At 61.1% G+C, this 57428-nt stretch carries 45 protein-coding genes, 4 tRNA genes and 6 rRNA genes (2 of these 55 cut by a window edge); 38 read left to right on the top strand and 17 right to left on the bottom strand.

The window, feature by feature from the left end; genetic code table 11:
- Positions 1-658, bottom strand: partial view of a flagellar basal body L-ring protein FlgH gene (locus AACH55_RS24600; protein ID WP_338717302.1) — the 5' portion only. It extends 8 nt beyond the left edge of the window; only the first 658 of its 666 coding nucleotides appear in the window; the start codon lies at positions 656-658; its stop codon lies beyond the left edge, outside the window.
- A gap of 412 nt (positions 659-1070) precedes the next feature.
- Between AACH55_RS24600 and folE the strand changes: the two genes are divergently transcribed.
- Entirely contained in the window at positions 1071-1814 is a 744-nt protein-coding gene (gene folE, locus AACH55_RS24595; RefSeq protein WP_338717301.1) for a GTP cyclohydrolase I, read from the top strand.
- Between the two features lie 2 nt (positions 1815-1816).
- Positions 1817-2242 carry a BLUF domain-containing protein gene (locus AACH55_RS24590; protein WP_338717299.1) on the top strand — a complete coding sequence of 142 codons (426 nt, stop codon included), beginning with the start codon at positions 1817-1819 and terminating at the stop codon, positions 2240-2242.
- 70 nt (positions 2243-2312) lie between these two features.
- Here the strand turns inward: AACH55_RS24590 and AACH55_RS24585 are convergent, their stop codons facing one another.
- Together AACH55_RS24585 and AACH55_RS24580 are read right to left on the bottom strand one after the other, a co-directional pair.
- Positions 2313-3548, bottom strand: coding sequence for an HD-GYP domain-containing protein (locus AACH55_RS24585; RefSeq protein WP_338717298.1), 1236 nt, complete (start codon positions 3546-3548; stop codon positions 2313-2315).
- A gap of 327 nt (positions 3549-3875) precedes the next feature.
- Entirely contained in the window at positions 3876-5303 is a 1428-nt protein-coding gene (locus AACH55_RS24580) for an MFS transporter (protein ID WP_338717297.1), read from the bottom strand.
- Positions 5304-5523: 220 nt separating this feature from the next.
- Between AACH55_RS24580 and AACH55_RS24575 the strand changes: the two genes are divergently transcribed.
- The 15 genes from AACH55_RS24575 (at position 5524) to rrf (AACH55_RS24505) (ending at position 22575) form a co-directional block, all read left to right on the top strand.
- Positions 5524-6768 (top strand): M20/M25/M40 family metallo-hydrolase, encoded by a 1245-nt coding sequence (locus tag AACH55_RS24575; RefSeq protein WP_338717296.1) that lies wholly within the window; start codon positions 5524-5526, stop codon positions 6766-6768.
- A gap of 200 nt (positions 6769-6968) precedes the next feature.
- A complete protein-coding gene (locus AACH55_RS24570) occupies positions 6969-8447 on the top strand; it encodes a HAMP domain-containing sensor histidine kinase (RefSeq protein ID WP_338717295.1) in 1479 nt (492 codons plus the stop codon).
- Positions 8437-8937, top strand: a complete 501-nt coding sequence (locus tag AACH55_RS24565; protein ID WP_338717294.1) for a hypothetical protein — start codon at positions 8437-8439, stop codon at positions 8935-8937. The genes AACH55_RS24570 and AACH55_RS24565 overlap by 11 nt, the downstream gene beginning before the upstream one ends.
- A 78-nt stretch (positions 8938-9015) precedes the next feature.
- Positions 9016-10398 carry a sigma 54-interacting transcriptional regulator gene (locus AACH55_RS24560; RefSeq protein ID WP_338717293.1) on the top strand — a complete coding sequence of 461 codons (1383 nt, stop codon included), beginning with the start codon at positions 9016-9018 and terminating at the stop codon, positions 10396-10398.
- Positions 10399-10631: 233 nt separating this feature from the next.
- On the top strand, positions 10632-10958 hold the full coding sequence (locus tag AACH55_RS24555) for a BON domain-containing protein (RefSeq protein WP_338717292.1): 327 nt from the start codon (positions 10632-10634) through the stop codon (positions 10956-10958).
- Positions 10959-11611: 653 nt separating this feature from the next.
- Positions 11612-13144 (top strand): 16S ribosomal RNA (locus AACH55_RS24550).
- A gap of 118 nt (positions 13145-13262) precedes the next feature.
- Positions 13263-13339: transfer RNA gene (locus AACH55_RS24545), tRNA-Ile, on the top strand.
- A 7-nt stretch (positions 13340-13346) separates the two neighbouring features.
- Positions 13347-13422: transfer RNA gene (locus AACH55_RS24540), tRNA-Ala, on the top strand.
- 279 nt (positions 13423-13701) lie between these two features.
- Positions 13702-16573 (top strand): 23S ribosomal RNA (locus AACH55_RS24535).
- A 139-nt stretch (positions 16574-16712) separates the two neighbouring features.
- Positions 16713-16825, top strand: a 5S ribosomal RNA gene (gene rrf / locus AACH55_RS24530).
- Positions 16826-17361: 536 nt separating this feature from the next.
- A 16S ribosomal RNA gene (locus tag AACH55_RS24525) occupies positions 17362-18894 on the top strand.
- 118 nt (positions 18895-19012) lie between these two features.
- Positions 19013-19089: transfer RNA gene (locus AACH55_RS24520), tRNA-Ile, on the top strand.
- A 7-nt stretch (positions 19090-19096) separates the two neighbouring features.
- Positions 19097-19172 (top strand) — tRNA-Ala (locus AACH55_RS24515).
- Positions 19173-19451: 279 nt separating this feature from the next.
- A 23S ribosomal RNA gene (locus AACH55_RS24510) occupies positions 19452-22323 on the top strand.
- 139 nt (positions 22324-22462) lie between these two features.
- Positions 22463-22575, top strand: a 5S ribosomal RNA gene (gene rrf / locus AACH55_RS24505).
- Together the 16S, 23S and 5S rRNA genes with 4 tRNA genes alongside form the textbook arrangement of a ribosomal RNA operon.
- A 918-nt stretch (positions 22576-23493) precedes the next feature.
- On the opposite strand, the gene AACH55_RS24500 is transcribed toward rrf (AACH55_RS24505), so the two are convergent.
- On the bottom strand, positions 23494-23649 hold the full coding sequence (locus AACH55_RS24500; protein ID WP_338717291.1) for a hypothetical protein: 156 nt from the start codon (positions 23647-23649) through the stop codon (positions 23494-23496).
- Between the two features lie 304 nt (positions 23650-23953).
- Between AACH55_RS24500 and AACH55_RS24495 the strand changes: the two genes are divergently transcribed.
- On the top strand, positions 23954-24928 hold the full coding sequence (locus AACH55_RS24495; RefSeq protein ID WP_338717290.1) for a nitronate monooxygenase family protein: 975 nt from the start codon (positions 23954-23956) through the stop codon (positions 24926-24928).
- Between the two features lie 400 nt (positions 24929-25328).
- A complete protein-coding gene (locus tag AACH55_RS24490) occupies positions 25329-25598 on the top strand; it encodes a hypothetical protein (RefSeq protein ID WP_338717289.1) in 270 nt (89 codons plus the stop codon).
- Positions 25599-25646: 48 nt separating this feature from the next.
- On the opposite strand, the gene AACH55_RS24485 is transcribed toward AACH55_RS24490, so the two are convergent.
- Positions 25647-26342 carry an alpha/beta hydrolase gene (locus AACH55_RS24485; protein ID WP_338717287.1) on the bottom strand — a complete coding sequence of 232 codons (696 nt, stop codon included), beginning with the start codon at positions 26340-26342 and terminating at the stop codon, positions 25647-25649.
- Positions 26343-26389: 47 nt separating this feature from the next.
- Complete coding sequence (locus tag AACH55_RS24480) at positions 26390-27550, bottom strand: MFS transporter (protein WP_338717286.1); 1161 nt, start codon at positions 27548-27550, stop codon at positions 26390-26392.
- Positions 27551-27816: 266 nt separating this feature from the next.
- Between AACH55_RS24480 and AACH55_RS24475 the strand changes: the two genes are divergently transcribed.
- A complete protein-coding gene (locus AACH55_RS24475; RefSeq protein WP_338717285.1) occupies positions 27817-28413 on the top strand; it encodes an HD domain-containing phosphohydrolase in 597 nt (198 codons plus the stop codon).
- A gap of 57 nt (positions 28414-28470) precedes the next feature.
- Positions 28471-29706 (top strand): YbfB/YjiJ family MFS transporter, encoded by a 1236-nt coding sequence (locus AACH55_RS24470; protein WP_338717284.1) that lies wholly within the window; start codon positions 28471-28473, stop codon positions 29704-29706.
- Positions 29707-29762: 56 nt separating this feature from the next.
- Here AACH55_RS24470 and hisC read toward each other — a convergent pair whose 3' ends face one another.
- Complete coding sequence (gene hisC, locus AACH55_RS24465; RefSeq protein WP_338717282.1) at positions 29763-30845, bottom strand: histidinol-phosphate transaminase; 1083 nt, start codon at positions 30843-30845, stop codon at positions 29763-29765.
- A 108-nt stretch (positions 30846-30953) separates the two neighbouring features.
- Positions 30954-31079, bottom strand: a complete 126-nt coding sequence (locus AACH55_RS24460) for a hypothetical protein (protein WP_338717281.1) — start codon at positions 31077-31079, stop codon at positions 30954-30956.
- A 393-nt stretch (positions 31080-31472) separates the two neighbouring features.
- Here AACH55_RS24460 and AACH55_RS24455 point away from each other — a divergent pair, with 393 nt between their 5' ends.
- Entirely contained in the window at positions 31473-33113 is a 1641-nt protein-coding gene (locus AACH55_RS24455) for an acyl-CoA synthetase (protein ID WP_338717280.1), read from the top strand.
- A gap of 18 nt (positions 33114-33131) precedes the next feature.
- Here AACH55_RS24455 and AACH55_RS24450 read toward each other — a convergent pair whose 3' ends face one another.
- From AACH55_RS24450 to AACH55_RS24425, 6 genes are all read right to left on the bottom strand, one after another.
- Positions 33132-33725 carry a molybdopterin-dependent oxidoreductase gene (locus AACH55_RS24450; RefSeq protein WP_338717278.1) on the bottom strand — a complete coding sequence of 198 codons (594 nt, stop codon included), beginning with the start codon at positions 33723-33725 and terminating at the stop codon, positions 33132-33134.
- 148 nt (positions 33726-33873) lie between these two features.
- Positions 33874-34788 (bottom strand): bile acid:sodium symporter family protein, encoded by a 915-nt coding sequence (locus AACH55_RS24445; RefSeq protein WP_338717277.1) that lies wholly within the window; start codon positions 34786-34788, stop codon positions 33874-33876.
- A 242-nt stretch (positions 34789-35030) separates the two neighbouring features.
- A complete protein-coding gene (locus tag AACH55_RS24440) occupies positions 35031-35324 on the bottom strand; it encodes a hypothetical protein (protein ID WP_338717276.1) in 294 nt (97 codons plus the stop codon).
- A 148-nt stretch (positions 35325-35472) separates the two neighbouring features.
- Positions 35473-37140 carry an energy-dependent translational throttle protein EttA gene (gene ettA / locus AACH55_RS24435; RefSeq protein ID WP_338717274.1) on the bottom strand — a complete coding sequence of 556 codons (1668 nt, stop codon included), beginning with the start codon at positions 37138-37140 and terminating at the stop codon, positions 35473-35475.
- Positions 37141-37181: 41 nt separating this feature from the next.
- On the bottom strand, positions 37182-38078 hold the full coding sequence (gene rarD / locus AACH55_RS24430; protein ID WP_338720414.1) for an EamA family transporter RarD: 897 nt from the start codon (positions 38076-38078) through the stop codon (positions 37182-37184).
- Positions 38079-38157: 79 nt separating this feature from the next.
- Complete coding sequence (locus AACH55_RS24425) at positions 38158-38316, bottom strand: hypothetical protein (protein WP_338717273.1); 159 nt, start codon at positions 38314-38316, stop codon at positions 38158-38160.
- Between the two features lie 169 nt (positions 38317-38485).
- Here AACH55_RS24425 and AACH55_RS24420 point away from each other — a divergent pair, with 169 nt between their 5' ends.
- Positions 38486-38803: a hypothetical protein gene (locus tag AACH55_RS24420; RefSeq protein WP_338717272.1), complete on the top strand. Its 318-nt coding sequence runs from the start codon at positions 38486-38488 to the stop codon at positions 38801-38803.
- Positions 38804-38833: 30 nt separating this feature from the next.
- On the opposite strand, the gene AACH55_RS24415 is transcribed toward AACH55_RS24420, so the two are convergent.
- Positions 38834-40057: a Bcr/CflA family multidrug efflux MFS transporter gene (locus AACH55_RS24415; RefSeq protein ID WP_338717271.1), complete on the bottom strand. Its 1224-nt coding sequence runs from the start codon at positions 40055-40057 to the stop codon at positions 38834-38836.
- 486 nt (positions 40058-40543) lie between these two features.
- Here AACH55_RS24415 and AACH55_RS24410 point away from each other — a divergent pair, with 486 nt between their 5' ends.
- The 15 genes from AACH55_RS24410 to ureG all read left to right on the top strand — a co-directional run bounded on the left by AACH55_RS24410 (position 40544) and on the right by ureG (position 56224).
- Positions 40544-41863 (top strand): extracellular solute-binding protein, encoded by a 1320-nt coding sequence (locus AACH55_RS24410; RefSeq protein WP_338717270.1) that lies wholly within the window; start codon positions 40544-40546, stop codon positions 41861-41863.
- A gap of 15 nt (positions 41864-41878) precedes the next feature.
- Positions 41879-43600 carry a diguanylate cyclase gene (locus AACH55_RS24405; protein WP_338717269.1) on the top strand — a complete coding sequence of 574 codons (1722 nt, stop codon included), beginning with the start codon at positions 41879-41881 and terminating at the stop codon, positions 43598-43600.
- A 181-nt stretch (positions 43601-43781) separates the two neighbouring features.
- Complete coding sequence (locus tag AACH55_RS24400; RefSeq protein WP_338717268.1) at positions 43782-44609, top strand: ferritin-like domain-containing protein; 828 nt, start codon at positions 43782-43784, stop codon at positions 44607-44609.
- Positions 44610-45012: 403 nt separating this feature from the next.
- Positions 45013-46266: an urea ABC transporter substrate-binding protein gene (urtA, locus tag AACH55_RS24395; protein ID WP_017452809.1), complete on the top strand. Its 1254-nt coding sequence runs from the start codon at positions 45013-45015 to the stop codon at positions 46264-46266.
- Between the two features lie 242 nt (positions 46267-46508).
- Complete coding sequence (urtB, locus tag AACH55_RS24390; protein WP_338717265.1) at positions 46509-48125, top strand: urea ABC transporter permease subunit UrtB; 1617 nt, start codon at positions 46509-46511, stop codon at positions 48123-48125.
- A complete protein-coding gene (urtC, locus tag AACH55_RS24385; protein WP_034339869.1) occupies positions 48122-49252 on the top strand; it encodes an urea ABC transporter permease subunit UrtC in 1131 nt (376 codons plus the stop codon). Before urtB ends, urtC begins: the two co-directional genes overlap by 4 nt.
- Entirely contained in the window at positions 49249-50130 is an 882-nt protein-coding gene (urtD, locus tag AACH55_RS24380) for an urea ABC transporter ATP-binding protein UrtD (protein ID WP_338717263.1), read from the top strand. The genes urtC and urtD overlap by 4 nt, the downstream gene beginning before the upstream one ends.
- An 18-nt stretch (positions 50131-50148) precedes the next feature.
- On the top strand, positions 50149-50847 hold the full coding sequence (urtE, locus tag AACH55_RS24375) for an urea ABC transporter ATP-binding subunit UrtE (protein WP_075256308.1): 699 nt from the start codon (positions 50149-50151) through the stop codon (positions 50845-50847).
- A 148-nt stretch (positions 50848-50995) separates the two neighbouring features.
- Entirely contained in the window at positions 50996-51859 is an 864-nt protein-coding gene (locus AACH55_RS24370) for an urease accessory protein UreD (protein WP_338720412.1), read from the top strand.
- Positions 51860-51948: 89 nt separating this feature from the next.
- The gene (locus AACH55_RS24365; protein WP_088755411.1) at positions 51949-52251 is read left to right on the top strand and encodes an urease subunit gamma; all 303 of its coding nucleotides are present in this window, start codon (positions 51949-51951) and stop codon (positions 52249-52251) included.
- Positions 52252-52261: 10 nt separating this feature from the next.
- Complete coding sequence (locus AACH55_RS24360; protein ID WP_338717260.1) at positions 52262-52606, top strand: urease subunit beta; 345 nt, start codon at positions 52262-52264, stop codon at positions 52604-52606.
- Positions 52603-54303 (top strand): urease subunit alpha, encoded by a 1701-nt coding sequence (ureC, locus tag AACH55_RS24355; protein WP_338717259.1) that lies wholly within the window; start codon positions 52603-52605, stop codon positions 54301-54303. The genes AACH55_RS24360 and ureC overlap by 4 nt, the downstream gene beginning before the upstream one ends.
- An 18-nt stretch (positions 54304-54321) precedes the next feature.
- Positions 54322-54855: an urease accessory protein UreE gene (ureE, locus tag AACH55_RS24350; RefSeq protein WP_338717258.1), complete on the top strand. Its 534-nt coding sequence runs from the start codon at positions 54322-54324 to the stop codon at positions 54853-54855.
- A 4-nt stretch (positions 54856-54859) separates the two neighbouring features.
- Positions 54860-55540: an urease accessory protein UreF gene (locus AACH55_RS24345; RefSeq protein ID WP_338717257.1), complete on the top strand. Its 681-nt coding sequence runs from the start codon at positions 54860-54862 to the stop codon at positions 55538-55540.
- A gap of 51 nt (positions 55541-55591) precedes the next feature.
- Positions 55592-56224, top strand: coding sequence for an urease accessory protein UreG (ureG, locus tag AACH55_RS24340; RefSeq protein ID WP_338717256.1), 633 nt, complete (start codon positions 55592-55594; stop codon positions 56222-56224).
- Positions 56225-56340: 116 nt separating this feature from the next.
- On the opposite strand, the gene AACH55_RS24335 is transcribed toward ureG, so the two are convergent.
- Entirely contained in the window at positions 56341-57249 is a 909-nt protein-coding gene (locus AACH55_RS24335; RefSeq protein ID WP_338720410.1) for a hydroxymethylglutaryl-CoA lyase, read from the bottom strand.
- A 53-nt stretch (positions 57250-57302) separates the two neighbouring features.
- Positions 57303-57428 carry the final stretch of a YbaK/EbsC family protein gene (locus AACH55_RS24330; RefSeq protein ID WP_338717255.1) on the bottom strand. It continues 384 nt past the right edge of the window, so 126 of the gene's 510 nt are visible here — the last part of the coding sequence; its start codon lies beyond the right edge, outside the window; it ends in the stop codon at positions 57303-57305.

Here is a 57428-nt window from a genome sequence, read left to right as displayed (position 1 = left end):
TGGTCAGCAGACGGCGGAAGAATCCGTTGTCGTTGTTGGCATCCGCCACGGTGCCACCGCCAACCTGTTCCAGCCGGGCATCGGCCACGTTGGCCGAATCCACCACGCCGCCCACGATGTCACGCTTGCGCACCACGCCCGAGAACCGCAGGGTGTTGGCGTTGCCATTGACGCCGATGCGTTTTTCGCCAGCCACCACCAGGTTGCGGTTGGGCAGCACCTCGACGATGGAGACCATCAGCGTGCCGGTCATGGTGTTGGTACTGCTGCTGTCGCCGGACCCCTTGAAGGTATTGCTGCCATTGGCCGAATAGTCGGCGTTGTAGAGCGGCGAGAACAACCCGCCCAGTGGCGCGCTGGTGCCCGGACCCTTCTGCGAGAGCGTGGTGGCGCGGCTGTTGTTGGTGGCCGCCTTGTTGCTGCTGCTGAGGGATTCGGAGATGTTGATCTTGATGATGTCGCCCACGTTGTAGGTGGTCGGTTCTTCGAACAGCTGGGCGCTGGAGACGCGGAAGATGGCGCCGTTGTTTTCCACGTTGGCCACCGGATAGGCTGGCCGCACGCTGGTGGGCCCGGCCACCATGGGATCCGGGCTGCTGCAGGCCGATAGCAAGATGGCCAGTGCGCTGGCGCCGGCAAGGCGATACTGGTATGTCATGGCAATCCCCCGATGGCGGCCGGGCTGGATGCCCGGCACATGCCGCCGCCCCCTGCTGCATGCTGCAAGCACGCGCGGGCGAGGCGTGCCGCGATGATGGCGGCAGGGCGTGTAAGCAGCGGTTAGGCCGATGTAAAGTGCGGAAAACAATCATCAATGGCGGTTAATGCTGTCAGGACATGTCCATGCCGGGGTTGCTCCACCATTGCTGCATCATTGCTGCACCATTAAGCTGCCGTTAATGGTCGATGAGATGGTATTCAGCGGGGCTTAATGCTGCCTGGGGCGCGAATTCTGAGCCTGCTTTGACTCGGGCTTGACGCGGGTCTGCCGCCGATGCTCCGGCGTTTTTCCGGGCATAATGGCGCCACCCCCAACTCAGCGGTCCCGCCCGGCGTGATCGCACTCCATCATGGCAACAGACAAGAACCCGGCCGCGACCAGCTCCGAGGCGGCGGCCCCGAGCGTGCATGACCAACTGGTCTCGGCCCGCATCCGCCAGCGCATCAAGGCGGCCGGCGTGCGTTTCCACGCCAACGACAATATCGCGGCCTTCATCCGGGAAGGCGAACTGGAACAATTGCAGGCCGAGGTGCAGTCCAAGCTGGCCGCCGTGCTGGAGAGCCTGGTGATCGACGTCGAGAGCGACCACAATACCCAGGACACCGCCAAGCGCGTGGCCAAGATGTACCTGAACGAAGTCTTCAAGGGCCGTTACCAGGCGCCGCCGCCGGTGACCGAGTTCCCCAACATCGAGCGCCTGAACGAGCTGATGATCGTCGGGCCCATCACGGTACGCAGCGCCTGCTCGCACCACCTGTGCCCGATCATGGGCAAGGTCTGGGTGGGCGTGATGCCCAATGAGCATTCCAACCTGATCGGCCTGTCCAAGTACGCACGCCTGCTGGAATGGATCATGAGCCGCCCGCAGATCCAGGAGGAAGCGGTCTCCCAGGCGGCCGACCTGCTGATGCAGAAGCTGCAGCCCGATGGCCTGGCCATCGTCATGGAAGCCGATCACTTCTGCATGCACTGGCGCGGCGTCAAGGATATGGATTCGAAGATGATCAACAGCGTCATGCGCGGCTCCTTCCTGCGTGACGCCAACCTGCGCCGGGAATTCCTGGCACTGATTTCTCAACGTCAACGAGGTTAATCATGCTGGTTCGTCTGATCTATGCAAGCCGCGCACGCGAGAGCATCACCCACGAGACCATCGAAGGCATCCTGGCCGCCTCGCGCCAGCGCAATCCGCAGCAGGGCATCACGGGCGTGCTGTGTTACAGCGATACCATCTTCGTGCAGGTGCTCGAAGGCGGGCGCGATCAGGTCAACCGCCTGTATGGCCGCCTGCTGCGCGATGAGCGCCATCAGGAGGTGATCCTGCTGGCCTATGAGTCCATCGATGAGCGCCAGTATTCGTCCTGGACCATGGGCAAGATCCGGCTGGACAAGATCAACCGTTCGCTGCTGCTGAAATATTCGGCCACCGGTGAACTCAATCCCTATGACGTCTCCAGTTGCTCCACCGTGGCGCTGCTCAACGAACTGGCCTCGACGGCGGCCTTCGCCCAGCGGGATTGATGTCACGCATCGGCCCGGACTGAGAGACGATGACGGCGCCTTGCGGCGCCGTTTTTTATGCCGGGCACACTCAGAGCAAGTCGATGCCGGGCGGTTGGCGGATGCCCCACCTGGCCGGATCGGCATAGGCCGCGATCTTGTCGGTGCTGTGGGAGAGATCGATGATTTCCGGTTGCAGCGGCATGCGGCTGGTGGTCGAGTAGAACAGCTTCACGCGCGGCGTGAGCAGGTGGTCTGCACGCTGATCGACCACCACACCCAGGCGGCCCGATTGCAGGATCACGCAGGAGCCGGTCGGGTAGATGCCGATGGCCTTGACGAAGGCTTCCATGATGATCGGATCGAAGTGGCCCGAACTGCTGGCCATGTGGCGGATCGAGCGGGCCGGGTCCCAGCCGGCCTTGTAGGGACGGTTCGAGGTGATGGCGTCGTAGACGTCGCACACCGCGCCCATCCTGGCCATGATGGAAATGCCGTCGCCCTTCAAGCGGGAGGGATAGCCGGTGCCGTCGATCTTTTCGTGATGATGCAGCGAGACATCCAACGCCGCTTCGCCGATGCCATCGATCTGCCTGAGGATGCCGTGGCCGTGCAAGGGATGCGAGCGCACGCAGGCGAACTCTTCATCGGTCAGCTTGGCCGGTTTGTTGAGGATCTCCAGCGGCACGGCCGTCTTGCCCACATCATGCAGCAGCCCGGCCATGCCGGCCTGCCGGGTTTGTTCCGGCGGCATGCCCAGCTGGTGGGCCAGCGAGATCATCATGGCGCAGACCGCGACCGAATGCATGTAGGTGTAGTCGTCGGCGGTCTTCAGGCGCGCCAGGCTGATGAGCGCATCGGCATTGCGCGCCACCGAGGCGGTGATCTCGGTCACCAGGCCGGCGGCATCCTTGATGTCGATGGTCTTGCCCATGCGCGCTTCCGAGAACATGGTCAGCACGGTGGACCTGGACGCCGAGATGATGCGCGCGGCGCGTTCGCGCTCGGCCGCCGTCTCGGTGCGGGTGGCCGGTTTGCGTGCGGCGGCGGTGGTGCTGCTGTCCTTGTTGCCTTCGTTGCCTTCGGCGCGAGGATGGGTCTGGCGGTCTTCGCTGTCAGCGCTCTGTTCGTGTTCCGGCGCGATGTCGCGGCCCTTGGTGGTATCGATGGTGACTTCTTCCACCGGACACTCGCGCAGGGTTTGCAGTTCTTCCAGCGTTTCGATCTTGAAGGATTTGCGCCAGAACGGATGATTGATCCATCCGCCCGGGATGGAATGGACATACATGCCCAAACGCAATTGGGCCAAGGCGATGGATTTCAACATATCGAATTCAGGCTGGACCTGTCGCTGGTAAGCGTACTGAACGCGGTTCGATTTCCTTGATGAAATGGACGCCTGTTTTCTTGATGAATCACGCACAGGGACAGTCGGCGCAACTGGCCCGACTGCCGTATCGATAGTAATGGAAGGGTATCAGCTTATGCACCTTGCACGTCGTCCGTGCAAGGAAATTTACCTTTTTTACCACTAAAGTTTATGCGCGGAAAATGTTTGACCGGAAGCGATCGGTCACACTGACGAAATGCTGAAAGAGGCAGCCACCGCCTGAGAATCCGGCCGGTGGCCCTGGTGAGGAAGGGGGATGAAAACTTATTTTTTCAACGGTGGGGCATAAGGATTTCTGGTGAGCAAACGCAGGAAGCTGGCGATGCAGGCCACCCCCGCAAATGCCGCACCGAAACCCAGGGCAAAACGCGATCCCTGTGTCTCGGACAGGTTGAAGCACAGTGCCACCAGCGCCGCACCCACACTCTGTCCCAGCAGGCGCGCCGTGGCCACGATGCCGGAGGCACCGCCGCTGCGATGCGGCGGGGCGCTGGTCATGAGGGCCTTCAGATTGGGCGACTGGAAGAAACCGAAACCCATGCCACAGAGCAGCATGCGCCAGCTGATTTCCCACACGCCGGGTGCGGCCGGCATGAAGGTCATCGACAGCAGACCTGCACACAGGATCGCCAGGCCGACACCGCCCAGGATGCCGACCGGGTAGTGGTCGGAGAGGCGCCCGGCAATCGGCGCCATGATGGCCACGGCCACCGGCCAGGGCGTCATCAACAGGCCGATCTCGACCTGGCTGCGGCCCAGGTCATGGTGGAAGAAGAAGGGCAGCGAGACGAAGGCCAGACCTTGTGCCGCAAAGGAACAGACGGCAGTGATGGCCGAGAGCGTGAACATGGGATGGCGGAACAGATCCACCGGCAGCATGGGAGCCGGATGCGACAGTTCGCGCTTGAGCAGGAACAGCCCGCAGACGATGGCGGCGGCCAGTTCCAGCCCGACCACGCTGGCCTGTGCGCGGTGCGCGCCTTCGCCGATGGCCAGGATCAGCAGGCCGAAGGCGGCGGCGTTGAGCACGGCGCTGCGCAAATCGAAGGCATGCGGGGACAGGGCGGTGTGCGGCAGCGAGGGCAGGGCCAGGATCACCGCGGCCACGCCCAGCGGCACGTTGACCGCAAAGAGCCACGGCCAGGGCGCGATGGCGAGGATGCCGGAAGCCACCGATGGGCCGACCGTGAAGGCAATGGCCACGATCAGGGTATTCAAGCCCACGCCGCGTCCCAGCGAGCGGGTCGGATAGATGAAGCGGATCAGCGCGGTGTTCACGCTCATGATGCCGGCCCCGCCCAGGCCTTGCAGGAAGCGCGCCATCACCAGCGTGGGCAGCGACCATGCCACGGCACACAGCAGCGAGGCGGCCGTGAAGAGCACCAGTCCCCAGATATAGATGCGGCGATAGCCGACGATTTCGCCCAGCGCCGCCAGCGGCAGCAGCGCGACCATCATCGCCAGCTGATAGGCGGTGACGATCCACACCGAGGCGGCCGGTGTGGTGTTGAGGTCCAGCGCCATGGCGGGCAGGGCGGTATTGGCGATGGCGGTATCGAGCGTGGCCAGGCCGACCGCGATGCCCAGGGCCAGGATGGCGCGGCCGCGCTGCTCGGGCGGCAAGCCCTCGCCGGCGATGACGATGGGATGGGAAGGATCGGAAGCGCCGGAGGAGGAAGGCTGCGAAGACATGGGTTTGTTGGATTCTGGCGATGCAGGCAGGCCGCCGGTGGCGCCGCCGCTTGTTGTCGTTGGGATCATGCAATCAATCGCGCTACCCGGCAGGGCAGCGCCCGGCAATGATAGCGGGGAACGTGTGCGCGCGCAGGAGCCGTCCGCGCCTCGGGCGGCTGCGCTATGATGGCGGTTTGCGCCGGCGCGGCTGGCGTCTTTTGATCACGGAGTGGCAAGCATGTCCAAACAGCAGTTGTCGGAGCGCCTGTGCGCATGGATCGATCAGCATTTCGAGGAAGAAGTCGGCGTGCTCCAGCAGCTCATCCGCATCCCCACGGACACTCCGCCAGGCAACAACGCCCCGCACGCCGATGCGGTGGCCGAGTTGGTGCAGAGCTGGGGCTGGCAGGCCGAGAAGCATTCGGTGCCGGCCGCGCAGGTGCACGACTATGGCATGCAGAGCATCACCAACCTGATCGTGCGCCGTCCCTATGGCGACGGCGGCCCGACCCTGGCCCTGAATGCCCACGGCGACGTGGTGCCCCCGGGCGAAGGCTGGACCCATGATCCGTATGGCGGCGAGGTGGCCGATGGCCGCATCTATGGCCGTGCCTCGGCCGTGTCCAAGAGCGACTTCGCCAGCTACATCTTCGCCACCCGCGCGCTCGAATCGCTGGGCGCCGCCCTGCGCGGCGGGGTGGAGCTGCATTTCACCTATGACGAAGAATTCGGCGGCCTGCTCGGTCCGGGCTGGCTGCTGGAACAGAAGCTGACCCGTCCGGACTATGTGCTGGCGGCCGGCTTCAGCTACAACGTGGTGACCGCGCACAACGCCTGCCTGCAGTTCGAGGTGACCGTGCATGGCCGTGCGACCCACGGCTCCATGCCCGAGACCGGCCATGATGCCCTGCAGGCGGCCAATGCCATTCTCAATGCCATCTATGGCGCGCTGCCGGGCTTGAAGGAGATCCGCTCCGCCATTGCCGGGATCAGCCATCCGACCATGATCGTCGGTCGCATCGATGGCGGTACCAATACCAATGTGGTGCCGGGCAAGGTGGTGCTGAAGATGGATCGCCGCATGATTCCCGAAGAAGATCCGGCGCAGGTCGAGGCCGGCGTGCGCAAGCTGATCGAGGATGCGGTGGCCGGCCTGCCGGGCATTCGCGTGGAGATCCGCCGCCTGCTGCTGGCGCGCGCGCTGCGCCCGCTGCCCGGCCACGAGAAGCTGGTCGAGAGCCTCTTGCGCAATGCCCGTGAGGTCATGGGCGAGACGCTCACCACCAATGGCTCGGCGCTCTATACCGATGCCCGCCTCTATGGTGAAGCCGGCATTCCGGTGGTGCTGTTCGGTGCCGGTCCGCGTACGCTCATGGAATCCAACGCCAAGCAGGCCGACGAGAACCTGTCCCTGGACGATCTCAGGAAGGCCACCAAGGTGGTCGCCCTGATGCTGCTGGATTTCCTCGGTCCGCAAGACTGAGGCCGCGCGCGCGGTCGCATCCCCGGCCGCGCACGGGGTTGCCATGAAGAAATGCGGCCACTTCGCGGCCCAGGCGACAAATGATTACAATGTGTGCCCGCGACATGGTGGCCGACGCCCGCTGTCGGCATGTTCCGGGCCGGAGGGCTGCGCTGCCAGCCGGATAACGCAGCAAGTCTTGAGGGACCGAGATCAATCGCATGTTCAACGCCATCGAGCATATTCATCCATCCCAGTCGTCGGCCGCATCCAGGCCCGGCTATCTGGGTCTGTCTTTCCGGCAATTACTGCTGGCGGCTTTCCTGCTGATCGCCGCGCTCTTGAGCGGCGCCTCCATCCACGCCCTGTTCACGCTGGACCGCATGTCGGCCAACAGTCGCGAGACCGCGCGCCAGGCGGTGCAGCTGACCGAATCTGCACAGCGCCTGGCCGAGCGGACCGTGGCCATGGAGCGCAGTGCGCGCCAGTACCTGGTGCTGGACGACCCGGCCTTCCAGGAACGGTTCAACGAGGCGCGTGAACAGGCGCGCCAGGCTTTGGGTGAATTGTCCGATTCGCTGCCGATGGCGCCGCGCGATCTGTTCAGTCAGTGGAGTGTGTCCGTGGACGAAGCGGCCGGCGTGCTGGCGGCCGACTCGCGCAAGGACAAGGGCGAGCAGGCCAGGCTGTTCCAAGACTTTGCCCGCCTGCCCGCGCTCAACGAGCGTATCGCGCTGGAGAGCCGGCGCGAGGTGGATCGCCGCAACAATTCCCTGTCGGCCGCGCTGGAGCAGCAGCGCCAGCTGCTCACGGCCCAGGTGGTGGGGGCCATCGTGCTGGCGGTCTTGCTGGCGTTCTGCTTCGGGCTCTGGCTGTCGCGCCCGATGGCGCGGCTGGAGCAGGCCATCGGGCGTCTGGGTGACAATCGTTTCGACCAGCCCATCGATGTGCGCGGCCCGGCCGACATCCGCCGCCTGGGCCAGCAGCTGGACTGGCTGCGCCAGCGGCTGGCTGATCTGGAAGCGGAAAAATCGCGCTTCCTGCGCCACGTGTCCCATGAATTGAAGACCCCGCTGGCCGCCTTGTGCGAAGGCGCGGCCCTGCTGGACGATGGCGTGGCCGGGCAACTGACCGACAATCAGCGCGAGATCGCCCACATCCTGCGCCAGAATACCCAGTCGCTGCAGACCCAGATCGAGGACCTGCTGCGCTATAACGAGGTGTCCTTCGATGCCCAGCGTATCCATCCGGTGCCGGTGGACCTGCGCGCGCTGCTGCATAAGGTCATCGATGATCAGCGTCTGCAGTGGATGGCGCGCGAGCTGAAAGTGGAGATCGAGGGCGCGGCCCGCACCGTGGTGGTCGATCCCGAGAAGATGGCCATCGTGCTGGCCAACCTGTTGTCCAATGCGGTGCGCTTCAGCCCCCAGGGTGGTTTCATCCGCTTCCTGTTGAGCGAGGCGCCCGGCACGGTGCGCGTGGAATGCCTGGACCAGGGACCGGGCGTGGCCCCCACCGATGCGGCGCGCATCTTCGAACCTTTCTACCAGGGGCTGCACCAACCTTCCGGCGCCCGCCGCGGAAACGGCATCGGCCTGTCCGTGGTGCGCGAATACGTGCAGGCGCATAGCGGTAAGGTCTATCTGGTCCCGCGCGAGGGCGGGGCGCATTTCCGAATCGAGTTGCCTGATGAAAAATAAGATCCTGATCCTGGCCTGTGCCGTCCTGCTGGCCGCCTGCGCGGCCCAGCAGCCGGCGCCGACCGCCACCGTGCAACTGATCCAGTCGACCAGCAACATCGACGAGCTGCTGGCTTACAACGTGCAGCTGCGCAAGATGTCGCCGGCCGAGCTGGGCCGTGAGCTGGCGCGCATCAACACTTATCCGGCCGGCCCGGCCACCAGCGTGCGGCGTGCCATGGCGCTGTCCTTGACCCGCGATGCCATCGATCTGGCCAAGGCCGAAGCGCAACTATGGAACGTCATGGCCGATCGCAGCGTCGAAGCGGAGAAGCTCAAGCCTCTGGTGCAGTTGCTGGTTGGTCATTATTCCGACCTGCGCCGCGTGGCCGACGGTGCCGAGAAGACCTCGGTGCAACTGAAGGAAGCGCAGCGCAAGGTCGATCAGCTCAACGACAAGCTCGAGGCTCTCAAGAACATCGAACGGACCCTGCCGGCTGGTGGCAAGTGACCTGAGTCCCTGAAGACCCTGGACCTGGCGCTGCGCCACCCCGTCGGGGCCGTTCCCTTTACTGGAACTGGAGTCCCGATGGGAAAGACTGCCCCCCTGATGCTGGTCGACGATGATCCCGACCTGTTGCGCCTGTTGACGCTGCGCCTCAATGCCAGCGGCTACCGCATCCTGGCCGTGGAAAGCGCCGAGGCCGCCCTGGCCCAGCTGGCCATTGCCTTGCCGGCGCTGGTCGTCACCGATGTGCGGCTGCCCGGTATGGATGGACTGGCGCTCTTTGCCGAGATCCGCAGCCGCTATCCCGCCTTGCCAGTGATCCTGCTGACGGCCCACGGCACCATCCCTGATGCCGTCGAGGCCACCACCCAGGGCGCCTTCGCCTATCTGACCAAGCCCTTTGATGGCCACGTGCTGCTGGACAAGGTGGCCCAGGCCCTGAGCCTGTCCGCGCCACCTCAGGAGGCAGCCGAGGAAGCCTGGCGCGCCGACATCATCAGCCGCAGCCAGCGCATCGATGAGCTGCTGGCCGAGGCGCGGCTGGTGGCGGCCTCGGATGCCAGCATCCTGATCCGGGGTGACAGCGGGACCGGCAAGGAGGTGCTGGCCCGCGCCATCCACCGCGCCAGTGCGCGCGCCGGCAAGCCCTTTGTCGCTGTCAATTGCGGCGCCATCCCGGAGCAGTTGCTGGAGTCCGAATTGTTCGGTCACGTGAAAGGCGCATTTACGGGCGCTGTGGAGCATCGTGAAGGTTTGTTCCAGGCGGCCGACGGCGGCACCCTGTTTCTCGACGAAATTGGCGATATGCCGCTTCCCTTGCAGGTCAAGCTTTTGCGCGTACTGCAGGAAAAGACCGTACGCCAGGTCGGCGCCAACCAGCCGGCAGAGGTCGACGTGCGCGTGATCTCGGCGACCCACCGCGACCTCGAGGCGGCCATGAACCAGGGCCACTTCCGCGCGGACCTGTATTACCGGCTCAATGTGGTCACGCTCAGCCTGCCGCCGCTGGAAGAGAGGCGTGAGGATATCGCCCTGCTGGCCAATCATTTCCTCAAGACCATCGCCGCCCGCTCGCCCAAGCGCCTGACCGGGTTTGCGCCCGATGCGCTGGAAGTACTGAGTCTGGCGCACTGGCCCGGCAATGTGCGCCAGCTCTTCAATGTGGTGGAACAGGTGTGCGCGCTGTCGACCGCGCCGCTGATCCCGGCGTCCCTGGTGCAGCGCGCCTTGCGGGTGCCGACGCTGGACCTGCTGCGTTATGCGGAGGCCAAACAGAAGTTCGAGCGCGATTACCTGGTGCGACTGTTGAAGCTGACCGATGGCAATGTGTCAGATGCGGCCCGGCTGGCGGATCGCAATCGCACCGAGTTCTATCGCCTGCTGCAGAAGAACGGCCTGGATCCGCGCCGCTTCCGTGGTGGCGAGGAGCCCGTCGTGCTGGAGCGACAGGAGGGAGTCATTTGAAATCAAGGACTTGCAGGAAGAGCGGGTAGGGCGCGTCGTGCCCAAACGACGTAAATGGGCAGTTTTCAAGCTGATCAGGTGAAGACTTGTACCGCAAAAATCCTCTAACCCGTTGATTTCATAGCGGAAATTGGATGGTGGCATGTGGCTTGCCTAATAGCGGGCAAGAATTGCTCTATATATAAGCTACGTGTAGGGCATGTAGTCCAGATGATTATCCTTAGGAGAACACCATGAAAAAGACTTCATTCGTCGCGCCCCTGCTGGCTGCCGGTTTGTTCATCGCAGCTGTCCCCGTCGTACAGGCGGCCGATGCGCCGAGCGCGCAGAAGGCTGGCGCCTATATCGATGACGCCGTGATCACGGCCAAGGTGAAGGCGGCGCTGCTGGAGGACAAGCAGGTTTCGTCCATGAAGATCAATGTTGTCACCAAGGATGGCGTGGTTACCCTGAAGGGATCGGTACCCAGTGCGGAATTGGGTCAGCATGCATTGCAGCTGGTTGCGGGAGTTGAGGGTGTGCGTGATGTGAAAAGCGATCTGACGGTAAAGGCTGGATAAGGCGGATCAGAAAAGAAACCGGGCCATCCCGTTAGGGATGGTCCGGTTTCTTTTTGCTTTTAAGGTTTTCGTGAATCTGCTGAAAAGCTTGTCCGGCAAGGCTTTACGAGAGATGGATGGGTGTGGCGAGGGTATCGTTCTAAATTATTTTCGATTATTTTTTAAAAAGTGCTTGCGCGGTATGAAGAGCGTTGCTATAGTTCGCCCCCTGCTGACGCGACACACGAAGCGAAGTTGAAAAACAGAGCGACAAAGGTCGGCGAAGCAAGGAGTAGTGAAGCAGGTTGTAAGGCGTTTTAAATGGAAGTAGTCGAAGCGGAAGTTAAGCGAGACGAAAAAATTTAAAGCGAATCGCAAAAAAGTAGTTGACGCGATAAGCAAACTGCTACATAATCTCGTTTCTCTGCTGCTGACGAACAAAACGATTCGCAGCGATGCAAACAGCGCCAAGCGCGTTTGCGGCAGACAGATCTTTAAAAATTAACAGCCGATAAGCGTGGGCGTTTAATGAAGTGCGACAGAGCCTTGGTTCTGGAAACTTTAAATATTAAATGCTCACAAGAAATATAGGTAAGTTCGCAAGAAATTACCTGTCAGTATTTTGAGAGAGCGATGCCCTTCGGGGTAGCCAGAAATGGCACAAAACAGAGATTAAACTAAAGAGTTTGATCCTGGCTCAGATTGAACGCTGGCGGCATGCCTTACACATGCAAGTCGAACGGCAGCATAGGAGCTTGCTCCTGATGGCGAGTGGCGAACGGGTGAGTAATATATCGGAACGTGCCCTAGAGTGGGGGATAACTAGTCGAAAGATTAGCTAATACCGCATACGATCTACGGATGAAAGTGGGGGATCGCAAGACCTCATGCTCCTGGAGCGGCCGATATCTGATTAGCTAGTTGGTGGGGTAAAAGCCTACCAAGGCGACGATCAGTAGCTGGTCTGAGAGGACGACCAGCCACACTGGGACTGAGACACGGCCCAGACTCCTACGGGAGGCAGCAGTGGGGAATTTTGGACAATGGGGGCAACCCTGATCCAGCAATGCCGCGTGAGTGAAGAAGGCCTTCGGGTTGTAAAGCTCTTTTGTCAGGGAAGAAACGGTTTTGGCTAATATCCAGAACTAATGACGGTACCTGAAGAATAAGCACCGGCTAACTACGTGCCAGCAGCCGCGGTAATACGTAGGGTGCAAGCGTTAATCGGAATTACTGGGCGTAAAGCGTGCGCAGGCGGTTGTGTAAGACAGATGTGAAATCCCCGGGCTCAACCTGGGAATTGCATTTGTGACTGCACGGCTAGAGTGTGTCAGAGGGGGGTAGAATTCCACGTGTAGCAGTGAAATGCGTAGATATGTGGAGGAATACCGATGGCGAAGGCAGCCCCCTGGGATAACACTGACGCTCATGCACGAAAGCGTGGGGAGCAAACAGGATTAGATACCCTGGTAGTCCACGCCCTAAACGATGTCTACTAGTTGTCGGGTCTTAATTGACTTGGTAACGCAGCTAACGCGTGAAGTAGACCGCCTGGGGAGTACGGTCGCAAGATTAAAACTCAAAGGAATTGACGGGGACCCGCACAAGCGGTGGATGATGTGGATTAATTCGATGCAACGCGAAAAACCTTACCTACCCTTGACATGGATGGAATCCCGAAGAGATTTGGGAGTGCTCGAAAGAGAACCATCACACAGGTGCTGCATGGCTGTCGTCAGCTCGTGTCGTGAGATGTTGGGTTAAGTCCCGCAACGAGCGCAACCCTTGTCATTAGTTGCTACGAAAGGGCACTCTAATGAGACTGCCGGTGACAAACCGGAGGAAGGTGGGGATGACGTCAAGTCCTCATGGCCCTTATGGGTAGGGCTTCACACGTCATACAATGGTACATACAGAGGGCCGCCAACCCGCGAGGGGGAGCTAATCCCAGAAAGTGTATCGTAGTCCGGATTGGAGTCTGCAACTCGACTCCATGAAGTTGGAATCGCTAGTAATCGCGGATCAGCATGTCGCGGTGAATACGTTCCCGGGTCTTGTACACACCGCCCGTCACACCATGGGAGCGGGTTTTACCAGAAGTGGGTAGCCTAACCGCAAGGAGGGCGCTCACCACGGTAGGATTCGTGACTGGGGTGAAGTCGTAACAAGGTAGCCGTATCGGAAGGTGCGGCTGGATCACCTCCTTTCTAGAGTGCGCACGAAGTTAAGCGTCCACACTTATCGGCTGTAAATTAAGAACAGTTATTTGGTGAAGCGCGGTCTGTGACACAAGGTCATCGACTGGCTACTGATACTGATCCAAGCGGGTCTGTAGCTCAGCTGGTTAGAGCACCGTGTTGATAACGCGGGGGTCGTTGGTTCGAGCCCAACCAGACCCACCAAGGTTTCGGGGGTTTAGCTCAGCTGGGAGAGCACCTGCTTTGCAAGCAGGGGGTCGTCGGTTCGATCCCGTCAACCTCCACCAAGAAATGTCAAACCTAAGTCAGCGTGTATGACGTAGCGATTTAGGTTTGATCTTTTACGATCAATGGCTGTTTTTGTTCTTTAACAATCTGGAAGAAGTAAAGATTCATTTAAACGATCGCCAGGACTACGGTTCTTGCGAAAGTAAAAATGGGTGTGATTGTATCAATCAAAGTATTACGAAGTGATCTTAGCAATTAGAAGACTTACTTTGGAATACGGCAAACGCTAAAACTCAACGCTTCATATAACGCTCTTGTAAAAGAGGCTAACGTTATAGGAACAAGCGAATAAGTGCACATGGTGGATGCCTTGGCGATTACAGGCGATGAAGGACGTAGTAGCTTGCGATAAGCTGCGGGGAGCTGGCAAACAAGCTTTGATCCGCAGATTTCCGAATGGGGAAACCCGGCCGTAAGGTCATCGTTATCTGAATACATAGGGTAACGAAGCGAACGTGGCGAACTGAAACATCTAAGTAGCTACAGGAAAAGAAATCAACCGAGATTCCCAAAGTAGTGGCGAGCGAAATGGGATCAGCCTGCAAGATTTAGCATCAACGATAGCAAAACGGAATGGAAAGTCCGGCCATAGTGGGTGATAGCCCCGTATGCGAAATCGATGGTGTGGAACTAGGCTTGCGACAAGTAGGGCGGGACACGTGAAATCCTGTCTGAATATGGGGGGACCATCCTCCAAGGCTAAATACTCGTAATCGACCGATAGTGAACCAGTACCGTGAGGGAAAGGCGAAAAGAACCCCGGAAGGGGAGTGAAATAGATCCTGAAACCGTGTGCATACAAACAGTAGGAGCCTCGTAAGGGGTGACTGCGTACCTTTTGTATAATGGGTCAGCGACTTACATTCAGTGGCAAGCTTAACCGAATAGGGAAGGCGCAGAGAAATCGAGTCCGAATAGGGCGTTCAGTCGCTGGGTGTAGACCCGAAACCAGATGATCTATCCATGGCCAGGTTGAAGGTGCGGTAACACGCACTGGAGGACCGAACCCACTAATGTTGAAAAATTAGGGGATGAGCTGTGGATAGGGGTGAAAGGCTAAACAAATCTGGAAATAGCTGGTTCTCTCCGAAAACTATTTAGGTAGTGCCTCAAGTATCACCATCGGGGGTAGAGCACTGTTATGGCTAGGGGGTCATCGCGACTTACCAAACCATTGCAAACTCCGAATACCGATGAGTGCGAGCTTGGGAGACAGACGCCGGGTGCTAACGTCCGACGTCAAGAGGGAAACAACCCAGACCGCCAGCTAAGGTCCCAAAGATTGGCTAAGTGGAAAACGAAGTGGGAAGGCTAAAACAGTCAGGAGGTTGGCTTAGAAGCAGCCATCCTTTAAAGAAAGCGTAATAGCTCACTGATCGAGTCGTCCTGCGCGGAAGATGTAACGGGGCTAAGCCAGTCACCGAAGCTGCGGATATCCGTAAGGATATGGTAGGAGAGCGTTCTGTAAGCCTGTGAAGGTGTCTTGTAAAGGATGCTGGAGGTATCAGAAGTGCGAATGCTGACATGAGTAGCGATAATGCGGGTGAAAAGCCCGCACGCCGTAAGCCCAAGGTTTCCTGTTCAACGTTCATCGGAGCAGGGTGAGTCGGCCCCTAAGGCGAGGCAGAGATGCGTAGCTGATGGGAAGCAGGTTAATATTCCTGCACCGTCGTTAGATGCGATGGGGGGACGGATCGCGGAAGGTTGTCCGGGTGTTGGATGTCCCGGTTTTTGTATCGAAGAAGGCTGTTAGGCAAATCCGGCAGCGTAATTCAAGGGTATGAGACGAGCGAACTTGTTCGCGAAGCAATCGGAAGTGGTTCCAAGAAAAGCCTCTAAGCTTCAGTCTAACGAGACCGTACCGCAAACCGACACAGGTGGGCGAGATGAGTATTCTAAGGCGCTTGAGAGAACTCGGGAGAAGGAACTCGGCAAATTGGTACCGTAACTTCGGGATAAGGTACGCCCAAGTAGTTTGACTGGCCTGCGCCAGAAGGACAAAAGGGTTGCAATAAAATGGTGGCTGCGACTGTTTAATAAAAACACAGCACTCTGCAAACACGAAAGTGGACGTATAGGGTGTGACGCCTGCCCGGTGCTGGAAGATTAAATGATGGGGTGCAAGCTCTTGATTGAAGTCCCAGTAAACGGCGGCCGTAACTATAACGGTCCTAAGGTAGCGAAATTCCTTGTCGGGTAAGTTCCGACCTGCACGAATGGCGTAACGATGGCCACACTGTCTCCTCCCGAGACTCAGCGAAGTTGAAATGTTTGTGATGATGCAATCTACCCGCGGCTAGACGGAAAGACCCCATGAACCTTTACTGTAGCTTTGCATTGGACTTTGAACCAATCTGTGTAGGATAGGTGGGAGGCTTTGAAGCAGGAACGCTAGTTTCTGTGGAGCCGACCTTGAAATACCACCCTGGTTTGTTTGAGGTTCTAACCTTGGTCCGTTATCCGGATCGGGGACAGTGCATGGTAGGCAGTTTGACTGGGGCGGTCTCCTCCCAAAGTGTAACGGAGGAGTTCGAAGGTACGCTAGGTACGGTCGGACATCGTGCTAATAGTGCAATGGCATAAGCGTGCTTAACTGCGAGACTGACAAGTCGAGCAGGTACGAAAGTAGGACATAGTGATCCGGTGGTTCTGTATGGAAGGGCCATCGCTCAACGGATAAAAGGTACTCTGGGGATAACAGGCTGATTCCTCCCAAGAGTTCATATCGACGGGGGAGTTTGGCACCTCGATGTCGGCTCATCACATCCTGGGGCTGTAGCCGGTCCCAAGGGTATGGCTGTTCGCCATTTAAAGTGGTACGTGAGCTGGGTTTAAAACGTCGTGAGACAGTTTGGTCCCTATCTGCCGTGGGCGTTGGAAGTTTGAAGGGGGCTGCTCCTAGTACGAGAGGACCGGAGTGGACGAACCTCTGGTGTATCGGTTGTCACGCCAGTGGCATTGCCGAGTAGCTAAGTTCGGAAGAGATAACCGCTGAAAGCATCTAAGCGGGAAACTCGCCTTGAGATGAGACTTCCCGGGAACTAGATTCCCCTAAAGGGTCGTTCGAGACCAGGACGTTGATAGGTCAGGTGTGGAAGCGCAGTAATGCGTTAAGCTAACTGATACTAATTGCCCGTGCGGCTTGTTCCTATAACATTAGCTCTGTTATAGACAGGTTGAGCATATATTGTGTTTGCCCTAGTGCATCACACCCAAGAATCTACTAAATACTTCTTCCAGTTTGGGTCAGTTGCTGCTCCATCGAGAGCAACTGACTTTACAAGTTATGCCTGATGACTATAGCAAGTTGGTACCACCCCTTCCCATCCCGAACAGGACCGTGAAACGACTTCGCGCCGATGATAGTGCTGCAACCAGTGTGAAAGTAGGTCATCGTCAGGCTTGTTACCCCCAAAAACCCTCGTTACGCAAGTAGCGAGGGTTTTTGCTTTTAAGTATACGTGCAAGACCATGAAATATCAGTGAGTCTTAATCGAGCTGGCCGGGTTAGTGATCGGAGCTGAAAAGCAAACCAAGCTGAACCGGCAAGCAAAGAGGTGTGAAGCAGGTTGTAAGGCGTTTTAAATGGAAGTAGTCGAAGCGGAAGTTAAGCGAGACGAAAAAATTTAAAGCGAATCGCAAAAAAGTAGTTGACGCGATAAGCAAACTGCTACATAATCTCGTTTCTCTGCTGCTGACGAACAAAACGATTCGCAGCGATGCAAACAGCGCCAAGCGCGTTTGCGGCAGACAGATCTTTAAAAATTAACAGCCGATAAGCGTGGGCGTTTAATGAAGTGCGACAGAGCCTTGGTTCTGGAAACTTTAAATATTAAATGCTCACAAGAAATATAGGTAAGTTCGCAAGAAATTACCTGTCAGTATTTTGAGAGAGCGATGCCCTTCGGGGTAGCCAGAAATGGCACAAAACAGAGATTAAACTAAAGAGTTTGATCCTGGCTCAGATTGAACGCTGGCGGCATGCCTTACACATGCAAGTCGAACGGCAGCATAGGAGCTTGCTCCTGATGGCGAGTGGCGAACGGGTGAGTAATATATCGGAACGTGCCCTAGAGTGGGGGATAACTAGTCGAAAGATTAGCTAATACCGCATACGATCTACGGATGAAAGTGGGGGATCGCAAGACCTCATGCTCCTGGAGCGGCCGATATCTGATTAGCTAGTTGGTGGGGTAAAAGCCTACCAAGGCGACGATCAGTAGCTGGTCTGAGAGGACGACCAGCCACACTGGGACTGAGACACGGCCCAGACTCCTACGGGAGGCAGCAGTGGGGAATTTTGGACAATGGGGGCAACCCTGATCCAGCAATGCCGCGTGAGTGAAGAAGGCCTTCGGGTTGTAAAGCTCTTTTGTCAGGGAAGAAACGGTTTTGGCTAATATCCAGAACTAATGACGGTACCTGAAGAATAAGCACCGGCTAACTACGTGCCAGCAGCCGCGGTAATACGTAGGGTGCAAGCGTTAATCGGAATTACTGGGCGTAAAGCGTGCGCAGGCGGTTGTGTAAGACAGATGTGAAATCCCCGGGCTCAACCTGGGAATTGCATTTGTGACTGCACGGCTAGAGTGTGTCAGAGGGGGGTAGAATTCCACGTGTAGCAGTGAAATGCGTAGATATGTGGAGGAATACCGATGGCGAAGGCAGCCCCCTGGGATAACACTGACGCTCATGCACGAAAGCGTGGGGAGCAAACAGGATTAGATACCCTGGTAGTCCACGCCCTAAACGATGTCTACTAGTTGTCGGGTCTTAATTGACTTGGTAACGCAGCTAACGCGTGAAGTAGACCGCCTGGGGAGTACGGTCGCAAGATTAAAACTCAAAGGAATTGACGGGGACCCGCACAAGCGGTGGATGATGTGGATTAATTCGATGCAACGCGAAAAACCTTACCTACCCTTGACATGGATGGAATCCCGAAGAGATTTGGGAGTGCTCGAAAGAGAACCATCACACAGGTGCTGCATGGCTGTCGTCAGCTCGTGTCGTGAGATGTTGGGTTAAGTCCCGCAACGAGCGCAACCCTTGTCATTAGTTGCTACGAAAGGGCACTCTAATGAGACTGCCGGTGACAAACCGGAGGAAGGTGGGGATGACGTCAAGTCCTCATGGCCCTTATGGGTAGGGCTTCACACGTCATACAATGGTACATACAGAGGGCCGCCAACCCGCGAGGGGGAGCTAATCCCAGAAAGTGTATCGTAGTCCGGATTGGAGTCTGCAACTCGACTCCATGAAGTTGGAATCGCTAGTAATCGCGGATCAGCATGTCGCGGTGAATACGTTCCCGGGTCTTGTACACACCGCCCGTCACACCATGGGAGCGGGTTTTACCAGAAGTGGGTAGCCTAACCGCAAGGAGGGCGCTCACCACGGTAGGATTCGTGACTGGGGTGAAGTCGTAACAAGGTAGCCGTATCGGAAGGTGCGGCTGGATCACCTCCTTTCTAGAGTGCGCACGAAGTTAAGCGTCCACACTTATCGGCTGTAAATTAAGAACAGTTATTTGGTGAAGCGCGGTCTGTGACACAAGGTCATCGACTGGCTACTGATACTGATCCAAGCGGGTCTGTAGCTCAGCTGGTTAGAGCACCGTGTTGATAACGCGGGGGTCGTTGGTTCGAGCCCAACCAGACCCACCAAGGTTTCGGGGGTTTAGCTCAGCTGGGAGAGCACCTGCTTTGCAAGCAGGGGGTCGTCGGTTCGATCCCGTCAACCTCCACCAAGAAATGTCAAACCTAAGTCAGCGTGTATGACGTAGCGATTTAGGTTTGATCTTTTACGATCAATGGCTGTTTTTGTTCTTTAACAATCTGGAAGAAGTAAAGATTCATTTAAACGATCGCCAGGACTACGGTTCTTGCGAAAGTAAAAATGGGTGTGATTGTATCAATCAAAGTATTACGAAGTGATCTTAGCAATTAGAAGACTTACTTTGGAATACGGCAAACGCTAAAACTCAACGCTTCATATAACGCTCTTGTAAAAGAGGCTAACGTTATAGGAACAAGCGAATAAGTGCACATGGTGGATGCCTTGGCGATTACAGGCGATGAAGGACGTAGTAGCTTGCGATAAGCTGCGGGGAGCTGGCAAACAAGCTTTGATCCGCAGATTTCCGAATGGGGAAACCCGGCCGTAAGGTCATCGTTATCTGAATACATAGGGTAACGAAGCGAACGTGGCGAACTGAAACATCTAAGTAGCTACAGGAAAAGAAATCAACCGAGATTCCCAAAGTAGTGGCGAGCGAAATGGGATCAGCCTGCAAGATTTAGCATCAACGATAGCAAAACGGAATGGAAAGTCCGGCCATAGTGGGTGATAGCCCCGTATGCGAAATCGATGGTGTGGAACTAGGCTTGCGACAAGTAGGGCGGGACACGTGAAATCCTGTCTGAATATGGGGGGACCATCCTCCAAGGCTAAATACTCGTAATCGACCGATAGTGAACCAGTACCGTGAGGGAAAGGCGAAAAGAACCCCGGAAGGGGAGTGAAATAGATCCTGAAACCGTGTGCATACAAACAGTAGGAGCCTCGTAAGGGGTGACTGCGTACCTTTTGTATAATGGGTCAGCGACTTACATTCAGTGGCAAGCTTAACCGAATAGGGAAGGCGCAGAGAAATCGAGTCCGAATAGGGCGTTCAGTCGCTGGGTGTAGACCCGAAACCAGATGATCTATCCATGGCCAGGTTGAAGGTGCGGTAACACGCACTGGAGGACCGAACCCACTAATGTTGAAAAATTAGGGGATGAGCTGTGGATAGGGGTGAAAGGCTAAACAAATCTGGAAATAGCTGGTTCTCTCCGAAAACTATTTAGGTAGTGCCTCAAGTATCACCATCGGGGGTAGAGCACTGTTATGGCTAGGGGGTCATCGCGACTTACCAAACCATTGCAAACTCCGAATACCGATGAGTGCGAGCTTGGGAGACAGACGCCGGGTGCTAACGTCCGACGTCAAGAGGGAAACAACCCAGACCGCCAGCTAAGGTCCCAAAGATTGGCTAAGTGGAAAACGAAGTGGGAAGGCTAAAACAGTCAGGAGGTTGGCTTAGAAGCAGCCATCCTTTAAAGAAAGCGTAATAGCTCACTGATCGAGTCGTCCTGCGCGGAAGATGTAACGGGGCTAAGCCAGTCACCGAAGCTGCGGATATCCGTAAGGATATGGTAGGAGAGCGTTCTGTAAGCCTGTGAAGGTGTCTTGTAAAGGATGCTGGAGGTATCAGAAGTGCGAATGCTGACATGAGTAGCGATAATGCGGGTGAAAAGCCCGCACGCCGTAAGCCCAAGGTTTCCTGTTCAACGTTCATCGGAGCAGGGTGAGTCGGCCCCTAAGGCGAGGCAGAGATGCGTAGCTGATGGGAAGCAGGTTAATATTCCTGCACCGTCGTTAGATGCGATGGGGGGACGGATCGCGGAAGGTTGTCCGGGTGTTGGATGTCCCGGTTTTTGTATCGAAGAAGGCTGTTAGGCAAATCCGGCAGCGTAATTCAAGGGTATGAGACGAGCGAACTTGTTCGCGAAGCAATCGGAAGTGGTTCCAAGAAAAGCCTCTAAGCTTCAGTCTAACGAGACCGTACCGCAAACCGACACAGGTGGGCGAGATGAGTATTCTAAGGCGCTTGAGAGAACTCGGGAGAAGGAACTCGGCAAATTGGTACCGTAACTTCGGGATAAGGTACGCCCAAGTAGTTTGACTGGCCTGCGCCAGAAGGACAAAAGGGTTGCAATAAAATGGTGGCTGCGACTGTTTAATAAAAACACAGCACTCTGCAAACACGAAAGTGGACGTATAGGGTGTGACGCCTGCCCGGTGCTGGAAGATTAAATGATGGGGTGCAAGCTCTTGATTGAAGTCCCAGTAAACGGCGGCCGTAACTATAACGGTCCTAAGGTAGCGAAATTCCTTGTCGGGTAAGTTCCGACCTGCACGAATGGCGTAACGATGGCCACACTGTCTCCTCCCGAGACTCAGCGAAGTTGAAATGTTTGTGATGATGCAATCTACCCGCGGCTAGACGGAAAGACCCCATGAACCTTTACTGTAGCTTTGCATTGGACTTTGAACCAATCTGTGTAGGATAGGTGGGAGGCTTTGAAGCAGGAACGCTAGTTTCTGTGGAGCCGACCTTGAAATACCACCCTGGTTTGTTTGAGGTTCTAACCTTGGTCCGTTATCCGGATCGGGGACAGTGCATGGTAGGCAGTTTGACTGGGGCGGTCTCCTCCCAAAGTGTAACGGAGGAGTTCGAAGGTACGCTAGGTACGGTCGGACATCGTGCTAATAGTGCAATGGCATAAGCGTGCTTAACTGCGAGACTGACAAGTCGAGCAGGTACGAAAGTAGGACATAGTGATCCGGTGGTTCTGTATGGAAGGGCCATCGCTCAACGGATAAAAGGTACTCTGGGGATAACAGGCTGATTCCTCCCAAGAGTTCATATCGACGGGGGAGTTTGGCACCTCGATGTCGGCTCATCACATCCTGGGGCTGTAGCCGGTCCCAAGGGTATGGCTGTTCGCCATTTAAAGTGGTACGTGAGCTGGGTTTAAAACGTCGTGAGACAGTTTGGTCCCTATCTGCCGTGGGCGTTGGAAGTTTGAAGGGGGCTGCTCCTAGTACGAGAGGACCGGAGTGGACGAACCTCTGGTGTATCGGTTGTCACGCCAGTGGCATTGCCGAGTAGCTAAGTTCGGAAGAGATAACCGCTGAAAGCATCTAAGCGGGAAACTCGCCTTGAGATGAGACTTCCCGGGAACTAGATTCCCCTAAAGGGTCGTTCGAGACCAGGACGTTGATAGGTCAGGTGTGGAAGCGCAGTAATGCGTTAAGCTAACTGATACTAATTGCCCGTGCGGCTTGTTCCTATAACATTAGCTCTGTTATAGACAGGTTGAGCATATATTGTGTTTGCCCTAGTGCATCACACCCAAGAATCTACTAAATACTTCTTCCAGTTTGGGTCAGTTGCTGCTCCATCGAGAGCAACTGACTTTACAAGTTATGCCTGATGACTATAGCAAGTTGGTACCACCCCTTCCCATCCCGAACAGGACCGTGAAACGACTTCGCGCCGATGATAGTGCTGCAACCAGTGTGAAAGTAGGTCATCGTCAGGCTTGTTACCCCCAAAAACCCTCGTTACGCAAGTAGCGAGGGTTTTTGCTTTGGGCGAACGGTTTGTGCGCATGCTGACCCGTGCAGAATCCAGGGCTGGTCACTGATCCGGGAGTTCGCTGCTGAGTTGAGGATGCCAGCATCAAGGTTTAGGGTGATGGCGAACCTGACTCCCGCCATCCGCCAGGATCGGCGCTCGTCAAACCGCGCATTCCTTCAACATTTCCACAGGCCGCGCGCCGCGAGGGCCGCCAACAGGCTGCAAGAGGCCGTTTCCTTCATATCGCCCCGAAACCGCCTATACAGCGGCACGAGTGACGCGGCTGATTCTCCACAGAGCACATGGACTTACTGCGCTGAATCGCCCGAGCCCGCTGTTAATTTATGCACAGGTGAAAATCCCATGCCGTTCATTCGGCCATGTGACGGCCTTTTATCGCCAGTCAGACCTTGCGTTGCATGGCGACCATTAGATTCAAGAGTCCAAATCGGCCGCCAACCCGCATCCCACCGCCCTCGCCGAAAATAAACACTTAGATTTATGCACAGCCTGTCCGGCTGCCAGGCGCAGCTGTTAATTTATGCACAGGTGAAGATCCCCTACGCACGGGGCGCGCATCATCCGTATCTGACCGGCGGTGCAATCGCCGAGATGAATCCGAGCTGCCCGTACGCACTGCACTGCCCGGACAAAACGCGGGAAGACACCGGATCTACGGCAGATCACTACAGGCGATGGCCACTGGCCAGCAGAAGCGGACAATCAGGACGGCACGGATACCCTACAGCGCAGTAGCCCCCGCACATGGCATCGCGAACGCCTGCTGCACAGTGCACTGCCGTGCGAAGTGGAAAAAGCACGCACGAAGACTACGCCAGCCCTGCTACCAGCACGGTAGCAGCTCCGCCCGCGCCCGTCTTCATTGCTGGCGATAACGACGCAAACGGCGCACTGCCAGCTTGTCGGCATTGATCAGGGACTTTTTCAGTGCGCGCTTGTGCAGCACCGCGCCCCCGATCAGTGCGACAGCGGCCAGAATGATGATGAGGACATTGACGAGATCAAAGTGTTGCATGATTCCCCCCTACGGCAAAAGACGACGAATGAAAGTCGGGCTTGGCCCCTCCGGCTGAGCCGGTCTGCAAGACGCCCCCGGTAACGCCTGCTGGCCTGTTTTGCACCAGGCTTTGTGGAAAACATAGCACATGGTCGGGGAAAGACAGTAAATCATATAAATAATTTCCTGAATATTTCCCAACGACGCAACAAAAAGCACGACCGTTATATTTTGTCGCTTTTTGTCCTATAATCGCGGGACAAAAGCGGCACAAGGCCAAGCCCTGTTGCCTTCAGATAACGACAACCCACGAGAGACGACCATGCCACCAGCCCCTGCTTACCCCAAAGCATTGCAAGATCTGCGCCTGCCCATCATCTGCTCGCCCATGTTCATTGCCAGCGGCCCGGCGCTGGTGGCAGCCCAGTGCAAGGCCGGGCTGGTCGGATCGTTTCCTGCGCTCAACGCGCGCCCGGCCGAGTTGCTCGATACCTGGCTGACCCAGCTGCAGGAAGAGCTGGCGCAGTGGCAGGCCGCCCATCCGCAGCGCCGGGTCGGGCCGATCGCGGTCAACCAGATCGTGCACCAGTCCAATGACCGCCTGGCGCAGGACGTCGCCACCTGCGTCAAGCATCAGGTGCCCATCATCATCTCCAGCCTGCGCGCTCCGCCCAAAGAGATGCTGGACGCCGTACACAGCTATGGCGGCATCGTCCTGCATGACGTGATCTCGCTGCGCCACGCCGAAAAGGCGCTGGAAGCCGGGGTCGACGGGCTGATCCTGGTGGCGGCGGGCGCCGGTGGTCATGCCGGGACGCTCTCCCCCTTCGCGCTGGTGGGCGAGGTGCGCAAGATGTTCAAGGGACCGCTGGCCCTGTCGGGCGCGATTGCCACCGGCGACGCCGTACTGGCGGCCCAGGCCATGGGGGCGGACTTCGCCTACATGGGTTCGCGCTGGCTGGCCACGCGCGAATCGAACATCGACGAGGCTTATCGCCAGGCTATCGTGGAATCCACCGCAGCCGATGTGGTCTACACCAACCTCTTCACCGGCGTGCACGGTAACTACCTCAAGAAGTCCATCGTCAACGCCGGCCTCGATCCGGACAACCTGCCCGAGGCGGACAAGACCAAGATGAACTTCGGCTCCGGTGGCGGCAGCAAGGCCAAGGCCTGGCGCGATATCTGGGGCGCCGGACAAGGCGTGGGTCTGATGGAGGATGTCCCCACGGTGGCCGAGATGGTCGACCGGCTCGAGGAAGAATATCGCGCGGCACGGGCGCGACTGTCATTGTGAGATGGCGCTGAGTGAGAATGGATGAGCTTGTCCCCCTTTGCAGCGCATAAAAACTAAGTAAATAAAAACTAAGTAAACGGCGGGCCGGTCCACAGGTCCGCCTTTTTTATGCAGCTCTTCAATTCGCAGCCCATGAGGAACAGCGCCAGTACTGGTGCGCCCGGCCGGGCGTTCGCTCGTCATCTGCTGCAGTGATGCTGTGCTCCGGTACGAATTGGCTGTAGGACAAATCCTTATTTTTTTTATTCGTGGTGTAACTCGCGGCACTTCTGAGCGGAGGCCCGGTCGTACCTGTTCGCTTCGTGCATACGCAAGGCAACCGATGCGCTGTGACCACCTTCACACCTCATCGCCCTGCGGCAAAAGAAGAGTCAATCATTCACTTGCGAGGACCATCACCATGACCAGCTTCCTGAGAACCAGAAAAGATCGTCATCCCAAACAAGACAAGCCACGTCTGCCGCATGAGCATGACCAGAACGCCGCGCCCCAGGATCCTGGCCGCAGCGGCCATCAGGTCGAGCGTCCGGAAATCCGCCAGGCCTATGACGACATCCGCAAGGGCCAGGTCGATACCGACCTGCGCGGCACCGGCGGCCTGGATGAAATGAACAAGGGCCCCGGCCGGCGTGCCGCCGGGGCACCGGGCAAGGAGCTGGACGAAGGTTGATGCCCGATGTTGTGCGGCGCCGTTCCTCGGCGGGACGGCGCCCCGGGCTTACAAGCCTGAGCGGGCAATCCAGTCCGAGATGATCCTGAACAGTTCCTGCGGTTTTTCCATCGGCGTCATGTGACCACAGTCACTGATGATCTCCAGGCGCGATTGCGGTATCTGGCGCGCCATCTCTTCCGACTCTTCCACACTGCGCAATCTGTCTTCGTCACTGCTGACGATGAGCACCGGGCAGCGCAACTGCTGCAGGTTCTCGGCGTTGCTGTCGCGCAGGGTCTGCAGCTGACGCAGGAAGACTTCCTTGCCGTTGGCCAGCGCCATCGCCTGCAGCCGGTCCAGCAGGACGCGATCGGTGCTGCGCGCCGGATGCAGCGACGAAGCCAGCGCCCGCGAGGTCAGGCCCTTGAAGGGAGTGCGCTGTGCCAGTTCGATCTGCGCCAGCGTGCCCTGGGATTCACGCTCTGTCTGCGGTCGCGATGAGGTATTGAGCAAGCCCAGGCCCAGCACCCGCTCGGGCGCCTTCAGCGCAATGGCCTGCGCCACGAAACCGCCCATCGAGAAGCCCAACAGCACGAAGCGCTCCGGCGCCTGGCGCAGCACGGCATCGGCCATGGCCTGGATGCCGATGTCCTGACCGAGATCGCCAAAGTGCAGCGGACCCAGCGTGGCGAGGTCGGCCTGCATGTCATCCCACAGATGTTCATTGAGCATGAAGCCCGGCAGCAGGACCAGGTTGCGCATCGTATTTTTTCCTTGTTGATGTTGAGTAATAGGCGTGGCTGCCAGCGTTACTGCAGCCATTGCGCGCGCCGGCTGGAACCGGCCATGGCCAGGCACAGCACACCCAGCAAGGCCAGTGCCGCCTGCAAACCCCAGCCGTGGGCCAGGAAGCCGAATGCAGGCGGGCCGATCAGACTGCCGCTGTAACCCAGCGTGGCCACGGCCGCCAGCGCACTCGAACCGTGCCGTCCGGCGGCGCTGAAGACGAAGGGGAATACCGCGGCCACGCCGGTACCGGCAATGGCAAAGCCGAGGATGGCCAGTGCCATGCCGGGCGCGGCCACCGCCAGGGCGATGCCGCCGCTGGCCACGAGAGTACCGATCCAGACCACGCGACGCGCATCGTAGCGGGCCTTGAGACGGTCGCCCACCATGCGCATGATGAGCATCATGCCGGCAAAGGCGGCATAGGCCAGCGGCGTGGCACCGTCGCTGGCGCCAATGTGGTCCTTCATGTAGATGCCGCTCCAGTCGGCCACCGAACCCTCGACGATGGCGCCGCAAAAAGCGATCACGCCCAGCACTACCAGATGCCCGTGCGGCAGCGCGAAGAGCTTGCGCTCCGGATCGTGCTCCGGACGATCATCGGGCAGCGCCTGGTAGCCCGCGTAGAGCGGATAAAGGAACAGCGCAGCCACCAGCAGGAAGTGCCACACCGGGGCGATGCCCATGCCCGCCACGGCGCTGGCGGCCAGCGCGCCGGAGAAGGTGCCCACGCAGAACCAGCCGTGCAGCATGGACATGATGGGCCGCCCGGCCTCGCGTTCGGCCTGTGCGCCCAAGGCGTTGATGGCCACGTCGAAGCAGCTGGAGGCCGCACCGTAGATCGTGCAGACCAGCATCAGCATGCCCGTGCCGGGGACCAGGCCCAGCAGCGGCAAGGAGACCAGTAGGGCCAGGCCCGCATAGAGCGCACTGTGGCGCGCACCATAGTGACCGGTGATCCAGGCCGCCAGCGGGAAGGAGCCGACCGCGCCGATGCCGCCGCACAACAGCACCAGGGCCAGCGTGGCCGCATCGAGTTGCAGATGGTCCCGGATCGCGGGAATGCGCGCCGCCCAGGTAGCGAACACCACGCCCAGCAGCAGGAAGAACAGGGGAATGGCAAACTTGCGCCAGATCAGGCTCACCGGAAAAGGGCGACGGGAAGAGGACTGCTTGGTTGTCATCGATAAGTCAGGACTGTAAACTGCGCACGATCATTTCTTTCCTGAAATGAGTTTCAGTATTGCAAGCCGCTATTATCCGACAACCGGGAAAGCGCATGAACATGCGTCGTCGGACTGGCAGGTCAAGGCGCCCAGCGGGAGCCCCTTCAGAGAGCAAGCAACCTGTAAAGGTTCATGGCAGGCGCCTCGCCTGCCTTACCATCATCACGCAACACCTCTGAGCGACCACGCACGCTGCCAGCGGCTGCAATCACGCAGGGACAGGAATGCCAGTTTCAGAACCGAACAAGATCTACCAGGAAGTCATCGATGCCTTGATCGCACTGCATCGGCTCACTGACGGCTATACGCCCAATCACGAGGACCAGACTGCCGAGCTGGCGGTGATGATAGGACGCCACCTGAACCTGCCCGCCGAGCGCATCGACGTGCTGCACATGGCCGCGCAGGTCCACGATATCGGCAAGGCCAGGATCCCGCTGGCACTGCTGACCAAACCCGGACGCATCACGGCCGATGAATACGGCGTACTCAAGACGCACGTACAGTTCGGCTACGAGATCCTCAACAAGATCAGTTTCCCGTTCAACCTCGCCGAGATCGTCTGGTGTCATCACGAGTACCTCGACGGCAGCGGCTATCCGCGCGGGATCGGCGGCGAAGCCTTGCCGCTGGAGGCGCGCATCCTGACGGTGGCTGACATCGTGGAATCGATGTCGGCCGACCGGCCTTATCGCAAGTCGCTGGGCATGGCGGTGGCACTGGAAGAGATCCAGCGCCAGAGCGGCACCCGGCTCGACCCCGTGGTGGTGGATGCCTGCCTGCACGTGGTGCGGCAGCACAACTGGCGGCCGATGAACTAGCTGGCATCGGCTACACTGGCGCCACACCACAACAAGACCGCCAGGAGACGCCACCCCATGACCAGCCGCGCTGCGCCTGCGCCCTCGCCTTTCATCCTGCGTCATCCCATTCTGACCGCCCTGGCCCTGTCGCTGGGCACGGCCGTGGCGCTCGGTGTGGCGCGCTTTTCCTATGCCCTGCTGCTGGCGCCGATGCGCGCTGACCTCGGCTGGCCCTATCTGATCGCCGGTGGCATGAATACCGGCAATGCATTGGGCTACCTGCTGGGCGCGCTGCTGACCCCGCGCCTGATGCGCCGCTATCAGGCCCACCGCGTGCTGATCGCGGGGGCCTTCGCTACCGCCCTGCTGTCCTTCCTGCCGGCGCTGACCACGGACACGCTGCTGCAATTGCTGCTGCGGATAGTAACGGGTGTGACCAGTGCGCTCATCTTCGTCTCGGGCGGTTTGCTGGTGAGCCGGCTGGCCGCGCTGCATGCGCAGCGCGCCGGCCTGCTGCTGGGCTTGTATTACGGCGGTACCGGCATCGGCATCGTGGCCGCTTCGCTGCTGCTGCCACCGGTGATGGAGGCCGCCGCCGCGCAGGGCGCACCTCATCCGTGGCAATGGGCGTGGATGCTGCTGGGCGCGCTGGCGCTGGCAGCCAGCCTGGTCATGACGCTGCCCGCACGGCTCATGCCAACCTCGCCGGCCCAGGCGGCCGAAGCCGGGACGTGGCGTGCGCGCAGTTTGTTGTTCGGGCTGATCGGTTATCTGTTCTTCGGGCTGGGCTATATCGGCTATATGACCTTCGTCATCGCCCTGCTCAAGGAAGAAGGCATGGCACCGGCGCGCATCACGCTCTTCTTTGCGCTGCTGGGTGCGGCCACTTTCGCTTCTTCGCGCATCTGGGCGCGCATGCTGGACCGCTTCCGGGGCGGGCAGTCGCTGGCCATCCTCAACGGCCTGCTGTGTCTGGCTACGCTGCTGCCGGCCACGACGGCCGAGCCGGTGGCCGTGTTTGCCTCAGGGCTGCTGTTTGGCGGCTGCTTCCTGTCGGCCGTGGCGTCGACCACGGCGATGGTGCGTCACAACCTTCGGCCTGCCGATTGGCCGGCCGGCATCAGCGCCTTCACCATCATCTTTGCCGTGGGGCAGATCATCGGGCCGTCCATCGTCGGATGGATCGCCGATGGTCCCGGCGGCCTGCAACGCGGCCTGACGTTTTCTGCACTGATGCTGCTGGCGGGGGCGCTGGTGGCATGGCGGCAAAGGCCGCTGGGCGCGGGCGAGGGACGCACCGCAGGCGCTTGACGTTTTCTGCACATCGGGCCGCGCGGTCAACACCGGCGCGGCCCGCAGAGGGGGGCTTACTGCTGGCCGAGATGGCGGCGCAATGCCTCCACCAGGGTGCCGCAATCCTCATCGGTACCGATGGTGATGCGCAGGAACTGCCTGATGCGCTCGCTCTTGAAGTGGCGCACGATGATGCCGTCGCTGCGCAGGGCAGCGGCCAGCTCGGCGGCATCGCGTTGCGGATGGCGGGCGAAGACGAAGTTGGCCGCCGAGGGCAGCACCTCGAAGCCCAGCGCCTGCAATTGCGCCACCAGCGCGGTGCGGCTGGCGATGACCATATCGCAGGTCTTGCGGAAATACGCTTCGTCTTCGATGGCGGCGGTCGCGCCGGCGATGGCGGGGCGGTCCAGCGGATAGGAGTTGAAACTGTTCTTGACCCGTTCCAGTGCATCGATCAGGTCGGCATGGCCGACCGCAAAACCGACCCGCATGCCCGCCAGCGCGCGCGACTTGGAGAAGGTCTGCACCACCAGCAGGTTTGGATAGCGCTGCACCAGCGGGATGGCGCTCTGACCGCCGAAATCGATATAGGCCTCATCGACCACCACCACGCGCTCCGGGTTGCCCTGCAGGATGCGCTCCACTTCGTCCAGTCCCAGCAGGCAGCCGGTCGGCGCATTCGGGTTGGGGAAGATGATGCCGCCGATGGCATCGCCGTGGCCGAGGTAATCCTCGGTGCGCAGGGTGAAATCCTCGGCCAGCGGCACGGCGCGATAGTCGACCTGGTACAGGCCGGCATAGGTCGGATAGAAGCTGTAGGTGATGTCCGGGAACAGGATGGGCTTGCCATGCTGCAGCAGGGCCTGGAAGGCGTGTGCCAGCACCTCGTCGGAGCCGTTGCCCACGAACACCTCGCGCGCGCTGATGCCGTCGGCGGCGTGGCGGCGGGCGATGGCCAGCTTCAGGGGTTCGGCGTCGGGATTGGGGTACAGGCGCAGGCTGTCGCTGACCTCGCGGGCGATGGCCTGCAACGCCAGGGGCGACGGGCCATAGGGGCTCTCGTTGGTATTGAGCTTGACCAGGCGCGCGATCTTGGGTTGTTCGCCGGGGGTGTAGGGCGTCAGGCGGCTGACGATGGGACTCCAGAACTTGCTCATGAGAAATCAGCCCATGCCGGGCCGTACAGAATTGAGGGAAAGCGCAGATGGTAGCAAACTTGCCGCCACCCGGCCGCAGTGGTCGCTGAAATCCCGGAACATGGCAGGTTACGAGACGGACTCGACGATGGCAGGCGCCAGCGCGACGAACCAGTCGTATTGCCGCAGAAGCTGCGCCATCGGGCTGCTCATGGGGGCGGCAGGGGAGGAAGAAGACGGCAAACATTGTCGCATGTCAGCCTTGTCGTGCCGATGACAAAGCGCAAGCAGGCTTCAGTGCTACCCTAGGGCCTGTTCACATTAAATCTGCGAGTGCGAGAGGTCGCCAAGCGTTGACTGCCTAGGCGCGGCGACGCGCCGTGGTGGTGCCACGGCAAGGAGCTGCAACAACGGCAGGCGACGCTTGGCGGCCTCTCCCGGAGGGTTGCCCCCAGAAGGCGCGCTGGCCGCGTTGCACGTCAGGGCTGGTGGCACCACCACCAGCCCTGACGCGCGCCTTGCCACCACGCCTTCTGGGGGCAACGCATCTCGCAGATTTAATGTGAACAGGCCCTGGTGCAAAAACTCACAGGCAGCTGATAAAAAATGCACAGGCCGCCACCACCATCCCGCCGCAAGGAGACAGACATGGCAGACTTCGACACCGGCCTTGGCCGCAACGCCGCCAACTACGCGGCCCTCACGCCCCTCGATTTCATCGCCCGCGCGGCCGCCGTGTATGGCAAGCGCACCGCCATCCTCCACGGCGCGCTACGCCAGGACTGGGACCAGACCTATCGCCGCACGCGCCGCCTGGCCAGCGCCTTGCAGCAGCTGGGCGTGGGCAGGAATGATACCGTCGCGGCCATGCTGCCCAATACCCCGGCAATGGTGGAGGCGCACTTTGGCGTGCCCATGGCCGGCGCGGTATTGAATGCGCTCAACATCCGGCTCGATGCCGACTCCATCGTCTTCATGCTGCGTCATGGCGAGGCCAAGGTGTTGCTGATCGACAGCGAATTCGCCGCGCTGGCGCAGCAGTTGCGCACGCAATTGCCGGCGTTGAAGATCGTCGAGGTGTTCGACGTGCTGGGCCCGCCACCGGTCGCCGGTGAGCGCTTCGGCCATCTGGAATACGAAGCCCTGCTGGCCGGGGGCGATGAACATTTCGACTGGCACATGCCGGCTGACGAATGGGATGCGATTGCGCTGAACTACACCTCCGGCACCACCGGCGACCCCAAGGGCGTGGTCTATCACCATCGCGGCGCGGCCTTGAATGCCGTCTCCAACATCCTCGAATGGGACCTGCCCAAGCATCCGGTCTACCTGTGGACGCTGCCCATGTTCCATTGCAACGGCTGGTGCTTCCCGTGGACGATTGCCGCGCGCGCGGGCGTGAACGTATGCCTGCGCAAGTTCGAGCCCAGGCTGGTGTTCGACCTGATCGCCGAACATGGCATTACCCACTACTGCGCCGCCCCCATCGTGCATGCGGCGCTGGCCAATGCCCCCGAGAGCTGGCGCGCCGGCATTCGCGGTCCGGTCAAGGCGATGGTGGCCGGTGCACCGCCACCGGCAGCGGTGCTGGCCAAGATGGAGGCGATGCAGTTCGAACTGACCCACGTCTATGGACTGACCGAAGTCTATGGACCTGCCGCCGTGTGTGCCGAGCAGGATGCGTGGAGCGCGTTGTCGGTGGACCAACGCGCCGTGCAGAAGTCGCGCCAGGGTGTGCGCTATCACCTGCAGCGCGGCGTGACGGTGCTCTCGCCGGACACCATGGAACCGGTGGCGCCCGATGGCGAGGAGATCGGCGAGATCATGTTCCGCGGCAACATCTGCATGAAGGGTTACCTGAAGAACGACAAGGCTACGCATGAAGCCTTTGCCGGTGGCTGGTTCCATACCGGCGACCTGGGGGTGATGAATGCCGATGGCTACATCAAGATCAAGGACCGCAGCAAGGACATCATCATCTCCGGCGGAGAAAACATTTCCAGCGTGGAAGTGGAAGACGTGCTGTACCGCCATCCCGCCGTGCTGGCCGCAGCGGTGGTGGCGCAACCGGATGAGAAATGGGGCGAGACGCCCTGCGCCTTCGTCGAACTGAAGGACGGGGCCAACATCGATGCGGCCGAACTGACCGAATTCTGCCGGGGCCATCTGGCCGGGTTCAAGGTGCCCAAGGCGATCTACTTCGGCCCGCTGCCCAAGACCTCCACCGGCAAGATCCAGAAGTTCGAGTTGCGCAAGCGCATGAAATCCGACAGCGCCATCAATGTCTGAGGCGCTGCCGGATCAGGGTCACGCCTTGCGCACGGCGATGTGATACAGGCCCCACGGACACTGGCCGAAGCGCTCCGGCAAGGGGCGCGCGCTCATCTCGGGGAAGCTGTCGGCGTCATACACGGCCCACAGCGGCCCGAGTCCGCCCAGCGGAATCGGCTTGCCATCCAGATGGGTGGCGATGATGAAGCGGTACTTGGCGATATCGGCCGCCGAGACCAGCACCGCATAGCCATCCACCGCGCGCAGGGCGCAGTTCTGCACGGCGGCAGGTCCGCCGGCGGCGCGCAAAACCTCCGAGAGCAAGGGTCCGCGCAGGCTGTGGCGGCGGCCATCGTATTCCAGCGTGGGATGGATCTCTATCGAGGGCAGCGCCGAGAGGGCGGCAAAATCAAACACGTGGGCCTTGTCGAAGGCCAGTTTCTGCTTGGCCATCATCTGGTCCAGCGCCGGATCGAGCGCGCCGCGATTGGCATTGCTGATGTCGCCGGTGACGGTGAGCAGCACCGGACCTGCGGCGGGGCCGGCCTTCTTGTCAGCGGCCAGTGCCGGCAGGGCGGCGGGCGCGGCCAGCAGCGAGGCGCCCAGACTGAGGAACTTGCGTTTTTGCATGGAATGGCCTCCTCTTGGAGATGGGTGGGACGTGCGTTGATGGCGGATTGTAGGGCAATTTCAGACCACGCTGCACACAAAGCACAACGGCCCGCCTCCGTGAGGAAGCGGGCCGTCGCATCGGGCAAGGCATCAGGCCCTGCGTGCTTCAGTCACGCGGCGGACGGCCGCGCCAGTAACCGGCCAGGATCGATCCCGACAGGTTGTGCCACACCGAGAACAGCGCGCCCGGCAAGGCCGCCACAGGCGTGAAATACAGCTTGCCCAGGGCGGCAGCCAACCCGGAATTCTGCATCCCGACTTCGATGGCCAGCGTACGGCAGACCGCTTCATCAAAGCCCAGCAGACGGCCACCCCAGTAGCCGCCCAGCAGACCCAGCCCGTTATGCAGGATCACGCCCACCAGCACCACCAGGCCCACCGAAGCGATACTGGCCTGGCTGCCCGCGACCACCGCCGAGATGATCAGCAGGATGGCCACCATCGACACCAGCGACAGGTAAGGTTCGATGCGACGGATCAGCTTGCCCGCGAACAGGTTCAGCACCAGGCCGACCGCGATGGGCACCACCACGATCTGCACGATGGACATCAGCATGGCGTGAGCGTCGAAGTGGATGGAGGCATCCACGTACAGCTCGGTCAGCAGCGGCGTGGCAAACACCGACACCAGCGCCGACAGCGTGGAAATGGTGACCGACAGCGCCACGTCGCCGCGCGAGAGATAGATCATCACGTTCGAAGCGGTACCGGAGGCGACGCTGCCCACCAGCACCATGCCGGCGGTGAGGTCGGGCGGCATGCGCAGCACCTTGGCGATGATCCAGGCGGCCAGCGGCATGACCAGGTAGTGCAGGATGATGCCGGCGGCCACCGGCGCGGGGCGCTTGATGATGCGCTTGAAGTCGTCCACCGTGAGGGTCACACCCATGGTCAGCATGATGAGCGTCAACAACTGGGTGATGTATTTGCCGATGGGCGTGAAGGTCGGCGGGGTGAAGTAGGCAGCGGCGGAAAGCAGCAGCGCCCACACGGGAAAGAGGCGGGTGATGGTGGCAAGCATGGCAATGGATGAATGATGAAGACAGGCCCGTGCATGATGGCGATCACGACGATCACGGCGATCATGACGGGATGGCGCGTTTTTTATGTTGAAGGCGCGGGTGACGCGAACTGCGGTGGAGAACTCATCGTGCACCCGATAGGGTGACGGCCTCTTCTTGATCTGTCGCCTTGTGGGCGGAACGAGCGCGTGATTCTACCCGTGCAGGAAGATTCCTGCCGGTTCCCGGGATGCGAGACAACTTACTGGCGGACCGGATCGCACCTGAAGCTGAGCATCACCTTGGGCGGCAGCACGCCGAACAGGCCTTCGGAACGTTCGCTGCCGGTGATGCGCACCTGGCGGCCCGTCTTGCGGCACCACTCATCGGCCTGCTGCAGACTCTCCGCAGCAACGCCGTCATTGCCACTCCAGCGCGAGCTGGCCACCAGCACGTAGGTATCCTTGTCGAGCTGCGTGACGGGCACCGGGGTGGCGCAGGCCGCCAGCAAGGTGCAGAGGGCCAGGGCAGGTGCCGGCGCCAGGCGGATCTTCATCGGGACTCCCGTTGGTCTTGTGATCCCGCGATGGTAGCCAGCGCGACAGGCGGCGTCATGCATCCCTACAACTCTTTACAAGACGCGCCGGCGAAAAAAAACGCCGCTGGTATCAGCGGCGTCTTCAGCGTACGGATCGGTCAAGCGATCAGCGCGTAACCGGCTTGTAACGGATACGCTTGGGCTTGGCGGCTTCTTCACCGAGGCGCTTCTTCTTGTCGGCTTCGTATTCCTGATAGTTGCCGTCGAAGAAGGTGACCTGCGAATCGCCTTCGAAGGCGATGATGTGGGTGGCGATACGGTCCAGGAACCAGCGATCGTGGGAGATCACCAGCACGGTCCCGGCAAATTCCAGCAGCGCATCTTCCAGGGCGCGCAGGGTTTCCACGTCGAGGTCGTTGGACGGTTCGTCCAGCAGCAGGACGTTACCGCCCTGCAGCAGGGTCTTGGCCAGGTGCAGACGGCCGCGCTCGCCACCGGAGAGGTTGCCGACGATCTTCTGCTGGTCGCCGCCCTTGAAGTTGAAGCGGCCCAGGTAGGCGCGCGAAGGCATTTCGAAACGGCCCACGGTGAGGATGTCGGCACCGCCCGAGACATCTTCGAAGACCGTCTTCTTGTTGCCCAGGTCTTCGCGCGACTGGTCCACCAGCGACACCTTGACGGTGGGGCCGAGCACGACTTCGCCGCTGTCCGGGGTTTCACGGCCGGCCAGCATGCGGAACAGGGTCGATTTACCGGCGCCGTTGGGGCCGATGATGCCGACGATGGCACCGGCCGGAATCTTGAAGTTCAGATCGTCGATCAGCAGGCGGTCGCCATAGCCCTTGCTGACGTTCTTGAATTCGATGACTTCATTGCCCAGGCGCTCGGCCACGGGAATGAAGATTTCCTGGGTTTCGTTGCGCTTCTGGTATTCGTATTCGGACAGCTCGTTGAAGCGGGCCAGACGCGCCTTGCTCTTGGCCTGACGGCCCTTGGGGTTCTGGCGCACCCACTCCAGTTCCTTGGCGATGGTCTTCTGGCGGGCCGATTCGCTGGCCTCTTCCTGCTTCAGTCGCGCTTCCTTCTGTTCCAGCCAGGAGCTGTAGTTGCCCTTCCAGGGGATGCCGTGACCGCGGTCCAGTTCCAGAATCCATTCGGCGGCGTTGTCGAGGAAGTAGCGATCGTGGGTGATGGCCACCACGGTACCGGGGAAGCGTTGCAGGAACTGCTCCAGCCAGTCCACCGATTCGGCGTCGAGGTGGTTGGTCGGTTCGTCCAGCAGCAGCATGTCGGGTTTGGAGAGCAGCAGCTTGCACAGCGCCACGCGGCGCTTTTCACCACCGGAGAGCACGCCGATCCTGGCGTCCCACGGCGGCAGGCGCAGTGCGTCGGCGGCCATCTCCAGCTGCTGGTTGAGGCTGTTGCCATCGGCGGCGGCGATGATCGCTTCCAGACGCGCCTGCTCGGTGGCGAGGGCGTCGAAGTCGGCGTCTTCCTCGGCATAGGCGGCATAGACGGCATCGAGCTTGGCCTGGGCTTCGAAGACTTCGCCCAGGGCGCTTTCGACTTCCTGGCGCACGGTCTTGTCGGGATCGAGCTGCGGTTCCTGCGGCAGGTAGCCGATGTTCAGGTTGGGCATCGGGATGGCTTCACCCTCGATTTCCTTGTCGATGCCGGCCATGATCTTGAGCAGGGTGGACTTGCCCGAGCCGTTCAGGCCGAGCACGCCGATCTTGGCGCCGGGGAAGAAGGACAGCGAGATGTCCTTGAGGATCTGCCGCTTCGGCGGCACGATCTTGCCGACGCGGTTCATGGTAAAGACGTATTGGGCCATGGTATGAATTGCCAGTAAGAGGGGAAACGATAAGGCAGCGTTCAAGCGCCGCCGGCGCTGGGCTCTGCCGAGCTTTGCGCACGGGTGCGCAGGTAGCGCCACAAGCCTTCGGCGGAGTATACCGCGAGCGCCGCCCAGATCACGCAAAAGCCGATGGCGCGCGCCCCGCTGAAGGGTTCGCCGTAGATCAGCACGCCGCTCAGCAGCTGGATGGTGGGCGAAATGTATTGCAGCAGGCCCAGCATCGACAAGGGGATGCGGCGCGCCCCATGCGCAAAGAGCAGCAGCGGCACCGCCGTGATGGGGCCGGACAGGGCCAGCAGGATCTTGGCCGAAGTGGACGCATGGGTGAAGGCATTGCTGTCGCGCAGGGTATCCACGCCCAGGATCAGCAGCACCAGCGGCAGCATCAGCAGGGTCTCCAGCGACAGGCCTTCGAGCGCGCCCAGGTGTGCGGTCTTGCGCAGTAGGCCATAGAAAGCGAAGGTCAGCGCGATCAATAGCGAAATCCACGGCAGGTTGCCATTGGCGATGGTCAGCCAGATCACCGCGCCCAGCGCCAGCAACACCGCCAGCCATTGCAACGGCCGCATGCGCTCCTTCAAGAGCAGATAGCCCATCAACACGCTCATGAGCGGACTCATGAAATAACCCAGGCTGGTATCGACGATACGCCCGGCGTTGACGGCCCAGACGTAGAGGGTCCAGTTGCCGCTCAGCAGCAGCGCCGAGAGCAGGAAGCCGGCCACCACCATAGGCCGCTGCCGGACCTCGGCGACCCAGCGCCACTGGCGCCGCCAGGCCAGCACCGCCACCAGGAACACGCAAGACCAGAACAGCCGGTGCACGACGATATCGAAGGAAGGAATTTCCTTGAGCAGCTTGAAGTAGAGCGGGAACAAGCCCCACAGGATGGAGGCGCTGATGGCGTGAAGCATGGGCAAGGCAATGGGATGAAAGGCCAGACCGGACCGGCGCGCCACGGGCACATCCGGTCACGGCTGTGACAAGCCGCCATTATTGCAGGATTCGCCGGGGCTGGTTGGGCAGCGCCAGGCAGAGCGCCCCGCCGAAGTTGATGTCGCGCTCGCAGCGGCCCGATGCGATCAGCTCTCCGCAGGCAGCAAAGGCTTCGCGCGTCAGGGCTTGCGATGTGACCACGCGGAAAAAGCGCAAGATCGGCTAAGTCATCTGCATGCGCCCGGCATACACTGCGCCATGGACTCCGATTCGATCCGCCGGTATCGATGCCGCATGGCAAGGGTGATCGCCGCCATCGCGGCCGATCCCATGGCTCTCCACTCGCTGGAAGACCTGGCCGCGATCGCGGCTTTTTGCAGCGACGGTGGGCTTTCAGGAACAGACCACGCAGGATGAGCGCGGGCAGCCCATCAGGCTGGCGATCTGGTATCCCAGCAGCTCGCCTGCGCACATAGTGAATGTGGGTTGGACCACGCAGGAGGTGGCGATGGACGGGGCGCTGTCTGCCGGCCTGCATCCGCTGATCGTGATATCGCACGGCACCGGTGGTACGTACCTCTCCCATTACGACACCGCAACAGCCTTGGCGCAGGCCGGTTTCGACCGCGCTGCCTTCCATCGCCTCTTCAATGAGGAAATCGTCGCGTTCTTTCAGCGCACACTCGACGTGAAGGGCCGCTGAAGCGCTGCTCCCCCCGCCGTCGCGGCGGCGTCAGTGCACCGCCTGCGTGACGGGCTCGTGCTTGGCTACGCATTGATACAGCAGCAATGCGCTCACGCCACAGAAGGCCATCACCGACACCAGCGGCAAGGCCGTGCCGTCATGCCACAGGCTCATCACCACGCCCGACAGCACACCCATGCCGAATTGCAGCGTGCCCATCAGCGCCGCCGCCGTACCCGCCTGGCGGCCCTGATGCTTCAGGGCGATGGCGGTGGCGTTGGGACCGGTGAAGCCGTAGGCCGTGAGGAAACCGAAGAAGCCCAACAGCAGCAGCGGCAGGCTCTCCAGGCCAGCCAGCACCATCACCACCACCGCCAGCGACAAGCCGGCCGGCACCCACAGCACCTTGCCCAGTACACGTTCAGCCGAGCGCCTGATCACCAGGCGCGCGTTGATCTGCGAGGCTGCGATCAGGCCGATGGCGTTGGAGGCGAACACGAAGCCGAAGTACTGCGGCTTGACGCCATGCAATTCGATCACCACGAAAGGACCACCCGCGATATAGGCGAACATGCCTGCCTGCACCAGGCCGCCGCACAGCACGAAGGACATGAACTGGCGATGGCGCAGCAGGCCCCAGTACTGGCGCAGCGTGCGGCCCAGGTGCAGGGGTTCGGCGCGGGCCACGTCCACGGTCTCGGTCAGGTACTTGCGCGTGCCCAGCATGCACAGCAGGCCGAAGATCGTCAGTACCACGAAGATGCCGCGCCAGCTCGCAAAGACCAGCAGCAGGCCGCCGATGAAAGGCGCCAGGATCGGCGCCAGGCCAAACACCAGCATCAGCATCGAGAATGCCTTGGCCGACCCTTCGGCACCCATGCGATCACGCACCATGGCGCGCGGGATCACCATGCCGGCACTGGCACCAAGACCCTGGAACAGACGCAGCACGATCAGCATTTCGATGTTCTGCGCAAAGATGCACAGCAGCGAACAGACGAAGTACAGCGCGATGCCAAAGAACAGCGGCGGCTTGCGACCAAAGCGATCCGACAGCGGGCCGTAGAACATCTGCCCGACGGCCAGGCCGACCAGGAAAGAGGCCAGCGTGAGCTGGACCAGGTTGGTGCCCACGCCGAGATCCCTGGCGATGGCGGTGAAGCTGGGCAGGTACATGTCGATGGCCAGCGCGCCCATCGCGGTCATGGCAGCCAGGACGGCCAGCCATGGAGGAAATTTGCCCATGGAGAGCGAGGTATCTTTGTTGTGCATGAGGAATTCGTGAGACGGCCGCATCGTCGGCAGAGCGCATGTTGCAAGCCGGATGAGGCAAGATGAACCGGGCGCCCCGAGGGCGCGAGGGCCACATTATAAGGTGCTGTCAGCATTCCTTCAGGCAGCAGATCAAGTCGCGGCCAGGCAGGCCCGCATTGCAGCCCGGCAAAAGATGAGCGAAGACAAGGAAGGTGCAATGCAGGCGTGCAGGAACTGGTAAAAGCTGGCAAACTTGTTGTCATTGTTCTCATGTTCCGGGAGTCCGTGCAGGGGCGGCGAAGAGGCGCGGAGCGCACCGCAGGCAGAGCAAAGGGCGGGCCTCGGCGCATGGCTGTATCACAAGAAAATCATTAGCCGCGGGGGGAATCAATGCGGGGCCGAAATACGCCATCAGTAACAGGCGTGCCTGATCCGAGCTGTCTTTCAGGCTGCAGGCCATCAGGTACGACACACAGGGCAGGGCGCATCATCGGCGGCCTGAAAATGATCATCGCAGGGGCAGCGGCAGCGCTGCTGCTGACAGCGTGCGTGCGTAGTGAGGAGGCGGCACCGGCCACTGATGCGTCCAATGCGGCCCCTGCCGTCGCCGCTACCGCTACGGAGCCGGTGGTACTGACGGCGCTGGTGTGGACTCCCGACTGGTCCGAGGAAATGCACCGGGTGGTCGATGCCTTCACGCGCATCCATCCGGAAGTGCGCATCAACCTGCAATTCATGATCGGCAATTCCGTCGAGGAAAACCTCAAGCCGCGCGCGGCGACCGACAGCCTGCCCGACATCATCTCGGTCAACGCCAGCCCCTACACGGCGGCCCTGGCCGACCAGGGATTGCTGGCCGACGTCGGCGACACCCAGGCCTGGGGCAACATGCTCGAGATCCTGCAGCGCGAGTGGACCTCGCCGGGTGGGCGCCGCTACGGTATCCCCTCGGGCGTGGCCACCTCGCTCATCTACTACAACCGCGACATGTTCGAGCGCGCCGGCATCACCGCGCCGCCACGGGACTTCGAGGCCTTCCTGGCCACAGGCGCGGCGCTGCGCAAGGCCGGCTTCATTCCGCTGGCGCTCTCCGGGGGCTTTCCCAACATGCTGGGCAATGGTCCCTTCAGCTACGGGTTTGCCAACCAGATCGCGGCCAGGGTGCCGGACTGGCGCGCGCGCATCGCCAATGGCACGCTGCAGCTGGACAACCCCGAGGGCGTCGCCATCTTCACCCGCCTGCGCGCGCTGGTGGAGCAGAAGATGGTGCAGGCCGATTGCCTGCGCTCGGGCTATGACGCCACCTTGCAGCAGTTCGCCGAAGGCCGCGCGGCGATGACCTTCCAGGGGACGTGGGCGGCCGGCGCGCTGATGAGCGGGCGCAATATGCGCGTGGGTGTCTTCGTGCCACCCTGGAATGACAAGGGCCAGCCGCTCAGGCCGGTGCTGGGCAGTGAAACCGGTTTTGCCGTGGCCCAGCGCAGCAGTCCGCACCAGCGTCAGGTGGCGGCACAGTTCCTGGATTTTCTGTATGGGCCGGGCATGCCGATCTGGCAGGGCAAACGCCAGAACATCCCGCCGTTTCGCGTGATTGCGCCTGACGTCAGCGGCGACCGCGCCTTGTTTGCGTTAGTCGAGGAGATGAAGCGCGATGCCGCCGGCAGCCAGTCGCCGGGTTTGTATTATTCGCTGCTGCCGGTCAATACGATTGAAATCCTGCATCCGCTGCTGCAGGCCGTGCTGTCGGGGCGCCAGTCGCCGGCCCGTGCCGCGCGCGCACTGCAGGACTCCATCGCCGAGCAGGCGCAACTGTCGTCGCGGTAAAGAGAGGCGCCTCCCATGCCCAGACGGTTCGACTTCTTTTGGCTCGGCTTCCTGCGCAAGATCGAGATCCGCTATCGGCTCATCAATTCCTTCATCCTGGTGTCGCTGGTACCGCTGGTGATATCGGGCCTGCTGGCCTACCGTGAGACCACCCGCGCCACCCAGGACAAGGTGCGCGCCTATTCGGTCCAGGTCGCCAAGCAGATTTCGCAGAACCTGCTGCTGCGCATGGAAAAGATCGAGGACATGAGCGAAGAGCTGGCGCTGTCCGAGAAGCTGCAGCGTTTGCTGGCGCACTACTACGGCGGCGACGAAGCCGCCAGTGCCGCCGCCCGCAGCGCGGTGGCGCGGGTGCTGCTCGATACCTACGGATCGCTGCCGGACGTGAACCAGAAATACCTGCTGGACCGTCGGCGCCAGGTGATCGATCCGCAGATCTTCGCGCCCCTGGCCAGCAACATCAGCCGCGTGGCCGAGGATGCACCGGACCTCACCGGTCGCGCATGGTGGACCCTCTACAACGGCGGCCACGGCCAGAAGAGCGTGGCCATGCTGCGCGAGATCCGCTTCACCGGCAACAATCGTGCCGCCGGCATCCTCTTCATCGGCGTGCGGCCGAGCTATTTCTTCAGCATTTTCGAGGGCGTCGACCTGGGCTACGACTCCAGTCTTTTCATCGTCGATGCCAGTGACGGTACGGTGGTGGTGCAGGGCCGGGATACCAGCATGAGCACTGCCGATCCGGCCCTGCTGGAGGGCATCACCGCCAGCCTGGGCCAGCGCCGCACGAGCGACTTCATTGCCTACACACGCGCTGACAAGACCCGCTACTACGCTGCCATCGCACAGTTGCCGCACACCTCCTGGTGGGTGGTCAGCGCCACGCCCAGCGACAAGCTCAATGCCGATACGCGCTCGGTGCGCGACAAGATCATCGCCATCGGTCTGCTGTGCTTTGCCGCATCGCTGTTCCTGTCGGCACTGATCGCGCGCAGCATCAGCGAGCCGCTGCAACGCCTGGTGGGGGCGATGAAGGAAGCCGGCAGCGGCGATACCACGGTGCGTGTCGAGCAGGACGGCGGTGACGAGATCGCCGTGCTCTCGCGCAAGTTCAACGAGATGGCCGGCAAGCTGCAGCAGAACAAGGAAGAACTGGAGCAGCAGGTGGCCCTGCGCACGCGCGAACTGGAACGGGCCAATCGCAAGCTGGAAGCGCTGTCGGCCACTGACGGACTCACCGGCGTGGCCAACCGGCGCCGCTTCGACGAGGTGCTGGCCAATGAGTTGCGGCGCTCGGTGCGCTCCGGCCATGCGCTGGCCCTGCTGATGCTGGATGTGGATTACTTCAAGAAATATAACGACCGCTACGGCCACCTGGCCGGGGACGAATGCCTGCGCATCGTGGCGCGCGTATTGCAGAAGAGTTCGCGCCGCGCTACCGACCTGGTAGCACGCTATGGCGGTGAGGAATTCAGCGTCATCATCGCCGAGAGCGATACCGACCATGCCGTGCAACAGGCGGAGAACATCTGCCAGGCCATCTATGCGCTGAAGCTGCCGCATGCCGACTCGCCCTTCGGCTACATCACCGCCAGCATCGGTGTGGCCTCGCTGCAACCCGATGAGCACACCAGCGCCGAACAATTGCTGCGCATTGCCGACCAGGCGCTGTATCACGCCAAATACCAGGGACGCAATCGGGTCGTACTGGGCAGTGATGCGACCGGGCATCTGTAAGCCCGCCGGTCCACCGTGGCAGTTCGCGACTGACAAAACGCTGACGGGTGCTGCCGCCGATGCCGCCGGTACACATCTTTTGCAAAGTTAGGTCAAGGTGACCAAAGCGGCCCTGAACCAATGTCCCTGCACTGCATCATATCGCTATGCCCACCGTCACTTCAGAAGAGAGGTATAGCAGATGAACCCGAGTCGCCAAGAAAAAAAACACTGGACCATCGATGACATCGACCTGAACCGCATCGACCGAGCGCGGGTGCGGCAGGATGAAGACCTGTTCTATCTCGTGGCCTGCGCCTCCTTCGTCGAAAGCGGGTCCGATCTTTACACCCATAACCTGGTGGAGTACTACCAGGGCGATGCCGAGGTCGAGAACTGGTTGCGCGAGCAATGGGAAAAGGAAGAACTGCAGCACGGCGCTGCCCTGCGCGCCTACGTCGAGCACGTCTGGCCGGAGTTCGACTGGCAGCGCGCCTATCAGGGCTTTCTGGAGGAATACTCGCAGTACTGCAAGGTCGAGCTGCTCGAACCCACGCGGGCTCAGGAGCTGGCTGCGCGCTGCGTGGTCGAGACCGGCACCTCCACGTATTACCGGGCGCTGGCCCGCGCCACCGACGAGCCGGTCCTCAAACATCTGGCCGGGCTCATCGCCAATGACGAGGTGAATCACTACAAGCACTTCTACCAGTACTTCCGCCGTTATCGCCGCGAGGAAAACATCGGCCGCTCGCGCGTCTTCGGCACCTTGAGCCGGCGCACCCTGGAACTCAAGAGCGAAGATGCCGATTGCGCCATCCGCCACGTGGTCAAGGTGTACAAGCCGGAACTGGCGGCCGATCCGGCGCGCGTGAAGGAACTGGCCTCGCGCATGAGCCGCACCGTGCTCGTCAATCTCAGACCCGAGACCACCATCAAGATGATCATGCGGCCGCTGGAGTTGCCGGTGGCCTTGCAAAACCTGATCGAATTCCCGCTGCGGCAATTCATGCAGCGCGTGTTGCTGCGCTGAAGAAACACCACCCCACGCACCGCAAGACCGCCAGGCACCGTGATGGGTCACGCTGCCTGGCGGAGGTTTGCTGATTATTGTAAACAATCCGTCTCACCTCTCAAGAAGTCGGCCAACTCGCCGCAAATCCGCCTCCACTGGCGCTTTGAGCGGTGCACCAAGATCGCGCAGGTGTGAGCGCCAGGCTGGTGAATATTGCCGGCGCGCCATCGGACTGTCGACAATGCCGCCCGGCTTTGGTGCGTAGTTCTGGCGCGCCTGACAACATTCCTTGCGCCTCTTTCCCCTCCCCGCCCCGCTTTGATGCAGCCCGCAGGCGTCGTGCCGGGCATTGGCACGCAATCTGCTAAAGCGACTGGGCAGTGAAAAAAATCTTCCAAAACTTTTCTCGAGGGAGCACTACATGTCACGTCGTACCGTACTGAAAGCCACCGCTCTGGGCGCCTTCGCGCTGGCCGCATCCTCCTGGCTGCCGTCGGCCTTTGCTGCCGATACCATCAAGGTCGGTATCCTGCATTCGCTGTCGGGTACCATGGCCATCTCCGAAACGTCCCTGAAGGACGTGGCCCTGATGACCATCGACGAAATCAACGCCGCCGGCGGCGTGATGGGCAAGAAGCTGGAACCGGTGGTGGTCGACCCGGCCTCGAACTGGCCGCTGTTCGCCGAAAAGGCACGTCAGCTGATCTCGCAGGACAAGGTGTCGGTGGTCTTCGGTTGCTGGACCTCGGTGTCGCGCAAGTCGGTGCTGCCGGTCTTCAAGGAACTGAACAGCCTGCTGTTCTACCCGGTGCAGTACGAAGGTGAAGAACTGGAGAAGAACGTCTTCTATACCGGTGCGGCTCCCAACCAGCAAGCCATTCCCGCCGTGGAATACCTGATGTCCAAGGAAGGCGGCGGCGCCAAGCGCTTCGTGCTGCTGGGCACCGACTACGTGTATCCGCGCACCACCAACAAGATCCTGCGCGCCTTCCTGCACAGCAAGGGCGTGAAGGATTCCGATATCGATGAGGTCTACACCCCGTTCGGCCACTCGGACTACCAGACCATCGTCGCCAACATCAAGAAGTTCTCCGCCGGTGGCAAGACGGCCGTGATCTCGACCATCAACGGCGACTCCAACGTCCCCTTCTACAAGGAACTGGGCAATGCCGGCCTGAAGGCGACCGACGTGCCGGTGGTGGCATTCTCGGTGGGTGAAGAAGAACTGCGCGGTGTCGATACCAAGCCGCTGGTGGGCCACCTGGCCGCCTGGAACTACTTCGAATCGGTGAAGAATCCGGTCAACGCCGCCTTCATCAAGAAGTGGAAGGAATACGCCAAGGCCAAGAACCTGCCCAACGCCGATACCGTCGTGACCAACGACCCGATGGAAGCCACCTACGTCGGCATCCACATGTGGGCACAGGCTGTGGAAAAGGCCAAGTCCACCGACACCGACAAGGTGATCGCAGCCATGGGCGGCCAGACCTACAAGGCACCGTCGGGCTACACGCTGGAAATGGACAAGACCAACCACCACCTGCACAAGCCCGTCATGATCGGCGAAATCAAGGCGGACGGTCAGTTCAACGTGGTCTACAAGACCAAGACCACCATCCGCGCGCAACCCTGGAGCCCGTACATCCCGGGTAACGAAAGCAAGCAGAAGAACTAAGCTTGCGGTTGTTGTAGTTCTTGGCGTTCTTCGGAGCGCCTTCGATACGCCGCTTGCGCGGCTACTCAGGACGAACGGTCTGTGGGTTGTGCAACAAAGACCCGTTCGGACTGAGTAGCCGCAACGCGGCGTATCGAAGGCGCTCCATCCGCCCCAATGCATCTCTCTCCACAAGAAAACCGCCCGACGACTCGCCCCGGCCGCAACACAGACCGGCCCGCGCTTCGAGGCGCACACCGACCATGAAACCAGCCATCCAGTTCCTACGCGGGCTGCTCGCGACCTGGCTTTGCGCGCACGCCCTGGCGGCGTCTGCAGCCATCGATCCGGCCTTGCTCACGCCCCTTGGCGGAGACGACCCCGACGCGCGCATCGATGCCGTCAACCAGATTGCAGCGCTGGCCAACGAGGACGCGCTGAAGATTCTCAATGCCTTGAACAGCGACGCGCTCTATGTCACCCCCGCCGGTGACGTCCTGATCGTGGACGATTCAGGCAAGGCCTTCAACCCGGCCAATGACCAGACCGGTCCGGCGCCGGATGACGCCGAAGGCATCACCGTCAACAACCGCCTGCGCGGCGCCGTCGAGGGCGCGCTCTCGGGCCTGAAGCTGCTCTCGCCGCAACGCGACCAGCGCCTGGCGGCTGCCAATGAATTGCTCAAGAACGCCGATCCGGCCCAGATCCCGCTGATCGAAAAAGCGCTCGCCAAAGAAAGCGATGCGCAGATCAAGGACGTGCTGCAACAGGTACAGGCCACCGCCAACCTGCATTCGACCGACCCGGCGGCGCGCCGCGCGGCCGTCAAGAAGCTGGCGGAGACCACCAATGCATCCCTCAAGCCGGTGCTGGAAAACATGCTGGCGAAAAATCCGGACGGCTCCTATGTCGAACCGGATGAAGGCGTGCGCGTGGAAGCGGTGCGCACCCTCTCCGCACTGGACCGCCACCTGGCCATCGTCGATTTCGCCGGCAAGCTGTTCTATGGTGTCTCGCTGGGCAGCGTGCTGCTGCTGGCCGCGCTGGGACTGGCCATCACCTTCGGCCTCATGGGCATCATCAACATGGCCCACGGTGAATTGCTGATGATCGGCGCCTACACCACCTATGTGTGCCAGCTGGTGTTCCGCAAGTTCTTCCCCGGTGCCATCGATGCGTATCTGGTGGTGGCACTGCCGGCGGCCTTCATCGTCGCCGCGGCCGTCGGCATTGCACTGGAGCGCCTGGTGATCCGCTGGCTCTATGGCCGTCCGCTGGAAACCCTGCTCTGCACCTGGGGCATCAGCCTGATGCTGATGCAAGGTGTGCGCTCCATCTTCGGCGCCCAGAACGTGGAAGTGGCCAACCCCAGCTGGATGTCGGGCGGCGTCACCGTGCTGGGTTCGCTGGTGCTGTCCTATAACCGCATCGTGATCGTGTTCTTTGCGCTGTTCGTGGTGTTCGCGGTCTGGCTGATCCTCAACAAGACCCGTCTGGGCCTGTTCGTGCGCGCCGTCACGCAGAACCGCCGCATGGCCGACTGCGTGGGCGTGTCCACCGGCAAGATCGACATGATGACCTTCGGCCTCGGTTGCGGCATCGCCGGTCTGGGTGGCGTGGCGCTCTCGCAGCTGGGCAACGTCGGTCCCGACCTGGGACAGGGCTACATCGTGGATTCCTTCATGGTGGTGGTGCTGGGCGGTGTGGGCCAGCTGGCCGGGACCGTCATCGCTGCCTTCGGCCTGGGCGAAGTCAACAAATTCCTGGAGCCGATGGCCGGTGCCGTGCTGGCCAAGATCGCCATCCTGGTCTTCATCATCGTATTCATCCAGAAGCGTCCGCAAGGCCTCTTCGCACTCAAGGGAAGGAGCGTGGAATGAGCACCATGATCATGCGCCCCTCGCTGTTCAATCGCCCGTCCTGGACCGGCATCGTCATCTGCACCATCGTGTTGGCGCTGCTGCCGGTGTGCAACCTGCTGTTCCCCGCCGATAGCGCGCTGCACGTGTCGTCCTATACCGTCGCTCTGGTCGGAAAGTTCATGTGCTATGCCATGGCCGCGCTGGCACTGGATCTGGTGTGGGGCTACACCGGCATCCTCTCGCTGGGGCATGGCGTTTTCTTCGCACTGGGCGGATACGCGCATGGGATGTACCTGATGCGCGCCATCGGTCGTGACGGCGTGTACCAGAGCGACCTGCCGGACTTCATGGTGTTCCTGAACTGGAAGGCCTATCCGTGGTACTGGTGGATGACCGACCACTTCTGGTTCTCCATGCTGCTGGTGGTGCTGGTGCCGGGTCTCTTGGCCTTCGTGTTCGGTTACTTCGCGTTCCGTTCGCGCATCAAGGGCGTGTATTTCTCCATCATCACGCAGGCGATGACCTTCGCCTTCATGCTGCTGTTCTTCCGCAACGATACCGGCTTCGGTGGCAACAACGGCTTCACCGACTTCAAGCGCATCCTCGGTTTCACCATCACCGCACCGGCCACCAAGGCAGTGCTGTATCTGGTGACGCTGGCGCTTCTGTTCGGTGCGCTGGTGCTGTGCCGCATGATCGTCACTTCCAAGCTGGGCCGCGTGCTGCAGGGCGTGCGCGATTCCGAATCGCGCCTCATGTTCATCGGCTACAACCCGCTGTGGTTCAAGCTCTTCGTATGGACGCTCTCGGCCGTGATCTGCGGCATCGCCGGTGCCTTGTACGTACCACAGGTGGGCATCATCAATCCCTCCGAAATGTCGCCGGCCAACTCCATCGAGATGGTGATCTGGGCCGCCGTCGGCGGGCGTGGCACGCTGATCGGGCCGATCATCGGCGCCTTCACCGTCAATGGCCTGAAGAGCTGGTTCACCGCCGCCTTCCCCGACCTGTGGTTGTATGCGCTGGGGCTGATCTTCATCCTGGTCACACTGTTCCTGCCGCAGGGCATCCTGGGGCTGGTGCAGAAATTCAAGAAACGCGATGCCGCGCCCGCCGAGGGCAGCGCATCCAAGGAGGCCGCATGAGTGCCATCGAATCCGGCAAGAGCATGGGAAAAAACGCGGTCGCCATCGGCGGCCTGGGCGGCAACGTCGATACGCCCCGCGCCGACCACGGTGCATCCTACGAACGCATCAAACCTGAGGGCGTCGATACCACCCACGGTGCCATCCTCTATCTGGAAAACATCACGGTGTCCTTCGATGGCTTCAAGGCCATCAACAACCTGAATCTGGATATCTCGGTGGGTGAACTGCGCTGCATCATCGGTCCCAATGGCGCGGGCAAGACCACGATGATGGACGTCATCACCGGCAAGACCCGGCCCACGGCCGGCACCGCCTTCTTCGGCCAGACCATCGACCTGACCAGGATGACCGAATACGAAATCGCGCATGCGGGCATCGGCCGCAAGTTTCAGCGCCCGACCGTGTTCGAGCAGCACACCGTGTTCGAGAACCTGGAACTGGCGATGAAGATGGACAAGCGCGTCAAGACCACGCTCTTTGCGCGCCTGTCCTCGGCGCAGATCGGCAAGATCGAGGAAATCCTCAAACTGATCCGTTTGAACGGTCAGGAACATCGCCTGGCCGGCCTGCTCTCGCACGGCCAGAAGCAGTGGCTGGAAATCGGCATGCTGTTGATGCAGGAGCCGCAGCTGCTGCTGCTCGATGAACCGGTGGCCGGCATGTCCGACGCCGAGACCGCACGCACCGCCGAGCTGTTGAACGAGCTGCGCGGCAAGCATTCCATCATGGTGGTGGAACACGACATGGGCTTCGTCGAGGAGATCGCCCAGGGTGGCAAGGTGACCGTGCTGCACGAAGGATCGGTGCTGGCCGAGGGCAACATGCGCGAGGTGCAGTCCAACGAGCGCGTCATCGAAGTCTACCTGGGACGATAAGAGCGGAGACCATCATCCATGCTGCAAGTCAATGAACTGAACCAGTACTACGGCGCCGCGCATACGCTGCGCGGCGTCTCGCTCGATGTGCAGAAGGGCCGTGTCTTGTCCCTGCTGGGTCGCAATGGCGTGGGCAAGACCACGCTCCTGAAATGCCTGATGGGCGTACTGCCGGTGGCCAAGGGCAACGTCAGCTTCGAAGGCCAGGACATCACCCGTCTGAAGCCGCACCAGCGCGCCAAGCTGGGCATCGCCTACGTGCCGCAGGGACGCGAGATCTTCGCGCGCCTGACCGTGGAAGAAAACATGCTCATGGGCATGGCCACGCTCTCGGGTCGTCGTGCCTCCACCATCAAGGGCGAGGTCTATGAACTCTTCCCGGTGTTGAAGGAAATGCTGCATCGTCGCGGCGGCGATCTTTCCGGCGGCCAACAGCAGCAACTGGCGATTGCCCGGGCGCTGCTGGCCGAGCCCAAGCTCATCATCCTGGATGAGCCGACCGAGGGCATCCAGCCTTCCATCATCAAGGACATCGGCCGCGTGATCAGCCTGCTGCGCCAGCGCGGCGACATCGGCATCCTGCTGTGCGAGCAGTATTTCGACTTCGCCCGCGAACTGGCCGATACCTTCGTCGTCATGTCCCGTGGCGAGGTGGTGGCGGCAGGTACGCAAGACCAGATGGATGGCGAGGACGTGAAGAAGCATCTGGCGGTCTGAGGCCGCCGCACAGGAAGGCTGCGCTTTTGCAGCGGGTCTGCTATAAAGTCGCATGTTCGCGGCCCGGCAGTCCGCTTGCACACGCCGCCTTCCACGCAATGAATAACCAGGTATGAAACGACTCCCCGGCCATCCGGAACCCGCCAGCATGCCGGCCCCCGCGACACCAGGCGCGCCCCTGCGGCATGCGCCGGACCAGGCACGCCTGGCGCTGGGCTTTGCCGACGACCAGGGCACCACGCGCCTGCTGCGCCGCCAGCACTTTGGCCCGCTGCGCGTACAGAAGCCGCTCTATCCCGAAGACCCGTCCATCTGCCACGCCATCATCGTCCATCCGCCGGGCGGCATCGTCGGTGGCGACCAGCTCTCCATCAGCGCGGAGGTGGACGAACGCGCCCATGCGCTGCTGACCACGCCCGGTGCCGGCAAGTGGTATCGCGCCAACGGCCAGTCCTCGCGCCAGGCCGTCAGGCTCGACGCCGCAGCTGGGGCGACGTTGGAATGGCTGCCGCAGGAAACCATCTTCTTCGATGGCGCCGACGTGCGCATGGAACATGAAGTGACCCTGGCCGCCGACGCGGCATACCTCGGTGCGGAAATCCTTTGCTTCGGCCGCACCGCTTCGGGCGAAACCTTCAACACCGGTGCCGTCAGCCAGCGCACCAGCATCCGCCGCGGCGGCAGGCTGGTGTGGTTCGAGCAGGGCCGCCTGCAGGCCGAGGCAGGTGCCATGCAAGGCCCGCTGGCGTTGGACGGGCAGACCGTCTGCGGCACCCTGATCGCGGTGGGCGACGGCATGGATGCGGCGCTATTGGGACGGCTGCGGGAAACCATCGGCGCGCTGCAACTGGAAGGACGCAGTGGCGCTACGCTGATGAAGCAGGTGCTCATCGCGCGCTACATGGGGCAATCCAGCCTGGTGGCGCGGCAGTGGCTGCATGCGGCCTGGCATGTGCTGCGCCCCGCCGTGACGGGCAAGCAGGCGGCCATTCCGCGCATCTGGAATACATGAACACGACGTAAAAACTGCATCAGGAAAACTGAATCAAGCCCCTCCATACGTTATAGAACCTGAAGGCCGCCAGACGGCCAGGAGCCAACATGGAACTGACACCAAGAGAAAAAGACAAGCTGCTCATCTTCACCGCCGCCCTGCTGGCCGAACGCCGCAAGGCCCGTGGCCTCAAGCTCAATTATCCGGAAGCGGTGGCGCTGATCACGGCGGCCATCATGGAAGGCGCACGCGATGGCAAGACCGTGGCCGAGCTGATGTCCGAGGGCACCACCATCCTCACGCGCGAGGACGTGATGGAAGGCGTGCCCGAGATGATCCCCGACATCCAGGTCGAAGCCACCTTCCCCGATGGCAGCAAGCTGGTCACCGTCCACCATCCGATTCCTTGAGGAGCGCGTCATGATTCCAGGCGAAATGCTGGTCGAACCCGGCGAGATCGAACTCAATACCGGCCGCCCCACCGTGACGGTCACGGTGGCCAACAGCGGCGACCGTCCTATCCAGGTCGGTTCCCACTTCCATTTCTACGAGACCAATCCGGCACTGCGCTTCGAGCGTGAAGCGGCCTATGGCATGCGCCTCAACATTGCAGCGGGCACGGCCGTGCGCTTCGAGCCCGGTCAGCAACGCACGGTGGAACTGGTGGCGCTGGCGGGCGAGCGCCGCGTCTATGGCTTCAATGCGCTGGTGATGGGCAAGCTGAAGACCCAGCACGGCAATGACAAGAAGGGGCAGGAACAATGAGCAAGATTTCCCGTTCGGCCTATGCCGAGATGTTTGGCCCCACCGTCGGCGACCGTGTGCGCCTGGCCGATACCGAGCTGTTCCTGGAGGTGGAAAAGGACTATACGGTCTATGGCGAGGAAGTGAAATTCGGCGGTGGCAAGGTGATCCGCGACGGCATGGGCCAGTCGCAGCGCGCCTATGCCGACGTGATGGATACCGTCATCACCAATGCGCTCATCGTCGATCACTGGGGCATCGTCAAGGCCGACATCGGCATCAAGTCGGGCAAGATCGCCGGCATCGGCAAGGCCGGCAATCCGGATATCCAGCCCGGCGTGACCATGGCCATCGGTGGCGCCACCGAGATCATCGCCGGTGAAGGCATGATCGTGACGGCAGGCGGCATCGACAGCCACATCCACTTCATCTGTCCGCAGCAGATCGAGGAAGCGCTCATGAGTGGCGTCACCACCATGATTGGCGGCGGCACCGGACCCGCCGTCGGCACGGCCGCGACCACCTGCACGCCCGGCCCCTGGCACATCCATTCCATGCTGGCCGCAGCGGACGCCTTCCCGATGAACCTCGGTTTCCTCGGCAAGGGCAACGTCAGCCTGCCGCTGCCGCTGGAAGAACAAATCCGCGCCGGTGCCATTGGCCTCAAGTTGCACGAGGACTGGGGCTCGACCCCTGCGGCCATCGACAACTGCCTGACGGTGGCCGACCGCATGGACATCCAGGTGGCCATCCACACCGACACCCTCAATGAAGGCGGCTTCCTGGAGCACACGCTGGCGGCCTTCAAGGACCGCACCATCCACACCTTCCACACCGAAGGCGCCGGCGGCGGCCACGCACCGGACATCATCGCGGCCGTGGGCGAGGGCAACGTGCTGCCGTCGTCCACCAATCCGACCCGTCCCTTCACGGTCAATACGCTGGACGAACACCTGGACATGCTGATGGTCTGCCATCACCTGGACCCCGCCATCGCCGAAGACATCGCCTTTGCCGAATCGCGCATCCGCCGCGAGACCATTGCCGCCGAAGACATCCTGCATGACATCGGCGCGATCTCGATGATGTCCTCCGACTCGCAGGCCATGGGCCGCGTGGGTGAAGTGATCATGCGCACCTGGCAGACCGCGCACAAGATGAAGGTGCAGCGCGGTTCGCTCAAGGAAGACAGCTCGCGCAACGACAACTTCCGCATCAAGCGCTACATCGCCAAGTACACCATCAACCCGGCCATTACCCACGGCATCTCGCACGTGGTCGGCTCGCTGGAAGTGGGCAAGATCGCCGACATCGTGCTGTGGAAACCGGCCTTCTTCGGGGCCAAGCCCTCGATGATCCTGAAAAGCGGCATGATCGCGGCCGCCCAGATGGGTGACCCGAATGCCTCGATTCCGACCCCGCAGCCGGTGCATTACCGCATGATGTTCGGTGCCTATGGTGGCGGCCTGAAGACCTCGATGACCTTCGTCTCGCAAGCCGCCTTCGATGCCGGCATCGGTGAGCAACTCAAGCTCAACAAACCGGTGGTGGCGGTGAAGAACATGCGCAACCTGCGCAAGCGCGACATGATCCACAACGGTGCCACACCGAAGATGGAAGTCGATGCCGAGACGTATGAAGTGCGCGCCGATGGCGAGCTGCTGGTGTGCGAACCCGCGCGTTCGCTGCCGCTGGCGCAGCGTTATTTCCTGTTCTGATTTTCTTTAGGTTTCTTCATGCTGACTCTCAATACCAAGATAGCCCAGGCCGACCGGATCGATGGCGAACTGGAACTGCCCTACGACCAGCGCGAGAAGAGCCGCCTGCGCGCCACCTTGCGTTCAGGTGAGGACGTGGCGGTGTTCACCGTGCGTGGTACGGTGCTGCGCGATGGTGACCTGCTGCGCGGCGATGATGGCCGCGTGGTCAGGATCATCGCCAAGGCCGAGGCGACTTATCGCGTCGATGCGGCTGATGCGCACCTGCTGCTGCGTTGCGCCTTCCACCTCGGCAATCGTCATACCCAGGCACATGTGGGCCACGAGGGTGGCGTCGGTTTCCTGCGCATCCGCAAGGACCCGGTGCTGAAGGAAATGCTGGAAGGACTGGGCGCGCGCGTGACCGAAGAGCTGGCGGCTTTCGAGCCGGAAGCGGGCGCCTATGGCGGCGGTCATCACCATCATGGCGACGACCATCACCACAATCCGCTGGCGCCGATTCCGCTGCGCCAGAAAATCCATCGTCCGGGCGACAAGAAGGAAGAGGGCTGACCCCATGCAAGCCAGCGCCTTGCTGCATCTGCTGCAACTGAGCAGCCCGTCCCTGCCGATTGGCGCCTACAGCTATTCGCAAGGGCTGGAGGCGGCCATCGAAAACGGGCGGGTCAGCAGCGAAGCCACGGCGCGCGCCTGGATCGGCCATGCGTTGCATGAGGTGGTGGCGCGTTTCGAGGCCCCCATCTTTGCGCGTCTGGTAGCGGCCTTCGAGGCCCGTGATGCAGAAAACGTCAGCTTGTGGACCGAACACTTCATCGCGGCCCGCGATACATCCGAGTTTCGTGCCGAAACCATTCAGATGGGCTATTCGCTGGGCAAACTGGTCACCGACCTGAAGCTGGGCGATGAGACCTTGCTGGCCATCCTGCAGGCGCAGCCGGAACTGCCGCTGCCGACTTCGCTGGCCTTTGCCACCGTGGCCCTGCAGGTGCCGCGCGAGGCGGCGGTGCTGGGCATGCTGTTCGCCTGGGCCGAGAATCAGGTGCTGGCCTGCGTGAAGACGGTGCCGCTGGGTCAGGTGGCGGGGCAGCGCATCCTGCTGTCGCTGCAGCCGGAACTGGAAAAGGCCGCGGCCACCGCGCTCACGCTGGAGGATGACGAGCTGTGCAACTGGGCACCGGGTCTGTCGCTGCTGTCGATGCAGCATGAGGTGCAATACAGCCGCATCTATCGCTCTTAATTATTTATATCATTTACGTTTTTACGCGACCAAGAGATCAAGAGACCAACCATGAGCAACTCCACTTCCAATCCGCTGCGCGTGGGCATCGGCGGCCCGGTCGGTTCCGGCAAGACGGCGCTGTGCGAAATGCTGTGCAAGCGCATGCGCGACCATTACGACATGGCCGTCATCACCAATGACATCTACACCAAGGAAGACATGGAAATCCTGCTGCGCGCCGATGCGCTGCCGGCGGAACGCCTGATGGGGGTGGAGACCGGCGGCTGTCCGCACACCGCCATCCGCGAGGATGCCTCGATCAACCTGGAAGCCATTGCCCGCATGAGCGCCGATTTTCCGGACCTGGATCTGATCCTGGTGGAGTCCGGTGGCGATAATCTTGCGGCGACCTTCAGCCCGGAACTGTCGGACCTGACCATCTACGTGATCGACGTGGCCGGTGGCGAAAAGATTCCGCGCAAGGGCGGCCCCGGCATTACGCGCTCGGATTTGCTCATCATCAACAAGACCGACCTGGCACCCTACGTGGGCGCCAATCTGGACATCATGGCGGCCGATGCCAGGCGTATGCGCGGCGAGCGTCCCTTCGTCTTCACCAACCTGCGCAGTGGCGACGGCGTGGAGAAGGTCATCGAGTACATCCGCAAGCAGGGCCTGCTGGACGAGAAGCCGAAGAACTGAACACGGCTGAGCGGGCCGGTCAGAGGACCGGCATCAGGCCGCCCTCCACCAGGGCGGCCCCTTGACGCAAACGCCAACGCAAACGCCAACGCCGCCGTCCTCGCCCGCCCCCGCGCTCACCCCGCCCGCCTGGCCGCAATCGCATTGCCCGCGCGGCTCACCGACCTGCGTCCCAGATGCTGCGAGATGAACTGCCCGGCATCCACCACCGCATCCAGATCAATGCCGGTCTCGATGCCCAGCCCGTTCATCATGTACAGCACGTCTTCCGCGGCCACATTCCCGGTCGCACCCTTGGCATAAGGGCAGCCGCCCAGCCCGGCGACCGAGGCGTGATAGATGCTGATGCCCGTCTGCAGGCTGGCATAGATGTTGGCCAGCGCCTGCCCATAGGTATCGTGGAAATGGCCCGATAAACCTTCGATGTGGAATTCCCGGATCGCCGTTTCCATCACCGGCCGCACCTTGTCCGGCGTGGCCACGCCGATGGTGTCGGCGATGTCGATCTCGTCACAGCCCAGTTCGCGGAAACGCCGTACTACGTCGGCCACCGCCTCCAGCGGCACCTCACCCTGGTACGGACAACCAAACGCGCAACTCACCGCCGCACGCAGGCGCTTGCGGTGGTCCTTGGCCGCCTTGGCCACTTCGGCAAAGCGCTCGATGGATTCGGCAATGGAGCAATTGATGTTCTTCTGCGAGAACGCTTCCGAGGCCGCGCCAAAAATCACCACCTCATCCACCCCCGCCGCCAGCGCCGCCTCGAAGCCCTTCATGTTGGGCACCAGCGCGGAATACACCACGCCCGGCTTGCGCGTGATGCCCTGCATGACTTCGCTGGAGGTCGCCATCTGCGGCACCCACTTGGGCGAGACGAAAGAGGCCGCCTCCACATTCGGAAAACCCGCCGCAGAAAGCTGGTTGACCAGCGCGATCTTGATCTCGGCGGAAATGGTTTCCTTCTCGTTCTGCAAACCGTCGCGCGGTCCGACTTCGACGATCTTCACTTTCTTGGGCAGGCTCATCATGCGGGGTCTCCGTTGGCGTGACAGGGAATCGTGGGCTGCGGCGTACCGGATCAGCCGGCCGTCGGCGCGGCATCCAGGCGCACATCGGCCACCGTGCCGCCGGTCATCTTCTCCAGCTGCGCGGCGGTCAGGTTGAAGACGGCATGCGGATGGCCGGCTGCCGCCCAGACGCTATC

The sequence above is a fragment of the Herbaspirillum sp. DW155 genome (assembly GCF_037076565.1).
Classification (GTDB): domain Bacteria; phylum Pseudomonadota; class Gammaproteobacteria; order Burkholderiales; family Burkholderiaceae_D; genus Herbaspirillum.
The sequence above is the reverse complement of the archived record's forward strand: the minus strand, read 5'-3'. Positions and strand labels throughout refer to the sequence as shown.

What these genes read in the sequence shown, in the direction of transcription:
- AACH55_RS24415 (WP_338717271.1), bottom strand. Translation starts at nt 40,057, where the DNA reads ATGCACAACAAAGATACCTCGCTCTCCATGGGCAAATTTCCTCCATGG.
- AACH55_RS24560 (WP_338717293.1), top strand. Translation starts at nt 9,016, where the DNA reads ATGGGAAAGACTGCCCCCCTGATGCTGGTCGACGATGATCCCGACCTG.
- urtA (WP_017452809.1), top strand. Translation starts at nt 45,013, where the DNA reads ATGTCACGTCGTACCGTACTGAAAGCCACCGCTCTGGGCGCCTTCGCG.
- AACH55_RS24495 (WP_338717290.1), top strand. Translation starts at nt 23,954, where the DNA reads ATGCCACCAGCCCCTGCTTACCCCAAAGCATTGCAAGATCTGCGCCTG.
- urtC (WP_034339869.1), top strand. Translation starts at nt 48,122, where the DNA reads ATGAGCACCATGATCATGCGCCCCTCGCTGTTCAATCGCCCGTCCTGG.
- AACH55_RS24485 (WP_338717287.1), bottom strand. Translation starts at nt 26,342, where the DNA reads ATGCGCAACCTGGTCCTGCTGCCGGGCTTCATGCTCAATGAACATCTG.
- AACH55_RS24410 (WP_338717270.1), top strand. Translation starts at nt 40,544, where the DNA reads ATGATCATCGCAGGGGCAGCGGCAGCGCTGCTGCTGACAGCGTGCGTG.
- AACH55_RS24360 (WP_338717260.1), top strand. Translation starts at nt 52,262, where the DNA reads ATGATTCCAGGCGAAATGCTGGTCGAACCCGGCGAGATCGAACTCAAT.
- AACH55_RS24570 (WP_338717295.1), top strand. Translation starts at nt 6,969, where the DNA reads ATGTTCAACGCCATCGAGCATATTCATCCATCCCAGTCGTCGGCCGCA.
- folE (WP_338717301.1), top strand. Translation starts at nt 1,071, where the DNA reads ATGGCAACAGACAAGAACCCGGCCGCGACCAGCTCCGAGGCGGCGGCC.
- AACH55_RS24475 (WP_338717285.1), top strand. Translation starts at nt 27,817, where the DNA reads ATGCCAGTTTCAGAACCGAACAAGATCTACCAGGAAGTCATCGATGCC.
- urtD (WP_338717263.1), top strand. Translation starts at nt 49,249, where the DNA reads ATGAGTGCCATCGAATCCGGCAAGAGCATGGGAAAAAACGCGGTCGCC.
- AACH55_RS24480 (WP_338717286.1), bottom strand. Translation starts at nt 27,550, where the DNA reads ATGACAACCAAGCAGTCCTCTTCCCGTCGCCCTTTTCCGGTGAGCCTG.
- ureE (WP_338717258.1), top strand. Translation starts at nt 54,322, where the DNA reads ATGCTGACTCTCAATACCAAGATAGCCCAGGCCGACCGGATCGATGGC.
- AACH55_RS24490 (WP_338717289.1), top strand. Translation starts at nt 25,329, where the DNA reads ATGACCAGCTTCCTGAGAACCAGAAAAGATCGTCATCCCAAACAAGAC.
- AACH55_RS24470 (WP_338717284.1), top strand. Translation starts at nt 28,471, where the DNA reads ATGACCAGCCGCGCTGCGCCTGCGCCCTCGCCTTTCATCCTGCGTCAT.
- rarD (WP_338720414.1), bottom strand. Translation starts at nt 38,078, where the DNA reads ATGCTTCACGCCATCAGCGCCTCCATCCTGTGGGGCTTGTTCCCGCTC.
- AACH55_RS24580 (WP_338717297.1), bottom strand. Translation starts at nt 5,303, where the DNA reads ATGTCTTCGCAGCCTTCCTCCTCCGGCGCTTCCGATCCTTCCCATCCC.
- AACH55_RS24365 (WP_088755411.1), top strand. Translation starts at nt 51,949, where the DNA reads ATGGAACTGACACCAAGAGAAAAAGACAAGCTGCTCATCTTCACCGCC.
- AACH55_RS24575 (WP_338717296.1), top strand. Translation starts at nt 5,524, where the DNA reads ATGTCCAAACAGCAGTTGTCGGAGCGCCTGTGCGCATGGATCGATCAG.
- ureC (WP_338717259.1), top strand. Translation starts at nt 52,603, where the DNA reads ATGAGCAAGATTTCCCGTTCGGCCTATGCCGAGATGTTTGGCCCCACC.
- AACH55_RS24335 (WP_338720410.1), bottom strand. Translation starts at nt 57,249, where the DNA reads ATGAGCCTGCCCAAGAAAGTGAAGATCGTCGAAGTCGGACCGCGCGAC.
- ureG (WP_338717256.1), top strand. Translation starts at nt 55,592, where the DNA reads ATGAGCAACTCCACTTCCAATCCGCTGCGCGTGGGCATCGGCGGCCCG.
- AACH55_RS24440 (WP_338717276.1), bottom strand. Translation starts at nt 35,324, where the DNA reads ATGAAGATCCGCCTGGCGCCGGCACCTGCCCTGGCCCTCTGCACCTTG.
- AACH55_RS24445 (WP_338717277.1), bottom strand. Translation starts at nt 34,788, where the DNA reads ATGCTTGCCACCATCACCCGCCTCTTTCCCGTGTGGGCGCTGCTGCTT.
- AACH55_RS24565 (WP_338717294.1), top strand. Translation starts at nt 8,437, where the DNA reads ATGAAAAATAAGATCCTGATCCTGGCCTGTGCCGTCCTGCTGGCCGCC.
- AACH55_RS24455 (WP_338717280.1), top strand. Translation starts at nt 31,473, where the DNA reads ATGGCAGACTTCGACACCGGCCTTGGCCGCAACGCCGCCAACTACGCG.
- AACH55_RS24400 (WP_338717268.1), top strand. Translation starts at nt 43,782, where the DNA reads ATGAACCCGAGTCGCCAAGAAAAAAAACACTGGACCATCGATGACATC.
- hisC (WP_338717282.1), bottom strand. Translation starts at nt 30,845, where the DNA reads ATGAGCAAGTTCTGGAGTCCCATCGTCAGCCGCCTGACGCCCTACACC.
- AACH55_RS24500 (WP_338717291.1), bottom strand. Translation starts at nt 23,649, where the DNA reads ATGCAACACTTTGATCTCGTCAATGTCCTCATCATCATTCTGGCCGCT.
- urtE (WP_075256308.1), top strand. Translation starts at nt 50,149, where the DNA reads ATGCTGCAAGTCAATGAACTGAACCAGTACTACGGCGCCGCGCATACG.
- ettA (WP_338717274.1), bottom strand. Translation starts at nt 37,140, where the DNA reads ATGGCCCAATACGTCTTTACCATGAACCGCGTCGGCAAGATCGTGCCG.
- AACH55_RS24370 (WP_338720412.1), top strand. Translation starts at nt 50,996, where the DNA reads ATGCCGGCCCCCGCGACACCAGGCGCGCCCCTGCGGCATGCGCCGGAC.
- AACH55_RS24460 (WP_338717281.1), bottom strand. Translation starts at nt 31,079, where the DNA reads ATGCGACAATGTTTGCCGTCTTCTTCCTCCCCTGCCGCCCCCATGAGC.
- AACH55_RS24585 (WP_338717298.1), bottom strand. Translation starts at nt 3,548, where the DNA reads ATGTTGAAATCCATCGCCTTGGCCCAATTGCGTTTGGGCATGTATGTC.
- AACH55_RS24345 (WP_338717257.1), top strand. Translation starts at nt 54,860, where the DNA reads ATGCAAGCCAGCGCCTTGCTGCATCTGCTGCAACTGAGCAGCCCGTCC.
- AACH55_RS24590 (WP_338717299.1), top strand. Translation starts at nt 1,817, where the DNA reads ATGCTGGTTCGTCTGATCTATGCAAGCCGCGCACGCGAGAGCATCACC.
- AACH55_RS24450 (WP_338717278.1), bottom strand. Translation starts at nt 33,725, where the DNA reads ATGCAAAAACGCAAGTTCCTCAGTCTGGGCGCCTCGCTGCTGGCCGCG.
- urtB (WP_338717265.1), top strand. Translation starts at nt 46,509, where the DNA reads ATGAAACCAGCCATCCAGTTCCTACGCGGGCTGCTCGCGACCTGGCTT.
- AACH55_RS24405 (WP_338717269.1), top strand. Translation starts at nt 41,879, where the DNA reads ATGCCCAGACGGTTCGACTTCTTTTGGCTCGGCTTCCTGCGCAAGATC.
- AACH55_RS24555 (WP_338717292.1), top strand. Translation starts at nt 10,632, where the DNA reads ATGAAAAAGACTTCATTCGTCGCGCCCCTGCTGGCTGCCGGTTTGTTC.